Below are 57671 nucleotides of genomic sequence, written 5' to 3' on the forward strand. Positions count from 1 at the left end.
CCTGACGCCGACCTCAGTTTCGATGAACGCGACAGCGCGCCCTTCGTGCCCAAATGCAAAGTCATCGACCCTGCGCACACTTGGGGCAACGACCAACGTGTCAGCGTGCCTTGGGACAAGACGATCATTTACGAAACCCACGTGCGCGGCATCAGCATGCGGCACCCCTCTGTACCGGACAACGTGCGCGGCACCTTCGCGGGTCTGATGAATGACGATGTGCTCAAACACATTCGCAGTGTCGGCGTTTCCACGGTCGAGCTGTTGCCAATCCACGCCTTCGTCAATGACCAGCACTTGCTGCAAAAAGGCATGACCAATTATTGGGGTTACAACAGCATCGCGTTCTTTGCCCCCGATCCGCGCTACCTGGCCAGCGGCAAGATCGCCGAGTTCAAGGAGATGGTTGCGCACCTGCACGACGCCAATCTCGAAGTGATTCTCGACGTGGTCTACAACCACACCGCCGAAGGCAACGAGCAAGGCCCGACCCTGTCGATGCGCGGCATCGACAACGCCTCGTACTATCGCCTGATGCCCGACGACAAGCGCTATTACATCAACGATTCCGGCACCGGCAACACGCTGGACCTGAGTCATCCGTGCGTGCTGCAAATGGTCACGGATTCGCTGCGTTACTGGGCGACTGAAATGCACGTCGACGGCTTCCGCTTCGACCTGGCAACCATTCTCGGCCGTTATCACGACGGTTTTGACGAGCGTCACAGCTTCCTCGTCGCCTGCCGTCAGGATCCGGTGCTGCGTCAGGTGAAAATGATTGCCGAGCCTTGGGACTGCGGCCCCGGTGGCTATCAGGTCGGTCACTTCCCGCCGGGCTGGGTCGAGTGGAACGACAAGTTCCGCGACACCGTGCGCGCCTTCTGGAAAGGTGACGACGGTCAGGTTGCCGACTTCGCCAGCCGCATGACCGCCTCCGGTGAAATGTTCAATCAGCGTGGGCGTCGGCCGTATTCGTCGGTGAACTTCATCACCGCCCACGACGGTTTCACCCTCAACGATCTAGTCTCGTACAACGACAAGCACAACGAAGCCAACGACGAGAACAATCAGGACGGCAGCAACAACAACCTGTCGTGGAACCACGGCGTCGAAGGCCCGACCGACGACCCTGAAATCAACGCTCTGCGCCATCGGCAGATGCGCAATTTCTTCGCCACACTGCTGCTTGCCCAGGGCACACCGATGATCGTCGCAGGTGATGAATTCGCCCGCACCCAGGACGGCAACAACAACGCCTATTGCCAGGACAGTGAGATCGGTTGGGTCAACTGGGACCTGAGCGAAGACGGCAAGGCGTTGCTGAAATTCGTAAAACGCCTGATCAAGTTGCGTCTGGCCTATCCGATTCTGCGCCGTGGACGTTTCCTGGTCGGCGAGTACAACGAAGACATCGGCGTGAAAGACGTAACCTGGCTGGCACCGGATGCCACCGAGATGACCACCGAACATTGGCATGACGCCAACAACCGGTGCCTGGGCATGTTGCTCGATGGCCGCGCGCAAGAAACCGGGATCCGGCGCAAGGGCGGCGATGCGACGTTGCTGCTGGTGGTCAACGCGCATCACGACATCGTCAACTTCACCTTGCCGGAAGTACCGGATGGCGGCTTCTGGACGTGCATGATCGACACCAATCAGCCTGCCATTCGCGGTCAGGAGCGTTTCGAGTTCGGTCACGAATACTCGGTCACCGGGCGTTCGCTGTTGCTGTTCGAACTGCAGCGCGACGAAGAAGAATGATATGGACCTGCACAGTTATCTGGTCCGGTGCAAGCCGGACTATCCAGATACCGCAGCCCTCGGCCAATGCCTGCGAGCATTGGTCGAGGCAGGGCTGGATCGCTTGCCGCAACCGGGCAGCGGACGCACGCTGGAGCGCTTTCAACGACTGGCTGAGGTCGGCGGGCACCACCTCGGCTTATGCAAATTTTACGAGGGCCACACCGACGCTTTGGCGATCATCGAGCAACTCGGTGGCACGCCAACGCCCGGCAGCACTTGGGGAATGTGGGCGGCCGAACCGCCGCACGCGCGGGTCAGCCTGACGCCGAACGGGCACATGGTCGCGCTCAATGGGCGCAAAGCGTGGTGCTCCGGCGCCGCCGTGCTGAGCCACGCGTTACTCACCGCGTGGGACGCCAACGATCAGCAGCAACTGGTCGCTGTGGCGCTCGATCAACCCGGCGTGACCGTCACCGATCAAGGCTGGCAAGCCGTCGGCATGAGCGCCACTGGCAGCGTCGAAGTGCTGTTCGACAATGCCGAAGGGCAAGCCATCGGCAATCCCGGCGATTACCTCCAGCGGCCGGGCTTCTGGCAAGGCGGAATCGGCATCGCCGCATGTTGGTATGGTGCCGCACAGCAAATCGCCACGCCGCTGCGCAAGCACTGCGCGCAACGCGAAGAACCTCACGCCCTCGCGCATCTCGGTGCAGTCGATGCGGCCTTGCAAGCGGCGGCCGATGTGTTGCGTTTCAGCGCGTTGCACATTGATGCGCACCCGGATCAGGCTGCGCAATTGCTCGCTCGCCGCGCCCGCGCGGTTGTCGAGCAATCCGCCGAGCAGGTCATGCGCGAAGTCGGTCGCGCGTTGGGTGCCGCGCCCTTTTGCAAGGATCGGCACTTTGCCCGGCTGAGCGCCGATCTGCCGGTGTTTCTGCGCCAGAGTCATGCCGAGCGCGATCTCGCGGCCCTCGGTCTGAGTGTCGCCTGTCAGCCTGACGAGGTCTGGGCACTATGAAAGCCAATCCGATCGTTGGCCAGGGCACCTCGCTGCATCAATGGCAAGGCTCTCGGCTGCTGGCGCAAGTGGCAAGCATCGACATCCTTACGCTGGTACCGCCAAGTGCGCGTGCGGTAATTATTGCGCCGCACCCGGATGATGAAATTCTCGGCTGCGGTGGTTTGCTGCAATTGCTCGCCGCCGCCGGGCGCCCGATGTTACTGATATCAGTGACTGACGGCAGCGCCAGCCACCCCGGCTCTGAACGCTGGCCTGTGGAGCGCCTGACCATCGTCCGACCACAGGAGTCCGCTGAAGCGCTGCGGCGTCTCGGCCTGCCGATGAACAGCCTGAAATGGCTGCGCGGCGGGTTCACCGACACCCGGGTAGCCACGCAGGAAGATTCACTTTGCACATTCATCGAAACGCATCTGCATCCCGGCGACGTGGTGTTCACCACTTGGCGCGAAGACGGCCACAGTGATCACGAAGCCGTTGGCCGCGCCAGTGCCGAAGCGGCGCGGCGCGTCGGTGCAATCTGTCATGAACTGCCGGTCTGGACGTGGCACTGGGCAACACCCGAAGATGCCGTCGTGCCGTGGGATCGCGCGCGCAAGATTCTCCTGTCGCCTGCGCAAGTCGCCCGCAAACGTCATGCGGTGCATGCCTTCGCCAGTCAGCTGGAAGGCGATCCGGACGCCGGGCTCGCGCCAGTGCTCGCGCCTTATGTGATCGATCGCCTGCTGCAACCTTTCGAAGTGGTATTTCTATGAGTGTCGATGATCGATATTTCGACGGCCTGTTCGCCGGCAATGACGACCCTTGGGCCTTCCGGCAGCGCTGGTACGAGCAACGCAAGCGCGCCATCACCCTCGCCGCCCTGCCCCGTACACGCTACCGAGCGATCTTCGAGGCCGGTTGCGCCAACGGCGAGCTGAGCGCTGAACTCGCGCCTCGCTGCGATCGTCTGCTGTGTTGCGACACCGCCTCGGCGGCGGTGAGTCTGGCGCGCACCCGCTTGAGCCTGTTTGATCATGCCGAAGTGCGCCAAAGTCGCTTGCCGGGCGACTGGCCGGAAGAAAAATTCGACCTGATTGTATTTAGCGAGATCGGCTACTACCTCGATGGCGATGATCTGACAGACATGATCCATCGAGCCAGCCAAAGCCTGAGTGCGGACGGGCAGTTGCTCGCCTGTCACTGGCGTCCGCCTATCGAGGGCTGCCCACTGAATGCGCGCCAAGTGCATGATCTGATTCATGAAAAACTGGCCTTGCCGCGCCTGGTATTGCACCAGGAAGCGGATTTCATCCTTGAACTGTGGAGCCGCGAGCCGCGCTCAGTAGCCGCGCTGGAGGGTTTGCGCTGATCGGCATTGCGCACAATGTGACGCCGTTGGAACAAATAAATACCGATCAGACTGATGAGTGACGCGACGAATCGCGAGTCTTGGGCAATACTCTTGCTCGCGGCAATCCAGGGGTTGGAGCGCTGCACAACTGCTATCAATCCGCCTTCACGGATCATGCACAGCCTCTGCGGCGCATGGCTGAGGGCAAGCCACAACAAGGACGTCACACCTATGAAACCGTCATCTCTGGGCGACAGCAGCCTACCGGCGCAAATCTGGAACAGCGCCGCACAAATCGATCGCATACCTGTCATCAACACACGCAGCCTGATGCCTGACGGCGCGCGTGCGGTGGTGATCGCGCCACATCCCGGCGATGAAGTCGTGACCTGCGGCGGTCTGCTGCAATTGCTCTCCGGCCTCGGCCATCCGCTGCTGTTGTTATCGATCACCGACGGCAGTGCCAGTCATCCGGGTTCGCGACAATGGTCGGAAAAACGCCTGAGCGTGTTCCGCCCACAGGAAAGCGTCGAGGCCCTGCGTCGCCTCGGCTTGCCGATGCACAGCCTGAAATGGGTGCGCGGCGGGTTTACCGATGCCGCGCTGAGCGAAGAGCAAACCCAGGTCACCGAATTCATCAGCCGTTACCTACGTCCGGGCGACGTGGTGTTCAGCACCTGGCGCGGTGATGGCATTGATGACCACGAAGCCGTTGGCCGCGCCAGCGCGGAAGCGGCCGAGCGGGTCGGCGCGACTTTTCACGACGTGCCGGTCTGGGCGTGGCACTGGCCGGAGCGCGAACAGGTGTTGATCCCTTGGGACCGCGCGCGCAAATTGCGTCTCGACACCTGGACCGTCGCCCGCAAAAGCCACGCCACCCACGCCTACGCCAGCCAGCTCAACGGCGATCCGGCCATCGGTATCGCGCCGATGTTGCCGCGGGTGCTGTTGGAACGAATGCGCCTGCCCTACGAAATCGTCTTCGTGTAGGAGCTGTAGAGTGCAACGAGGCTGCGATCTTTTGATCTTCGTTTCCATAAACAGATCGCAACCTCGCTGGACTCGACAGCTCCTGTGGTTTGGATGGCTGGCTGATTCGCAAGGAACTGACGCGGCTTGGCATCAGTCGCATGAGTAGGCCATCCAGGATTCAGGAGTGAACGTGTCCACCGACCCCGAACGCCACATAGACGACGCGCCCGTCATTCATCGCCTGCGCGTGTTGACGGTCAATACGCACAAGGGTTTCACGGCGCTAAACCGGCGTTTCATCCTTCCGGAATTGCGTGAAGCCGTGCGTAGCACATCGGCGGATCTGGTGTTTTTGCAAGAAGTGGTGGGCGAGCACGAGCGCCATTCCACGCGCTACAACGATTGGCCGCAGACGTCGCAATATGAATTTCTGGCGGACAGCATGTGGAGCGATTTCGCCTACGGACGCAACGCGGTGTATCCCGACGGACATCACGGCAATGCGCTGCTGTCGAAATACCCGATTCGTGAATTCCGCAACCTCGACGTATCTATCACCGGCCCCGAGCGCCGCGGCCTGCTGCATTGTGTGCTGGACGTGCCGGGGCATGCGGAGGTGCACGCCATCTGTGTGCATTTGAGTTTGCTGGAGAGCCATCGCCAATTGCAGTTGCAGTTGTTGTGTCAGTTGCTTGAGTCCCTGCCCGAGGACGCGCCGGTGATCATCGCCGGCGACTTCAATGACTGGCAGTTGCAGGGCAACGCCGCCCTCGCCCGGCGTGCTTACTTGCATGAAGCATTTGAACGTCATCACGGTCGCCCGGCGAAGACCTATCCGGCGCGCTTCCCGCTGCTGCGCCTGGACCGAATCTACCTGCGTAACGCCAGCAGTCATGACCCGCGGATCCTTGGCAACAAGCCATGGACGCATCTATCAGATCACTTGCCGTTAGCGGTCGAAGTGCATCTGTAGCCCAACAAACGACAGCCATTGCCTGGCTTCATCCGCTCGCTACTGCGGCTACGGCTGCTAGTCAGGTGACCTTCTGTCGGCAATAAAACAGCTCTAAAACACGGCTTGCACGGTCATTTCCCACACAAACAATCACTTAGTTATGTGCAGAAAAACAAACGCTTGCATAGCGCAATTCGCCACTACCGCTCATCGTTCAATTTCTTGACGGACGCCCGCGACTCTTCTTATCTCTACCTTACTACCCCCGGAATCACTGTCCGGGGCGAGCCTTCGGACACTCGCGCAATCGAGCGGCCACGGTTCGCCCCGCTCCATTCGGTCGCCCCTCGTTCGGGGTAGGAGAGACGCCATAAAGAGAAGAAGCACGCGCTTGCAAGGTAGCCCGCCATGAAAACCTCACTCACGCCACACGAGATCAAAATCACATTTTGCACAGTGTCGAGCTCTCTCTTGCTGTGCTCATCCATGGAGGCGCAGGCAGGTGCTGCGACGGATGAAACCGCTACGTGGTATCGCGCGGACGTTCCGGTCATGACCTTGCCGGCCACCGTCATCACGCCAGACCCGCAACCGTTCAGCCCCGGGCCGAACCTGCGCGGTGCCACGCTCACGACCGAAGCCATCGCGCCCAATGCCTGGGACCAGCTCTACGGCGCAAGCGCCCGCCAGGCGCAGACCGATGTGCTGACCTCAGGTTTCGCCGCACCCGCCACCGGCGACTTCAAAGGCCCGGCGGTGCTGACGTTGCGAACCGACAGCCACACGCAGACGATCGGCCTGATTGGCGGTGCCAACCAGATTCATGCCAACGGTAACGGCCCGCTCACCCGCCGCGCGCTGGGAGACCCAGGAAGCGAAACCCTCAATCTGCAAGGCCAGAGCCTCGGCGCTTATTACAGCTTGACCGGCGCCCGAGGCTGGTACGTCGACCTGTCGGCCAGCGGCGGTCGGGTCAGTGGGTTCAGGCGCAACGAACAAGGCGCCCGGCAAACAGCCGAAGGCAGCGCAATGACTCTGTCCGTCGAAGGCGGATTTCCAATTGGCTTGAGTGAGCACTGGGTGGTCGAGCCCCAGGCGCATGGGTGGTCGAGCCCCAGGCGCAACTGATCAATCAGCGCATCAGCCTGGACACACCGTATGCCAGCGGCGCAAATGCCTCGTCGTCGGATCTGACCGCGTGGAGCGGCCGCGTCGGCGCGCGTTTTAAGGGCAGTTACGATCTCAATGGCTTGCCGGTCGAACCCTACGTACGCACCAACCTCTGTCATACGGTGTATACGGGCAACACGGTGACACTGGATCAAGTCGACAAAATCAGCAGCAGCCGCAAGTCATCGACCGTGGAGCTGGGCTTGGGCCTGGTGGCGCGAGTCACGCCGGTGGTGAGTCTGTATGTGAGTGCCGATTACAGCAGCGACGTCGATGACAATGATCTTAACGGCATCATTGGCAGTCTTGGCGTGCGGATGCGCTGGTGAGGCCCTCATCGCCAGCAGGGCTGGCTCCCACAAGATTTTCCAGGTAGCAAAAAGCCCGAACACGGCGCGCATACTGTAGGAGCCGTCGAGTGAAACGAGGCTGCGATCTTTTGATTTTCAACGGTCAAAAGATCGCAGCGTGCCGCAGCTCCTACAGCAGCTTGGGTTGGCCACAAACGTTGTGAACGACCCGCTTACTCTGTGGGAGCTAGCCCTGCTGGCGATTGCAAGCGACGCGGTTTGCGATCAACCCTCCGGTTTCAGGATCAACACCGCCAGCGGCGGCAAATTCAGTTCCAGCGACAATGGCTGGCCATGGCTCGGCACTTCTTCGGTAAATGCCCCGCCACCGTTGCCGTAATTGGAACCGGCATACGTGTCGGCATCGCTGTTGAGCAGCTCGGTCCACCGCCCGGAAAACGGCACACCAACCCGATACGCCTGACGCGGCACGGGTGTGAAGTTGGCCACCACCAACACCGGTTTGCCCTCCTTGCTCCAGCGCAGCCACGCATACACGCTGTTGATCGCATCGTCACCAATCAACCACTGGAAGCCCTGCGGCGCATCATCCTGATCGTGCAGCGCCGGCTCTTCGCGATATAGCCGGTTGAGGTCGCCGATAAGTTTCTGGACGCCTTTGTGCTCGGAATACTGCAGCAGATACCAATCCAGTTGCTGGTCGTGATTCCACTCGCGCCACTGCCCGAACTCGCAGCCCATGAACAACAACTTCTTGCCCGGATGCGTCCACATGAAACTCAGGTAAGCGCGCAGGTTGGCAAATTTCTGCCAGCGATCACCGGGCATCTTGTCGATCAGCGAGTGCTTGCCGTGCACCACTTCGTCGTGGGAGATCGGCAAAATGAAGCGCTCTGACCAGGCGTACACCAGACCAAAGCTCAACTCGTTGTGATGATGGGCGCGGTACACCGGATCCTGCTGAATGTAATGCAGCGAATCATGCATCCAGCCCATGTTCCACTTGTAGGCAAAGCCGAGCCCGCCTTGCTGCGTGCTTTGACTGACGCCCGGCCACGCCGTCGACTCTTCGGCGATCACCAGAGCGCCCGGCGCTTCCAGTGCCACCACGTCGTTCAGATGACGGAGGAAATCGATGGCTTCCAGATTCTCGCGCCCGCCATGGCGATTCGGCACCCACTCGCCGGCCTTGCGCGAATAGTCGCGGTACAACATCGACGCCACGGCATCGACGCGCAGCCCGTCAATATGGAAATGCTTCAACCAGTGCAGCCCGGACGCCAGCATGTAACCGTGCACTTCGGTGCGGCCAAGGTTGTAAATCAGCGTGTCCCAGTCCTGGTGGAAACCTTCAAGCGGGTTGCCGTATTCATACAGCGCGGTGCCGTCGAACTGGGCCATACCGTGGGCGTCGGTGGGGAAATGCGCCGGTACCCAGTCGAGGATCACACCGATTTCTGCGCGGTGGCAGGCGTTGACGAACTCGGCAAATTGATCCGGCGTGCCATAGCGCGCGCTCGGTGCGAACTGCGAGAGCAACTGATAGCCCCAGGAACCGCCGAACGGATGCTCCATGATCGGCATCAGCTCGATATGGGTAAAGCCCAGTTCCTTGACGTAGGGAATGAGTCGCTCAGCCAGCTCCGGCCACGTGTATTGACGGGCGACTTCACCGAGATCATCCAGTTCGCATTGCCAGGAGCCGGCGTGCAGCTCATAAATCGACAGCGGCGCCGCGTGCTTTTGCCGCTCCTGGCGGCTGTTCATCCAGTCCTCATCCTGCCAATCGATCTGCAGTGGCGAGGCGACTTTCGACGCGGTGTCCGGCGGCAAACTGGTTGCCAGCGCCATCGGGTCAGCCTTGAGCGGCAGAATCCCGTGAGCGCCGAGGATTTCATATTTGTACAACTCGCCCGCTTGCAGACGCGGGATGAACAACTCCCAGACGCCGGACGGATGACGCAAACGCATCGGGTGGCGACGGCCGTCCCAGACGTTGAAATCACCGACCACCGACACGCGCCGCGCATTCGGCGCCCACACGGCGAAGCGCACACCGTCAACGCCATCAACGGTTTTCAGTTGCGCCCCCAGGCACGCACTGAGGTCGCGGTGGTTGCCCTCGGCGAACAGATACAAGTCCATCTCGCCGAGCAATTGGCCAAAGCTGTACGGATCTTCCGCCACCTGCTCGCCACCGGCCCATCGGTTGCGCAGCAAATAAGGCCGCGCCTGCTCGAAATGGCCGACAAACAGCCCCGGTGTCGACGCCTGCTCCAGCGCCCCGAGTTCTTCGCCGCTGTCCTTGTCCAGCACCACGACGCTCAACGCGCCGGGCAGATATGCGCGAATGAATTGGCCACCGGCGCCATCACCGTGGGGGCCGAGAATCGAAAACGGGTCGTGATGTTCGGCGCGTACCAGTGCGTCGATATCCTTCGCCGCCGGCAACAATGCCTCTTTAAGCGGACCCTGTTCCTTGTTCGAGAAACTCATGACTACTCTCCACCAAGATCGGAAAAGGGTTTAAGCCCTGTCAATAACCCATAAAAACCGTGCAACGGCACGGGCAGCCACGTTGGGCGATTTTCGGCTTCATAGGCCACTTCATAGGCCGCCTTCTCCAGACCGAACAATGCCAGAGCAGCGTCGGCCCCTTCAGGATCCTGCCAAGCATGATCCAGATTAGCTGCTGCTTCGCGATATGCCTGTACAAATGCCTCACGGGCCTCACGCAGGTAGCGCTGCGCCACTTGCCGGCGCGCGGTTTCCGATTCGGCGCTGTGGTCGACGTTGTGCACATTGATCGTCATGGCCGCCGCATAATCGAACGAACGCAGTACGCCGCTGACGTCTTTGTACGGGCTGTGTTTGCCACGGCGCTCACTCAACGGCCGCGCCGGTTCGCCTTCGAAGTCGATCAGATAAGCGTCACCTTTGATCACCAGTACCTGACCCAGATGCAGGTCGCCGTGGACGCGAATACGCAGACCACCGACGGCTTTCTTCGCCAGATCCTGCACGTGGGCAAGAATGGTTTTTTTCTCATCGATCAGACGCTTGACCAGTTTCTGGTCGGCCGCGTTCAGTTCACCCTGATGTTGCTTGAGCAATTTGAGCGCGTGTTCAACCTGCTCCGCGACATCCCTGGCAGTGGCTTGCATATCCTTGGCGGTCGACGCTTGTGGCGCAAAATCGGCATTGTCGGTCGGCGCTGCGAGGATCTGATGCATTTCGCCGAGACGCTGGCCGAGCATGCCGGCAAAGTCCTTCAGCTCGCCCAGCGCGTTGTAATGCTGTTCCTGTTCGGACATGGCATCGGCAAGCTCATCGCGCAGCGCCCGTTCGAGGTTGTTCTGCGTCCACTCCCAAGCGTCGCCCTGATTGCTCAGATAACCCTGAGCGATCATCAGCAGATTGTCGTCGCCGTTGCCATCGCGGCGGATCACCGATCCGAGCAGCGGCGATATATTGGCAAACCCGGCCTCGGTCAGGTAAGCGCTCATCTCCAGTTCCGGGTGTACGCCGGAAGCGACTTTACGTATCAGCTTAAGCACCAGACTGTTGCCGATCACCACCGAGCTGTTGGATTGCTCGGCAGACAGGTAGCGCACGTCAGACTCGGCACCGAGGCCAAGTTTTTCCAGATGCGGCGTCTGTTCGAAGCGGATTTCACCTTCGGCCGATTCCAGCACAGTGTTGTTCTGCATGCCTTGCAACACCGCGCGAACAAAGGTTTCCAGGCTGAACGCGTCGGTAATCAGACCGACCTGACGCACGCGACGTACGCGGGACAGCGCCAATTGCTGTGGCAACGGCGGGCCGACGTGGTCTTCGGCGATGAAGCCGAACGGCAGCTGATAACGGCTGGTCTGGCCGCCACTGGTGACTTCGATTTCGCTGAGCAGCACCGGATGCTGGGCATCGCCGAAGCGCACGCCGTAGGCCAGATGCACCTTGTCGATGGCCGCGTCCTTGCCGGCGAACCAGCGGCGGTTTTGCAGCCAGCTCGGCAGAATGCTTTGCTCCAGCGTCGAGCGCGAAGGCGCTTCGAGGAGTTCTTCCATGCGTTTTTTCAGCACCAGCGTGGTGAAGTCCGGCAGGCTCTGCGCCGGTTCGACGTGCCAGCTCGGCATCTGGTTTTCCGCCGCCAGCGCGAACCAATAGAAGCCGTACGGCGCCAGAGTCAGGAGGAAATTCAACTGGCCAATCGGCGGGAACGCGTTACCACCCAGCATTTCCACCGGCACCATGCCGACGTAAGCCGAAAGATCCAGCTCGACCGCTTGCGCGCTCCGTGAGACGTTGGCCACGCACAAAATGATTTCATGCTTGCCATCGACATCGGTGTATTCGCGGGTGTAAGCCAGCACGCGACGGTTGGCCGGTGAAAGCATCTTCAGCGTGCCCCGGCCAAAAGCTTTCGACTGTTTGCGCACCGTGAGCAGGCGCCGGGTCCAGTTCAACAGCGAATGCGGATCGCCGGACTGGGTTTCGACGTTGACCGACTGATAGCCGTACTGCGCGTCCATGATCGGCGGCAGCACCAGGCTCGCCGGATCGGCGCGGGAAAAGCCGCCGTTGCGGTCGATCGACCATTGCATCGGGGTGCGCACGCCGTCGCGGTCACCGAGATAAATGTTGTCGCCCATGCCGATCTCGTCGCCGTAGTACAGGGTCGGCGTGCCGGGCATAGACAGCAGCAGACTGTTGAGCAATTCGATGCGGCGACGATCGCGCTCCATCAACGGCGCCAGGCGGCGACGGATGCCCAGGTTGATCCGCGCGCGGCGGTCCGCGGCGTAGTAATTCCACAGATAATCGCGCTCGCGGTCGGTGACCATCTCCAGCGTCAGCTCATCGTGGTTGCGCAGGAAAATCGCCCACTGGCAGTTGGCCGGAATCTCCGGGGTCTGGCGGAGAATATCGGTGATCGGGAAACGATCTTCCTGCGCCAACGCCATGTACATGCGCGGCATCAGCGGGAAGTGGAACGCCATGTGGCATTCGTCACCGTTGATGCCCGCGGCATCGGTGTCGCCAAAGTACAGTTGCGTGTCTTCCGGCCATTGGTTGGCCTCGGCAAGCAACATGCGATCAGGATAATTGGCATCGATTTCCGCACGGATCTGCTTGAGAACGTCGTGGGTTTCCGGGAGATTCTCGTTGTTGGTGCCGTCGCGCTCGATCAGGTATGGGATGGCGTCGAGACGCAGGCCGTCGATGCCCATGTCCAGCCAATAACGCATCACCGAGAGCACGGCTTTCATCACTTGCGGATTGTCGAAATTGAGGTCGGGCTGGTGCGAATAGAACCGGTGCCAGAAGTACTGGCCGGCAACCGGATCCCAGGTCCAGTTGGACTTTTCGGTGTCGAGGAAAATGATCCGCGTGCCGTCGTATTTCTGGTCGTCATCCGACCACACGTAGAAATCACGGGCGGCCGAGCCAGGCTTGGCTTTGCGCGCACGCTGGAACCACGGATGCTGATCGGAGGTGTGATTGATGACCAGCTCGGTGATCACTCGCAACCCGCGCTTGTGCGCCTCGGCAATGAAGCGTTTGGCATCGGCCATCGTCCCGTAATCGCTGTGCACGCCACGGTATTCGGCAATGTCGTAGCCGTCATCACGACGCGGCGATGGATAGAACGGCAATAGCCAGATGGTGTTGACGCCGAGGTCGGCGATGTAGTCGAGTTTAGCGATAAGCCCTGGAAAGTCGCCGATACCGTCATTGTTGGAGTCGAAAAACGATTTGACGTGAACCTGATAGATCACCGCATCCTTGTACCAGAGCGGGTCTTTGATGAAGGTGGCAGCCTTGGGTTTCTTCGCCATTTGAAACTCCTGAAAAAATTCGTGTCTGCACGCTGTACCGAAGTGTAGGAGCTGCCGAAGGCTGCGATCTTTTGATCAGGTTTTTGAAAAGCAGGATCAAAAGATCGCAGCCTTCGGCAGCTCCTACAGGGGTTTCGCGAGTGCTAACTGGCGGTGATTCGCCAAATCCCGAACGGCTGGTACGCCGGGTCTATGCGCATGAACTGATATTTGCCGTGCCAGTCCCAGCGGTGTCCGTTCATCAAGTCTTCGCCGTGCGTCGTCGCATCATCGGGCAAGCCCATTTCCCACAGCGGCAGTTCGAAATTCGCTTCCTGCACGTTATGTGGATCAAGGCTGACCGCGACAAGAATGAAGTTGCTGCCATCCGCGCTGCTTTTGCCGAAATACAGAATGTTGTCATTCCAGGCGTTGTAGACCTTCAGCCCAAGATGCGTGTGCAGCGCCGGGTTTTGCCGGCGGATACGGTTGAGCTGGGCGATCTCGGCAATGATGTTGCCGGGGGCGGTGAAATCCCGGACGCGGATCTCGTATTTCTCCGAATCGAGATATTCCTCTTTGCCCGGCACCGGCGCCGATTCACACAGCTCGAAACCGGAATACATGCCCCACAGGCCAGAGCCCATGGTCGCCAACGCCGCACGAATCAAAAATCCGGGACGGCCCGACTCGTGCAGAAAGGCCGGATTGATGTCCGGTGTGTTGACGAAAAAATTCGGCCGATAGCATTCGCGCCACGGTGACTGATTCAGCTCGGTGAAATAAGTGGCGAGTTCTGTTTTGGTGTTGCGCCAGGTGAAGTAGGTGTAACTCTGTGTGTAGCCGACCTTGCCCAGGCGGGCCATCATTGCTGGCGTGGTGAACGCTTCGGCGAGGAAAATCACTTCCGGATGCAGCGCGCGTACGTCGGCAATCAACCATTGCCAGAACGGCAGCGGCTTGGTGTGCGGATTGTCGACACGGAAAATCTTCACGCCTTCCTTGACCCAGCCGATGACAATGTCGCGCAACTCGACCCACAAACTCGGGATGGCATCCGGCGCATAAAAGTCGACGTTGACGATGTCCTGATATTTCTTCGGCGGGTTTTCCGCGTATTTGATCGTGCCGTCCGGGCGCCAGTTGAACCAGCCCGGATGCTGCTTGAGCCACGGGTGATCCTGGGAACACTGGATGGCGAAATCGAGGGCGATTTCCAGACCATGCTCGGCGGCAGCGGCAACCAGGCGACGGAAGTCTTCGCGGGTGCCGAGTTGCGAGTGAATCGCCTCGTGACCGCCCTCCTCGCTGCCGATTGCATACGGACTGCCGGGATCATCGGGGCCGGCGGTCAGGGAGTTGTTGCGGCCCTTGCGGTGCGCGCGACCAATCGGATGGATCGGCGTGAAATACAGCACGTCGAAACCCATGTCCTGAATCATCGGCAGGTGCGACTGCACATCGTTGAAGGTGCCGTGGCGATGTGGATCGTCGGTGATCGAGCGCGGAAACAGCTCGTACCAACTGGCGAATTCGGCCAGTTCACGCTCGACGTCCACGGGGAATTCGGGGCTCACACTCAAGTAGGCGCGATGATCGGCCTCGGCCATCAACTGCGCACTGCGCGAGTGCAGAAACAGCGCGACCTGCTCGGTTTCGAGCAGTCCGGAGAGTTCATGATGCAACGCGGCCAATTGTTCGCTGAGCTGACCTTCGCTGCGCTCGGCAGCCTGCTGCACCATCGTGCGGCCTTCCTGCAGCTCTAAAGACACCGGAACGGCGGCGTTGTGCTTCTTCTCCAGTTCATACTGGAAACTGGCGAAGTGATCGATCCACGCTTCGATGCAATACAGGTAACGGCCCTGATTCTCCGGGCGGAACTGGCCTTGCCAGCCGTTATTACCCTGATCGGCCATCACTTCGCTTTGCCAGGTCTCTTCACCTTCTTCGCGCCAGCGGATGCGCACGGCGAGCTTGTCATGGCCGTCGGCGAACACTTTGCTGGTCACGACCACTTCGCGGCCGGCAATCGATTTGACGGCAAATTGCCCGCCATCGAGGGTCGGCATGACGTTCTCGATGGCAATGCGTGGCATCAGCAACGCTTGCGATAAAGGTATGTGCGGGTTGTAGCTCAGCTCTGAGGAAGTTTCAGCAGTCATTGAGCATCTCTCCTTTACGCCCCAAGGACGCTCTTGTACCGGGTCAGTGTTCGCAACGAGGCCCCTGCCCCGGCTATGAACTCACTTAGGTTCCGAGCGACTGCCGCCGGGAAAAGTTCAGATGAAATTACCTGACGGAGAAAGCGGATCGAATTCATCACAGGGTGGTCAATCCACTTAAGCACTTCTTACGCCATGTGCCACACGGAGAGCATCAGATGACCATCCCGATCCCGGCGGAAACGCCAGATCCAAACATCGACAAACCCACCCTGCCCGAAACCGAGCCGCCGCCTGACCCGGCGCAGGAACCGCCCGGCACCACACCACCGCCCAAAGAAGAACCGCCAAGCACCATGCCGCCGGTTATCGTCTGATCCGCCTCATCACGCCCCTGTAGGAGCTGCCGAACGCTGCGATCTTTTTACGCCCCTGTAGGAGCTGCCGCAGGCTGCGATCTTTTGATTTTCGTTCGATAAGATCAAAAGATCGCAGCCTGCGGCAGCTCCTACAAGGATTGGAGTCGCTTTAGAGATGATCGTTCTTGTCGACATCTTTCTCGAACATCCTCACCACGTAGGGCATCACGCTGAAAATCGCCAGCGCGAGAATGGTGCTCAGCAGCGCCGTCGCCTCTTTGCCCAGCCCCGCCGCCACCCCGATCGCCGCGGTCATCCATAGTCCCGCGGCAGTGGTGAGGCCTTTAACATGGGCCTCGTCACCCTGCTGATTTTTCAGGATCGTCCCGGCACCAAGGAAACCGATGCCGGCGATCACGCCTTGCAATACCCGGCTCATCGCATCCGATTCCGCTCCGGACGTCTGCGGCACCAGCACGAATAGCGCCGCACCCAGCGCCACCAGCATGTGCGTACGCACGCCCGCGGCCTTGCCCTTGTGTTCACGCTCAAAGCCGAGAATCCCGCCGAGAATTGCTGCCATCAGCAGCCGCACGGTAATCCGCGTCATCTGTGACGCGTCGCCGATGTCAGCGAACTCCGCTTGCAACGTCACCCATACTTCATCCCACCATTCGTCCATTCGTGAAACCCTTGTTGTGTCTTTGACTGGATAAGCGATGGACAACGCCGACCATTAATCGGTTGCGCAGAACGATTCACGTGCTTCGCTTCCTAACGAGCAGACATCACTGGAAAAAGGACTGCCGCCATGCCCGTTCGCATCGATGAATCCAACCCCGAGCAGAAAGTGTGTTTTTTTACCGTCGAACATGGCGAAGAAATACGCATCTGCGACACTCTCGAAGTCATGACCGATAGTGCAAAAGCCATGTCATTCGTCGCGGTAGAGGGCGAGCGCATCTACATCACCGAAGCAGAAGCGGATGCCTTGACGGCTGCCGGGGCCAAGGACGGGCGTAAACATCTGAAAGCCGATGACAGTGATTCGGTAGTTTGACTGATCTTGATCAACACGCTGCGCGGACGCCTGCGATAGGCGCCCCGCGCCCTGCCCTACGACGTGGCTGAAGTCGTCGCTTTCAATCCACAAAACCTCATCTGATCCGCTTTTTATAGCCAGACCTGAGTCTGTTCTGTAAACAGATCGACGCTCATAGTTCACCGGCCTGATGGAGGCTGATGAGCGAACGACCATGAGCGAACGAATCCCCGTCCGAAGCGTAGAAGCGACGCCAATCATTAAACGTGTGCCGGGTCGCCCGACCACGGCGGCGACCCGGTCCAGCGACAACCAGATCCACACCCGCAGCTTCACCGGCCTGTTTCGCTCCCTGCGCCTGAGCGGTGCCGGATTTCTGTTTCTGCTGTTTTTCGGCACCGTGTGGCTGAACTGGGGCGGGCGTCAGGCGGTCCTCTGGGATCTCTCCGAAAGCAAATTTCACATCTTCGGCGCCACGTTCTGGCCGCAGGATTTCATTTTGCTCTCGGCGCTGCTGATCATTGCCGCGTTTGGCCTTTTCGCCATCACCGTGTTCGCGGGGCGGGTCTGGTGCGGATATACCTGTCCACAGAGTTCGTGGACGTGGATTTTCATGTGGTGCGAGAAAATCACCGAAGGCGAACGCCATCAGCGAATCAAGCTGCAAGCGGCGCCGTGGAGCTTCAACAAAGTGGCGCGGCGTGCGGCCAAGCACACGCTGTGGCTGGCGATCAGTGTCATCACTGGCCTGACTTTCGTTGGTTACTTCACGCCAATCCGGCCGCTCGCGGAAGAATTGCTGACTTTGCAAATCGGCGGCGTCAGTCTGTTCTGGGTGCTGTTTTTTACCGCGGCCACCTATATAAACGCCGGTTGGCTGCGGGAAGCGGTGTGCATGCACATGTGTCCGTATGCGCGGTTCCAGAGCGTGATGTTCGACAAGGACACCCTGACGATTGCCTACGACGCGGCGCGTGGCGAACACCGTGGCCCGCGCAAACGCGAAGCCAATCCGCTTGAGGCGGGCCTGGGCGATTGCATCGACTGTCAGGTATGTGTGCAGGTGTGCCCGACCGGCATCGACATCCGCGACGGCTTGCAGATGGAATGCATTGGTTGCGCGGCGTGCATTGATGCCTGTGACTCGATCATGGACAAAATGAATTATCCTCGCGGGCTGATCCGTTACAGTTCCGAGCGCGAATTGCAGGGTGACAAGACACATTGGCTGCGCCCGCGCTTGATTGGCTACATGGCGGTGCTGCTGGTAATGGTCGGCGCGTTGGTGCTGGCGTTGGTCGAGCGGCCGATGGTGTCGCTGGACGTGACCAAGGATCGCGGATTGTTCCGGGAAAATGCCCGGGGCCAGATCGAGAATATTTACTCGCTCAAGGTGATCAACAAGACCCAACAGCAACAGGAATATCGCTTGGGCCTGGTGGATGGCAACGGCTTCGAGTTACACGGCAAAACCCAATTGAGCCTGGCGCCGGGGGAAATTGTCGATGTACCGGTGTCGGTGGCGATGACCACCGAACGCCCGACCAGCAGTTCGCAGACCTTGAGTTTCAGAATCGAGGACAGTGATGAACCACAGGTTCACAGCGTGGCCAAGAGCCGGTTTGTGGCGCCGATGAATCGCTGATCCATTAAGCTGCTGCCGCTTTTAACCGACGATACAGCACCTGTGGCGAGGTAGCTTGCTCCCGCTTGAGTGCGCAGCGCTCACAAAGTGTAGGGTTGCTGCGCAACCCAGCGGGAGCAAGCTCCCTCGCCACAACGGCAAGCCGAATACAGTCCATTGCGGAATACCGATGAAACGCTACGAAAAATTCGCCGAAGACATCGCTGAACTGATCCGCTCCGGCGTGCTCGGCCCCGGCCAGCGCGTGCCTTCGGTGCGCTACGCCAGCCAGACCTACGGCGTCAGCCCGTCGACGGTGTTCCAGGCCTATTACCTGCTGGAGCGCCGTGGTCTGATCCGCGCTCGTCCGCGCTCCGGCTATTTCGTCAACACCCATGCGCCGAGCCCGTTTTCGGAGCCGGTGATCAGCAGCCAGGTCAACGACTCCACCGACGTCGATGTCAGCGAATTGGTGTTCTCGGTACTCGACTCGATCAAAGACCCCAACACCGTGCCGTTCGGCTCGGCGTTTCCCAGCCCGATGCTGTTCCCGCTGCAACGCCTGTCGCGCTCGCTGGCCAGCGCCGCACGGGAGATGGATCCGCGCATGGTCGTCACTGACATGTCGCCGGGCAACCCGCAATTGCGCCGGCAGATCGCTCTGCGCTACATGGTCGGCGGGCTGATGTTGCCGATGGAAGAACTGCTGATCACCAATGGCGCCCTCGAGGCATTGAACCTGTGCCTGCAAGCGGTCACCGAACCGGGCGATCTGGTCGCCATCGAAGCCCCGGCGTTTTACGCCAGCCTGCAAGTGCTGGAACGTCTGAAACTCAAGGCCGTGGAAATTCCCGTGCATCCGCGTGACGGCATCGACCTCAACGTGCTGGCGCAAACCCTCGAACGCCACCCGGTCAAGGCGTGCTGGTGCATGACCAGTTTCCAGAACCCGATGGGCGCGACCATGCCGGAGGCGAAGAAACAGGAATTGGTTGAGCTGTTGCGCCGCCATCAGGTGCCGCTGATCGAAGACGACGTTTACGCCGAACTCTATTACGGCCAACACGCACCGAAACCGGCCAAGGCCTTTGACACGGAAGGCTTGGTGATGCATTGCGGCTCGTTCGCCAAAAGTCTTGCGCCCGGCTACCGTATTGGCTGGGTGGCCGCCGGACGCTATGCACAGAAAATCGAACGACTGAAATTGATGACCTCGCTGTGCGCGTCAATGCCCGCGCAGGCGGCGATTGCAGACTATCTGCAGCACGGCGGCTACGACCGCCATCTGCGCAAGTTGCGCTACGCACTGGAAGAGCAGCAAAGCGCCATGCTCGCCGCGATCGCCCGTTATTTCCCGGCGCAAACACGCGTAAGCCAGCCGGCCGGCGGCTATTTTTTATGGCTGGAACTGCCGCCAGAGACGGATTCGCTGAAGTTGTTTCAAATGGCATTGGCGCAAGGCATCAGCATCGGACCTGGCCCGATTTTCTCGCCGACGCAGCGATTCCGACACTGTATTCGGCTGAACTATGGAAGCCCGTGGACTGAGGACTCGGAAAAGGCCATGGAAACGTTGGGGCGGATTGTGCGGTCGTTCTGATGGTTTGATGTCGAATGCGCGGGCCTCATCGCTGGCAAGCCAGCTCCCACAGGTTACTTGGTCGCTCACACATTTTGTGTACGCTGAAGATCCCTGTGGGAGCTGGCTTCTAACGCCCGCCCCCGAGATCGACAAACGTCCCGGTCGCATATGAAGCCTTGTCCGACAGCAGCCAGATGATCGCCTCAGCCACTTCATCCGGACGCCCGCCGCGCGCCATCGGGATAGCCGATTCGAGTTTGCTGACCCGATCCGGGTCACCGCTCAAAGCGTGGAAATCGGTGTAGATATAGCCTGGGCGCACCGCATTGACGCGTATGCCTTCACCGGCCACTTCCTTGGACAGGCCGATGGTGAAGGTGTCGAGTGCGCCTTTGGAGGCGGCGTAGTCGACGTATTCGTTTGGCGAGCCCAGCCGCGCAGCCACCGAAGAAACGTTGACGATACTGCCGCCCTGCCCGCCATGTTTGGGCGACATGCGCAGAATCGCATGTTTGGCGCAGAGGATCGGCGCCAGAACGTTGGTCTTCATGATTTTCAGAATGCGGAATTCGGACATTTCATCGACCCGCGATTTTTGCCCGACGGTGCCGGCGTTGTTCACCAGCGCGGTCACCCGGCCCAACTCGCTGTCGACGCGCTGGAACATCGCGATCACCTCGTCCTCAATGCTGACGTCGGCGCGTACTGCGATGGCTTGTGCGCCCAGGCCTCGGACTTGTTCCAGCACGTTTTGCGCGGCTTGTTCATCCGACTGATAGTTGATGCAGATCCGATAGCCCTGCTCGGCGGCCAACAACGCCGTAGCGGCGCCAATCCCGCGCCCGCCACCGGTGATGACAATGACTTTTTCCATGCTGGCCTTTTCCCCCAAGTGCACACGTAACAGTCGGGGAAAGGATAACCGCCATTGGCGGGTTTTGCATGGGCTGTGTCAAAGGCTCAAATGTTGATCTTTTCAGGCGGTTTAACAACATTTATGGCAAGGGAGCTGTGGTCTCTGACCACCGCCAACCGCTGCCCGCGCACGATGTCCTGCATGAAGCGCTCCGCCGGCATCGGATGCCCGAGCAGATAACCCTGCAACGAATCACAGCCCAGTTTCGTCAGGAAATCCTGCTGCGCATCGGTCTCGACGCCTTCGGCGACGATGCGCAGATCCAATGCCTGACCGAGCGCGACGATCGCCGAAACGATCGCGGCATCATCACCGTCATGCTCGAGATCGCGGACGAAGCCACGGTCGATCTTCAGTTCATTGGCCGGCAGACGCTTGAGGTACATCAGGCTGGAATAGCCCGTGCCAAAATCATCGATCGACAGGTCAACGCCCATGTCCGACAACTCCTGCAACACCGTCATGCTCGCATCGGCGTCGCTCATCGCCGTGGTTTCGGTGATCTCCAGCGTCAGGCTGTTGGCCGGCAGATGGTGAGTCGCCAGCGCATTGGCCACACTCTGCACCAGACCGGCGTGGCAGAACTGCAATGCCGAGAGGTTCACCGCAATGCGCCAATCGGTGTAACCGAGCACATACCATTCGCGCATCTGCCGGCAGGCTTCGTTAAGCACCCAGTCGCCAATCGGAATGATCAGGCCGGTCTTTTCCGCCAGATCGATGAATTTGTCCGGCATCAGCATGCCATGCACCGGATGCTGCCAGCGCAACAGCGCTTCAGCCCCCACCGGACGACCGTTGGCGGCATCGAACTTGGGCTGGTAATAGAGGCTGAACTGGCTGAGCTCCAGCGCCGCGCGCAGGTCCTGGAGCAACTGCAATTGCTTGCGCGCGTTGCTGTTCATCGATGCGTCGAAGAAGCTATAGCCGTTCTTGCCGCCGTTTTTGGCGTGATACATCGCAGCGTCGGCGTTCATCAGCAGTTCCTGAGCATTGTTGCCGTTGCCCGGATACAGGGCGATGCCGACGCTGGCGGAAATCTGCAGGTCATGTTCAGTAACGCGGAAGGTTTGGCCGATCAAGCCGACCTGGCGCGCGGCAAGGCTCAAGGCATCGTTGGGCTCGCTCAGGCGCACCAGCAAAACGAATTCATCGCCGCCGATGCGCGCCAGCGTGTCCTGACTGCGCAAGTCTTCGCGCAGACGCAGGCCGACTTCGCGCAGCAACTGATCGCCCATGTGATGGCCAAACGCGTCATTGACGGGCTTGAAGCCGTCGAGATCGATGAACATCAACGCGAAACAACCGCCCTGCTCTGCAACCTTCTTGATCGCCTGATTGATCCGGTCATCGAGCAGCATGCGATTCGGCAAACCGGTCAGCGGATCGTGCAGTGCCAGTTGGATGAGTTCGCGGTTGGCCACCGTCAGCGAGTGCGCCAGATCAGCGGTGCGCGCTTCCAGACGGGCATCGAGAATCGAGGTCAGCAAGGCAATCGATAGCACCGCCAGCGTGGTAATCACCACCAGACTGTCGAGGCCATTGCCTTTCAGGCCATTCAGCGTCGCGCCGCAGAAACTGCCCTCGGGAAATTGCGCGGCGGCCATGCCGGTGTAATGCATGCCGACGATCGCCATGCCCATGATCACCGCGGCGCCAGCGCGAATCAGCCGCACGAACGGTGAGTGCTGACGCAGGCGAAACGCAATCCACAATGCCGCCGCCGAGGCGCCGACGGCAATGAGCAAGGAAGCGCTGAACAGCGTCGGGTCGTAATCGATGCCGGGCGTCATGCGCAACGCGGCCATGCCGGTGTAGTGCATCGCGCTGATGCCCGAGCCCATGATCAGTGCACCAAACGCCAGTTGCGCCAGTGGCAGCTTCGGCTGGCTTACCAGCCACAGGGCAAAACCGCAGGAGAGCATGGCAATCAGCAGGGATAGCGCGGTCAGGGCAAAGTCATAGCCCCGAGCAATGGGCAATTTGAAGGCGAGCATGCCAATGAAATGCATCGACCAGACGCCCACGCCCATCGCAAACGCGCCCCCCGCCGTCCAGAAATGCACGGCCCGGCCCTTTGCCGTGGCGATGCGCCCGGTCAGGTCAAGTGCCGTGTAGGAAGCGAGGATCGCCACGCACAACGAAATGAAAACCAGAGTGAAGGAGTAGCTGCCGATGAGCATGGACGTTCTCGTGACGACCCGTAACCGTACTGCTTCCATTCTCGGTTGGGCAAATGCGGCGATTGTACTGATTGCGCGGAAGAACGCACTGACAAAGTGAGCATATTGCCATCAAGCCGATGAAACGCTTGTTTGATCGTCCTACAAGGCTCTGAAGTGGGCTTTCAGCACTGAGCCCGCGCCGCACACAAATCCCTGTGGGAGCGAGCCTGCTCGCGAAGGCGTCAGCACATCCAGCACCTCGCTGGACTGACTCACCGCTATCGCGAGCAGGCTCGACCCCACAAATTCAGCGGCTGTCGCTGATGTCCATCTGACCATCCCAGCCACCGCCCAGCGCGGCAATCAGCTGCACGCTGGCAATCAGACGATTCTGCAAAATATTCAACACCGTACGCTCGTTGCTCAACGCCGTGGCTTGCACCACGACCACGTCGATGTAGGCGATCAACCCGGCCTTGTACTGGTTTTCCGTGAGGCGCAGGGAATCACGCGCGGCATCCAGCGCTTCCTGACGCACCGCCGCTTCATCCTCGTACACCTTGAGCTGCACCAGATAGTTTTCCACTTCGCGGAAACCGTCGAGCACAGTCTGGCGATAGCGGGCGACCGTTTCGTCATAGGCCGCTTCGGTGCGGTCGACTTCCGCCGAACGAATCCCACCGTCGAACAGCGGTAACGACAATTGCGGCCCCACCGACCAGAACCGGTTCGGCAGGCTGATGAGGTTTTTCGAGGTACTGCTGCTGTAGCCACCGCTCAGGCTCAGGGTCAGATCCGGGTAATAAGCTGCTTTCGCCACGCCGATATTGGCGTTGGCAGCAATGACCGAACGCTCCGCCGAGGCGATATCGGGGCGGCGCTCGAGCAACTGCGATGGCAGGCTCAACGGAATCTGCGGCAGGTTCGGAATGCTCTGCGATTCGGCGATACTGAAATCCGCCGGCGCCTGCCCGGTGAGCACCGCAATCGCATTCTCGAACTGCGCGCGCTGCCAGATCAGATCGACCAGATCCGCCTGGGTGCTCTTCAACTGCGTTTGCGCCTGTGCCACCGCATCACGCCCCGAAACGCCCGCGCGATATTGGTTCTGGGTCATCTTCAGCGAGCGTTCATAGGCGACGACAGTAGCTTCGAGCAAGCGCTTCTGCTGGTCGATCACACGTAATTGCAGATAGTTCTGCACCAGCTCCGACTGCTGGCTCAGACGCATCGCCGCCAGATCGGCAAAACTTGCCTGCGCGCTGGCCTCATCGGCCTCCAGTCCGCGACGCAGTTTGCCCCATACATCCGCTTCCCAACTCACGCCCAACTGCGCGTTATAGGTGTCGCGGATCCCGCTGGAGGAACTGCTCAGGCTCGAACTGCTGCTGCCGGTGCCTTGGCTGGAGCGAGTTTTGCCGACGCTCAGATCGACATTCGGATAGAACGTCCCGCGCGTACTGCGAACCAGCGCCTGCGCCTGACGGAACTGCGCCTCCGATTGCGCGACGGTCTGGTTGGCGCTGTTGAGTTTCTCGATCAGCCCGTTGAGCTGTTGATCACCGTACAGCTCCCACCAGGCACCGCGCGCCAGCGAATCACTGGGATTGGCCTGACGCCAGCCTGCGGCTTCCTTGTATTGAGCGATTTCGGCGGTCGCCGGGCGCTGATAGTCCGGGCCCACAGCGCAGGCACTGAGCATTGCCACGCACAGTGACAGGCTCAATAAACGCGAGCCGCGCACAGGAGCCAGATTGAAAAGCGAACGGTCGGTCATAGCGGAGTTTCCAGAGCGGCATCAGTACGCACGCCACGCCATTTGTTGAAGCGATGGCGCAGCTTGTCGAGATAGAGGTAAACCACGGGCGTGGTGTAAAGCGTCAGCACTTGGCTGAACACCAGCCCGCCAATAATGGTCAGGCCCAATGGCTGGCGCATTTCTGCGCCTTCGGCACGGCTGAGCAGCAACGGCAACGCGCCGAGGATGGCTGCCAGCGTGGTCATCAGGATCGGTCGCAGCCGTTGCAGGCAGGCACTGCGGATCGATTCCAGTGGCGTCATGTTTTGATGACGCTCCAGTTGCAGCGCCAGATCGATCATCAAAATGGCGTTCTTCTTCACCACACCGATGAGCAGGAACAGGCCGAGCAAGGAAATCAGGCTGAATTCACCGCCCAGCACATAGATCGACAGCAACGCACCGACACCGGCCGAGGGCAGGGTCGAGAGAATCGTCAGCGGGTGAATGTAGCTTTCATACAGCACGCCCAGCACCAGATACACCGCCAGCAGTGCGCCCAGAATCATGAACGGCTGACTTTTCTGCGTGGCAGCAAACGCATCAGCGGTACCGGCCATTTTCGCGATGACGCTTTCGGGCAAGCCGACCTTGGCGATCGCCCGTTCAATGGCGGCACCGCCCTGCTCCACCGTGACGCCCTCGGCCATGTCGAAGGCGATGCTTTCCGAGGCGAACTGACCTTCGTGGCTGACGCGGTCGTCTTCGAGGCTGTTTTCGTAATGGGCAAAGGTCGACAGCGGCACCCTCGCGCCGTCAGCCGTGATCACTTGCACTTGTTTGAGCGTGACCGGGTCCTGGGCGTATTTCTGATTGACCTCCATCACCACCTGATACTGGTTGAGGCTGTCATAGATCGTCGAAATCTGCCGCTGACTGTAGGCGTTGTTCAGCACCGCAGTGACCATGTCCATGTCGACGCCCAGACGCTTGGCCTGATCGCGGTCGACAATCAGCGTCACCTGCTGCGCGCCGGCACCCTCGCGGGCATCGATGGCGGTCAACTCGGGCAAGGCGCGCAGTGCGGCGACGACTTTCGGATACCACTTGCGCAACTCGCCCAGATCACCGCTTTGCAGGATGTAGCTGTATTGCGATGTCGTCTGCTCGCGGCCGCCGCCGAATTGCAGGTCCTGATCCGCCATCAGCATCAACTGCGCGCCCGGTACCTTGGGCATTTCCTTGCGCATGCGCTCGATGACTTTCTGCGCCGAGATCTGACGGTCGTTGATCGGTTTCAGGCGCACCAGCATGAAGGCATTGTTGGTGCCGTTGGTACCGCCGATGAACCCGGCAACGCTTTCCACAGCCTCGTCCTTGAGCACGGCCCGACGGAAAATCTCCATTTTCGGTTGCATGACGCTGAACGACAGACCGTCATCGCCGCGCACGAACCCGATCAATTGCCCGGTGTCCTGCTGCGGCAGAAAGGTTTTTGGCACCACCACATACAGCGCGACGTTGACCCCGACGGTAATCAACAGGCTGAGCAGGGTCAGGCGCCGATGGCGCAACACCCAGTCTAGGCTGCTGGCATATTTGCCGACCATCCAGTCGTTGGCGTGGCGACTCCAGCGCTGCAAGCGGTTTTCCTGGCCCGGCGTATGGGGCTTGAGCCAGCGTGCGCAAAGCATTGGCGTCAGTGTGAGCGACACCACCAGCGAGGCCACAATGGCTGCCGCCAGGGTGATGGAGAATTCGCGGAACAGGCTTTCGACAATTCCGCCCATGAACAGAATCGACAGGAATACCGCCACCAGCGAGACGTTCATCGACAGCAAGGTAAACCCGACTTCCTGGGCGCCGAGATACGCCGCCTTCATCGGTTTCACGCCGTCGTCGATATGCCGGGAAATGTTTTCCAGGACCACGATGGCGTCGTCCACCACCAGCCCGGTCGCCAGGATCAGCGCCATCAACGACAGGTTGTTCAGCGAAAAACCGTACAGGTACATCACTGCAAACGTGCCGACCAGCGACACGGGCACTGCCAGTGTTGGAATCAGCGAGGCGCGGAAATTACCGAGGAACAGGAACACCACCAGAATCACCAGCGCTACGGCGATCAGCAAGGTCATCTCGGCTTCGTGCAACGTTGCCTTGATCACCGGCGAGCGATCCATTGCCAGATTCAGTTTCACGCTGGCGGGCAGTACCGCTTGCAGCGCTGGCAACTGCGCCTTGATCTCGTTGACGGTCTCGATGATGTTGGCGCCGGCCTGGCGGTTGATCACCAGCAGCACCGCCGCGTCATCGTTGAAAAAGCCGCTGTTGTAACGGTCTTCGACACCGTCGCTGACCTTGGCTACGTCCTTGAGGCGCAGCGCCGCGCCGTCGGCGTAATGGATGATCAGTGATTCGTAATCCTTGGCTTTCTCCAACTGGTCGTTGGCCTGAATCTGCCACAGGCGCTGATCGTCTTCGACCGAGCCCTTGGGCCGGCGCACGTTGGCTTCAGCGATGGTCTTTCGCACGTCATCGAGCGCCACGCCGTACTGGTTCAGTGCCTGCGGTTCGAGTTCAATGCGCACCGCAGGAAGCGAACTGCCGCCAATCTGCACCTCGCCCACGCCCTGCACTTGCGACAGGCTCTGCGACAGAATGGTCGAGGCCAAATCGTAGAGCTGGCCTTTTTCGAGGACGTCCGAGGTCAGCGACAGCACCATGATCGGCGCTTGTGAAGGATTGACCTTTTTGTACGTGGGCATGCTGCGCATGCCGCTCGGCAGCAGATTGCGCGAGGCGTTGATGGCTGCCTGCACTTCTCGCGCCGCGCCGTTGATGTCGCGGTCGAGGTCAAATTGCAGAATGACCCGCGTCGAACCCTGGCTGGAACGACTGCTCATGGTATTGACCCCAGCGATGGCGCCAAACGAGCGTTCCAGTGGCGTCGCGACGGTGGAGGCCATGACTTCGGGACTGGCGCCGGGCAGGCTCGCCTGCACGACGATCACTGGAAAGTCCATTTGCGGCAGTGGCGACACCGGCAGCAGACCGAAGCTGACACCGCCCAGCAACATGATTGCCAGGCTCAGCAGCATGGTCGCAACCGGGCGCTTGATGAAGGGACCGGACAGATTCATCGAGTCTCGTGCTCCCCGCACGCCTCTGTGGGAGCGAGCCTGCTCGCGAATGCGATCTTACATCCAACACAGGCGGAGACTGACGCACCGCTTTCGCGAGCAGGCTCGCTCCCACAGGGGCGATGTGTTCCGGCCTTCATGCTGGCACCTCTTCCGCGTCAGCCTTGGTCTTGCCAAAGCGCCGACCGAGGCGGTCGAAATACAGGTAGATCACCGGGGTGGTGAACAGCGTCAGCACTTGGCTCACCAGCAGTCCACCAACCATCACCAGGCCCAGCGGCTGACGCAATTCCGCCCCGGAACCGGTGGCGAGCATCAACGGCACCGCGCCGAACAGGGCCGCCAGCGTGGTCATCAGAATCGGCCTGAAACGCAGCAGCGCCGCTTGGTAGATCGCCTGCTCCGGCGCCATCCCTTGGGTACGCTCGGCGTCGAGGGCGAAGTCGATCATCATGATCGCGTTTTTCTTGACGATACCGATCAGCAGGATGATGCCGATGATCGCGATCATCCCCAGGTCATTGCCACTGAGCAGCAGTGCCAGCAAGGCGCCGACCGCCGCCGAGGGCAATGTCGAGAGGATGGTGATCGGGTGGATGTAACTCTCGTAAAGCACGCCGAGCACGATGTACATGGTCACTACCGCCGCCAGAATCAGCAGCAAGGTACTCGACAGCGACGCCTGAAACGCTTCCGCAGCGCCCTGGAACTGGGTCTGCACGCCAATCGGCATGCCAATGTCTTTCTGCACCTGTTCGATCACCTCCACCGCGTGCCCCAAGGCAACACCCGGCGCGAGGTTGAACGACATCATCACCGCCGGAAACTGACCGATGTGGGTGATTGCCAACTGCGCCTGACGTTGTTCGACGTGGGCCAGACTCGACAGACGCACCTGCGCGCCATCGGTGGTCTTGACGTGGATCTGATCGAGCGCCTGCGGGCCGATCTTCTCGCCAGACTGAGCCTGCAGCACCACGCGGTACTGGCTGGCCTGGGTGTAGATCGTCGAAATCTGCCGCTGACCGAATGCGTCATAGAGCGCATCGGTGATGTTCGACACCGAGACACCAAGGCGCGATGCGGCATCGCGGTCGATCACCAGATAAACCTGCAAGCCCTTGTCCTGCAAATCGCTGGCGACGTCGGTGAGTTCCGTACGCTGGGCCAGGGCCTCGACCAATCGGCCACTCCATTCACTGAGCAATGCGGCGTCCGGGGAAGACATGCTGAACTGATACTGGGTGCGGCTGACCCGATCCTCGATGGTCAAGTCCTGCACCGGCTGCATGAACAGCCGGATGCCGACCAGTTTGTCCACTTGCGGTTGCAAACGGGCGATCACTTCGGAGGCGGTCAGGTCACGCTGGCCATGGGGTTTGAGGTTGATCAGCAAACGGCCGCTGTTGAGTGTGGAGTTGTCGCCGTCGACGCCAATGTAGGAAGACAGGCTCTGGACCGCCGGATCCTCGAGAATGATCCGCGCCAGTTCCTGCTGACGCTCGCCCATGGCCGCGAAGGAAATCGATTGCGGTGCCTCGGAAATGCCCTGGATGACGCCGGTGTCCTGCACCGGAAAGAAACCCTTGGGTACGATCAGATACAGGAACACTGTCAGCGCCAGCGTGCCGATAGCCACCAGCAACGTCAGCGGTTGATGCTTGAGCACCCACTGCAGTTTGCGTCCGTAGCCAGCGATCATCCAGTCGATGAATGCGCCGCTGGCACGGTAAAAACGGCCTTGCTCATGCGCTTCCGGTTCACGCTTGAGCAACCGCGCGCACATCATTGGCGTAAGCGTCAGCGAGACCACCAGCGAAATCAGGATGGCCACCGCCAGGGTGATCGCGAACTCACGGAACAAACGCCCGACCACGTCGCCCATGAACAGCAACGGGATCAGCACCGCAATCAGCGACAGCGTCAGGGAAATCAACGTGAAACCAATCTGCTTGGCGCCCTTGAGCGCCGCCTGCATGGGGCTGTCGCCCTCTTCGATGTAACGCGAAATGTTTTCCAGCATGACGATGGCATCGTCGACCACAAATCCCGTGGCGATGGTCAGCGCCATCAGCGTCAGGTTGTTGACCGAGAACCCGGCCAGGTACATCACGCCAAAGGTGCCGATCAGCGACAGCGGCACGGCCACCGACGGGATAATTGTCGCGCTGGCACGGCGCAGGAACAGGAAGGTCACCATCACCACCAGCGCAATGGCGATCAGCAATTCGTGCTGCACGTCGGTGACCGAAGCGCGGATGGTCTGGGTGCGGTCGGTGAGCACCGCGACATCGAGGCCGGCCGGCAGGTTGTCGGTGATGCTCGGCAGCAGCGCCTTGATACGGTCGACTACCTCGATCACGTTGGCACCGGGCTGTCGCTGGATGTTCAGCAATACCGCCTGATTCTGGTTGGCCCAGGCGGCGAGACGCTCATTCTCCGCACCATCAACGATTTCCGCGACGTCTTTGAGCCGCAACGGTGCGCCGTTCTTGTAGGCGAGAATCAGGTTGGCGTATTCCTCGGGCGACGTCAGCTGGTCGTTGGCGTCGAGCATGGACACCCGTGTCGGGCCGTCGAAGTTACCTTTCGGCTGGTTGACGTTGGAAGCGCCGATCAACGTGCGCACATCCGACAGGTTCAGGCTGTTGGCTGCCAGCGCTTCCGGGTTGACCTTGATGCGCACAGCCTGGCGCTGACCGCCGGCAATGCTGACCATGCCGACACCGCTGATCTGGGCGATTTTCTGCGCCATGCGCGTATCGACCAGATCGTTGAGTTTGGGCAGCAGCATGGTTTTCGAGGTAATGGCCAGGGTCAGCACTGGCGTGTCCGCCGGGTTGACCTTGTTGTACACCGGTGGTGCCGGCAGATCGGTTGGCAGCAGGTTGGTCGCGGCGTTGATCGCGGCTTGCACCTGTTGTTCGGCAACATCCATGTTGATGTCGAGGCTGAAGCGCAGGGTCAGCACCGAAGCGCCGCCGGAACTGGTCGAGGCCATTTGTGTCAGGCCCGGCATTTGTCCGAACTGACGTTCAAGCGGCGCCGTCACCGCACTGGTCATGACGTCCGGACTGGCGCCGGGATACAGGGTCATGACGCGGATGGTCGGGTAATCGACCTGCGGCAATGCAGACACCGGCAACAGGCGATAAGCAATCAGACCGGCCAGCACAATGGCCAGCATGCTCAGCGTCGTGGCTACCGGTCGGAGGATGAACAGCCGCGAAATGTTCATGCGCCCTTCTTGGCCTTGTCAGTGACGGCAGCGTCCGGTGCATTGGCGGCGGACTTCCCTTGCAGATGTTCAGTCGGAGTGGTGGGCACCTGGTTGCTGTCGTTGACCACCTCCACTTCGCTGCCTTCTTTCAAGCGGTCCGTACCTTCGAGCACCACGCGATCACCAGCGGCCAGGCCTTCGGTGACCACAGTATTTTCGCCGTCACTGGCGCCGACCTTGAGCTGGCGAATGGTGACTTTCTTGTCGCCCTCCAGCGCATAGACGAACGTGCCGTTGGTACCGAATTGAATGGCCGCGGTCGGTGCCAGAACGACGCCCTTGAGGGTATCGGCCAGCAGGTGAACGTTGACGAACTGGTTGGGGAACAGCGCCTGATCACGGTTTTCGTAGCGCGCCTTGAATTTAAGAGTTCCGGTGGCGACGTCGATCTGATTGTCGAGGCTTTGCAAAACGCCGCTGGCCTGCAGTTTGGTGTCGCCGCGATCCCAGGCTTCGGCAGGCAGTTTGGCGCCGCTGCGATAACGGGCGAGTACGGTTTCGAGGCTGTTTTCCGGCAGGGTGAACGCAACGCTGATCGGTTGCGTCTGGGTAATCACCGCAAGGAACGTGGTGTCGTTGGCGGTGACCAGATTACCGACGTCGACCTGGCGCAGACCTACACGCCCGGCAATCGGTGCGCGGATCTTGGTGAATTCCAGATTGAGCTTGGCATCGTTGACCGCAGCCTGATTGGTTTTCACCGTGCCCTGATATTGACCGACCAGCGCTTCAGCGGTGTCGAGGGTCTGTTTGGCGATGCTGTCTTCTTTATACAAGCCGCGATAACGCTCGACATCGACCTGAGCGTTCTTCAGTTGCGCCTGATTTTGCAGCAGCGTGCCTTCCGCCTGGAGCAAGGCGTTCTGGTAAGGGCGCGGGTCGATCTCCGCGAGCAAGTCGCCCGCCTTGACCATCTGGCCCTCTTCGAAATTGATTTTCACCAGCTCCCCGCCGACCCGACTGCGCACGTTGATGGTGTTCAGCGCAGTGACGGTACCCAACGCTTTGTAATACAGCGGGAAGTCGCCGGTAACCGCCGGCGCGACACGCACCGGAATTGGCCCGGTGCCACCGCCGAAGCCTGGCCGTGTCATCCCCGAGCGCCCGGTGTGCCCGGCAGCCGCTTTCTCACCGCCCTCTTTTTGGGCGGTACCGGCCGGCCAGAATTTCCAGCACAGAACGGCAATGACCAACAGGACAAGCAGGCTGATCAGCCAGCGACGGGATTTGCGGGGAGACGATTGCATGGAGTGATTAACCATTGGGCGCGTGGGCTTCTTTTACGGGAGGCTGAACGATAAGCACTGGTGGTGAATTAGCAAAGCAGCTTTACCGGCAATTTACCTTCCACTTACGTTTCAGGGTGTAACGCAAAACACTGATACACAAATGAAAACGGCCTGGGCAGGGCCAGGCCGTCAATCATTGTAAAAGCCTTACTTGAGAACGGACAGTGCCGCTTCGTAGTTAGGCTCTTCAGCGATTTCCTTGACCAGTTCGCTGTGCAGGACGTTGTCGTTTTCGTCCAGAACCACTACCGCACGGGCGGTCAGGCCTTTCAGCGGACCGTCGGCAATCGCCACGCCGTAGTTTTCGATGAACTCGCTGCCGCGCAGGGTCGACAGGTTCTGGACGTTTTCCAGACCTTCAGCGCCACAGAAACGGGCCTGGGCGAATGGCAGGTCAGCGGAAATGCACAGCACCACGGTGTTGCTGATGTCGTTGGCCTGAGCGTTGAACTTGCGCACGGAGGTCGCGCAGGTCGGGGTATCAACGCTTGGGAAGATGTTCAGCACTTTGCGCTTGCCGGCGAAGTCCTGGAGGGTAACGTCAGACAGATTGCCGGCGACCAGAGAAAAGGCTGGCGCCTTGGAACCGGCTTGTGGCAATTGGCCGTTGACTTGAACCGGATTGCCTTTGAGGGTGACTTGAGCCATGACTTGAGTCCTTCTGATGTTTTTGATTGGAAAGCATGCAAGAGGCCGAAGTTAACCACGAAATGCCGCGCCAACCTATGCCCCGTTGAAATTGTCAGGCTCAAAAGCAAAAAATTGTATACAAAACCACCCCCATGTAGGAGCTGCCGAAGGCTGCGATCTTTTGACTTCGGTTTATAAAACAAGATCAAAAGATCGCAGCCTTCGGCAGCTCCTACAAGGGATGTATTTGTCGCGGATTGTCGATTTCGGCCCTGCCCGTTCGACTATGCACCGAAATCCCTTCATTCCGAGGAATACCGCCATGCGATTCATGATTCTGGTAAAGGCCAGTGCCGATTCTGAAGCGGGCGTCATGCCGAGCGAGCAGTTGATCACCGAGATGGGCAACTTCAACGAGCAGTTGGCCAAGGCTGGCGTTCTGGTTGATGGCGAAGGCCTGCATCCCAGCAGCAAAGGCGCCCGCGTGCGCTTTTCCGGTGACCAGCGCACGGTGATCGATGGCCCGTTCATCGAGACCAAAGAACTGGTCGCCGGCTATTGGGTCTGGGACGTGAAGTCCAGGGAAGAAGCCATCGAATGGGTCAAGCGCTGTCCGAATCCGATGCCGGGCACCGAGGCCGAAATCGAGATTCGCCAGATCTTTTCAGCGGAGGATTTCGGTGCGGAGTTCACCCCGGAGGCGCGGGAGCAGGAAGAACGAATTCGGCAGATGGTAAAAAAATAGTGGAGCGCCGTACCCCCTATAGCTGACAGGGTGCAACGTCCTCACTAGGCCTTTCCTCAACCAATAACGCTTGAGTACCCAATCGTCCGGAAACCCGTGCACAAGACCGAAGAATTAATCCATTCGGCTGGATAACTGCCGATTTGCTGCTAGCGTCAATCAGACGCGTCCTACAGGCTTGATAAAAAAGGGATTACGCCGTAACGGCCGACAAGTGCCAAGTTGTCCATAAGCCACCAGGGAATCGGGGATGATGTGCAATCGAATGGGGAAAGCTCTGTTTTTGGCGAGTTCGCTTGCGGCTGCGTCCAGCGCGCAAGCGGATAACGCCGAGGACTCCAATAAAAGCAACAACCCGCTGAGTGTGGCGCCCGGTGCCAATCTGCAGGATTACTACACCCCCAAACTCTACGACAGCAACGCGCATACCAATGACGTGTTGTTACGCGGCACCCTGCCGATAGCCCCCAACGATTTCATCGGCGTGCCGCAACTGGTGCGCGCCACGTTACCGTTCAGCACCCGCCCCGACCCTCATGACGGTTACAGCACCGGCATGGGTGATCTGAATCTGTTCGACATCTTCATTCTGAAAACCGACGGTGTGCAGCTCGGCATCGGCCCGCTGATCACCGCGCCGACTGCCGCCCAGGACGAACTCGGCACCGGCAAATGGCAAGGTGGTCTGGCAGCCGTGGCCATCGACGCCACCCCGCGCGGCCTGCTCGGTGCGTTGGTGCAATATCAGAGTTCCTTCGCGGGTGACAGCGACCGCGCGCATGTCGAGAGCGCCACCTTCCAGCCGTTCATCATCCATAACCTGGAGAAAGGCTGGTATCTGCGTTCCACCGCCACCTGGACATTCGATCTGAAAAACAACACCCACTACATTCCGCTAGGCCTGGGCGTCGGCAAGGCCTGGAAGGCGGGCACCAACATCCTCAACGCTTTCGTCGAACCGCAATGGACAGCAGACCGCAAGGGCGATGGGCTGCCGCAATTCACGCTGTACGCAGGCATCAACGTTACGTTTGGCAAATGAGGTAATGGTTATGCGAGGAACGCTCAAGGTCGCCGGCTACAGTTTGATGGTCATGTTCGTCAGCTGCGGGGTCGGGGCTCAGGATTCAAGCGCCCGCTCGCCTATTGACCGGGCCGCTGTCAGCGCTGTGCCCGAGCCGCTGCCGACGCTGAACCTGTTCGACACCTTTTATAGTCAGTACATGAAGCGGAGTCGTTGATGGTCAAGCCTTGCGATGTGCGCCCGTTACTGGCGCTGTTGATGATTGCCAGTCCTCTGCTTCATGCAGCCGAGGGCGGCGTGGGGCGGCCGATTACCGGTCAGCAGGTGTTTTCCAACGCCGGGATCGTCCCGCCGGAGCCGGGCTGGGTGACATCGGTGACCAGCATCTGGTACGACGGCTCGCTCAAGGGCAGTAAAGGTGTACCGATTTCCGGCGCGATCAGCGGCGGGATCGACATGAAAGTCTCCTACACCATGGCCAACTTCACCCATGTCTGGGACACCGGAAAGGGTCGCTGGAATTATGCTTCGGCGGTTGGCGTGCCGGTGCAATACACCGACATTAAAGCCAGCATCACCGGCCCGCGCGGACGTACTCTGGGCGACAGCGACTCGGGCACGCAATTCGCCGACGCGCTGATTACGCCCATCGCCGCCGGATACCACTTCGATGAGCTGAATCACCTTTCGCTGTCCCTGCCGATCTACGTGCCGACGGGCGCCTACAACGAAAACCGTCTGGCCAACCCCGGACAGAACAACTACACGTTCATGCCCACCGTGGCATTCACGCATCTGGACGGCAAGGGCGGCGAACTGACCCTGTCCAGCGGCCTGCAGCTCTATACCGAAAACGATGCCACGGACTATCGCAACGGCAACATCTTCACCCTCGACGCGCTGTGGACCCATGGCCTGGGTGATGGCTGGAGTGCAGGTGTCGCGGCCGGCTACATCCAGCAACTCACCGATGACAAGGGCCAGACCGCGGACACTTTCAACGGTTATCGCGGCCGCTCCGTCGGTGCCGGCCCCGTGGTCGGCTGGGCCGGCAAGTTCGCTGATGCGCAAGCCAACATTAGCGTGCGCTGGGTCCCGGAATTCGACACCAAAAACCGCCCCGAAGGCAATGGTTTCAGCGTCAATCTGACTCTGGCGTTTCTCTAGACCGGACACAAGGACTGCTCCATGACTGCTCTCTCCGACCTCAACGCCCTGCAAGCCAGCATCGCCGAAGCGGTTCTCGGCCAGGACCAAGTCATCCGGCAGATTCTCCTGGGCCTGTTGGCCAATGGGCACTTGCTGCTGGAAAGCCTGCCGGGGCTAGCGAAGACCCGCACGGTGAAGGCCTTGGCCAAGCATCTCGACGCGAAAATGAGCCGCATCCAGTTCACTCCGGACCTGTTGCCTTCGGACATCACCGGTGCCGAAGTGCTGCATCAGGTCGAGGGCAAAAACGAGATTCGCTTTCAGCCAGGCCCGCTGTTCGGCAACCTGATTCTGGCCGACGAAATCAACCGTGCGCCGGCCAAGGTACAAGCGGCGCTGCTCGAGGCCATGGAGGAACGGCAGATCACGGTCGCTGGCAACAGCCATGCGCTGCCGGAGCTGTTCATCGTCGTTGCGACCCAGAACCCGATCGAACAGGAAGGCACCTATCCGCTGCCGGAAGCGCAGATGGATCGGTTCCTGATGAAGGTGCTGCTCGACTACCCGAGCGCGGAAAACGAGAGCCAGGTGCTGCGCCTGCTGCGCAACGAGGAGTTCGCCCAAGGCGCGAGCACCACGCCTGCCAAGAGTTTCAGCCTGCCTCAGGAGGTGATTTTCGCCGCGCGCAAAGAAGTCAGCGCCGTGCACGTTTCGCCGGCCATCGACAGCTACCTGATCGACCTGATCAACGCCACGCGCTATCCCGCCGACTATGACGAAGATCTGGCCCGCTGGATCAGCATCGGCGCCAGCCCGCGCGGCGGCATCGGTCTGGATCGTTGTGCGCGGGCCGATGCGTGGTTGCAGGGTCAGGACTTTGTTTCGCCGGACAACGTGCGCGCGGTGGTGCATCCGGTGCTGCGCCATCGCCTGCAGCTGAGCTACGACGCTGTCGCCGATGGGGTTAGCGCCGATCAGGTGCTGGACCGGATTCTCGACAAAGTGGCGATTCCGGCATGAACGACGAGGGTCTGGTCTACGTCTCTCTCGCGCAACTGATGGCGCTGGAGTTCAAGGCCCGTGACCTGAGTTTTCTCGCCCGTCAGCCACAGGGCAGCATTCTGGCGGGCAACCATGCCTCGCGCCTGCGCGGTCGTGGCCTCAACTTCGACGAGCTGCGCCGTTATCAACCGGGCGACGATTTGCGCCATCTCGATTGGCGTGCCTCGCTGCGTACCGGTAAACCGGTGGTGCGCACCTTCACCGAAGAGCGCGATCGTCCGGCGCTGATCGTTGTCGACCAACGCATGTCGATGTTTTTCGGTTCGCAACGCAGCTTCAAATCTGCGACGGCGGCTGAACTCGCAGCGTTGGCGGCGTGGATGGTGTTTCATGCTGGCGACCGCGTCGGTGGACTGGTTTTCAACGACCGGCGCATCGACAGCATCGCCCCGCTACGCAGCCGCAAGCGCGTCGAAGCGCTGCTCAGCCGGATCGCCGAACAGAACCGCGCGCTGAATGCCGGCAACCCTGATGCCGAGGACGAAGATCAACTCGACAAGGCCTTGCAGCGCTGCCTCGCAGTGGCCGGGCATGATCATCTGCTGTGCATCGTCAGTGATTTCGCCGGGGCCGGTGAACGCACCTTGCAACTGCTGCGGCAATTGTCCGCGCACAACGATGTGATCGCTCTGCAAGTCTACGATCCGATGGCCTTGAAGCTGCCAAGCAACGGCCGCCTGCTGGTGACCCAAGGCGAATTGCAAGTTGAACTGGCCATCGAGAAACGCAACGTGCATCAGCCGCTGGGCGACTTTCTCAGCGGTCGGCTGAACGACGTGGCTACCCTGCTGCGCCGCAGTCAGGTCCCCTTGATGATGATCAGCACCGCCGAGGAGGCACATGCGCAACTGCGCGCCGAACTGGGCAAAAGTGCCGGAGCACGGCGGTGAATCCGAATATTCCCAGCATTGATCAACTCAAGGAGTTGGGCCTGCCTGCTCCGATCAGCTATGCGCCGCAGACTTGGGGCTGGTGGGTATTGCTGGCGGTACTGATGCTGGCGGCGCTGTGGATTGGCATGCGGCGGTATTGGCAATGGCGGCGAGATGCCTACCGACGTGAAGGGCTCGAGCGCTTGGCGCAGTTGCGCAGCCGCAGTAATGACCTCAATGCGCTGCGCGAATTACCTGAACTGCTCAAACGCGTGGCACTGTCGATGCCAACCCAAAACCAACGCTGGAACCCCATCCTTGTGGGAGCGAGCCTGCTCGCGAAGAAGCCGGCCCATTCAACACCCTCTGTGCCCGACACACCGCGTTCGCGAGCAGGCTCGCTGCCACAGGGGGTTGCGGCGTTGGGAAAAGAGGATTGGCAATCCTTCCTGCAGCAGCACAGCAAAAAACAACTGCCGGCCGAATTCAGCGCACAACTGGCACAACTCGCCTACGCCCCCGACGACGCCCTGCGCACCCTTCCCGCAGCGCAGCGCGAGGCACTGTTCGACACCTGCGAACACTGGGTGGAGCATCATCATGTGGCAGCTTGAGTACCCGTGGCTGTTGCTGTTGCTGCCGCTGGCCTGGCTGGCCTATCGATACCTGCCCGTCTACAGCGAGGCGCGCAGCGCGGTGCGGGTGCCTTTTTTCGCCGCCATGAGCCGCGCTGTCGGCGAGGCGCCGAGTCAGGCCGGCAGTCGCCGCAATGTCTGGCAGTTACTCCTGAACCTGCTGGTCTGGGCACTGATTCTGTTGGCTGCGGCGCGCCCGGTGTTCATCGAAAAACCAATCCTGCGGCAGCAACCGGTGCGCGATCTGATGCTCGCCATCGACATCTCGCAATCGATGGAAACCGAAGACTTCAGCGACGCCAACGGAGACAAGATCAATCGTCTCGCCGCCGTTAAAGACGTCGTCCAAGGTTTCATCGACAAACGCAAGGACGACCGGATCGGTCTGATCGTGTTCGGCAGCGGCGCTTACCCGCAGGCGCCATTGACCCTCGACCACGCCAGCCTGTCGCTGCTGCTGGCTGACACGGGTATCGGCATGGCCGGCCCCAATACTGCGATCGGCGATGCCATCGGCTTGAGCCTGAAACTGCTCGATCAGGCCCACGAACAGGAAAAAGTCCTGATCCTGCTCACCGACGGCAACGACACCAGTAGCGCGATCACCCCGGATCACGCCGCCGAGATGGCCGCCAACAAGGGCGTGATCATTCACACCATCGGCATCGGTGATCCGAGCGCATCCGGTGAAGCCAAGGTCAATCTGTCGGGGCTCGAACAGATCGCCCGTGCCACCGGTGGCCAGTTTTTCCGCGCCGAAGACCGCACGGCACTGGATCGGGTTTACAGCACGCTCGATCAGCTCACGCCGCATCAGGTGCAAACCCTCAGTCATCAACCGCAGCGTGAACTGTTCCATTGGCCGCTGGGCGCAGCACTGGTGTTGCTGGCGCTGTATCAGCTTGGCGCCCTGCTGCGCCCTCGCCTGTCACTCGCACGCCAGCGACAGGAGGTTTGAGATGGACATCAACCTCAGTGACTTCCACTTCCTGCGCCCGGCCTGGCTTCTGGTGGCGCTGGCCGCTGCGCTGCTGCCGTTGCTCTGGCGCCGCAGTCGCGATCTGCAACGGCGACTGCGCGGCAACATCGCCGCGCATCTGCTGCCACACCTGTTGATCACCCCGCAGGACCACCAGCGCCTGCGCCCGGTGCATCTGCTTTGCGCCGTGCTCATCCTCGGCGCAGTTGCCGCTGCCGGGCCGACCTGGGAACAGGATCGACCGGACTTTCTGGAAAATCGCGCACCGCTGATTCTGGCCGTTGACCTGTCACCATCGATGGATGCCAGCGATGTGCAGCCGACGCGTCTGGAAGCCGCCAAGCACAAGATCCACGCGTTGATTCAGCGCCGGGCCGGCGCGCGCACGGCGTTGATCGCTTATGCCGGCAGCGCGCATCTGGTGCTGCCGCCGACCGATGATCCAGCGCTGCTCGACACTTTCATTCAAGCCTTGGGCACCGGCCTGATCGACAAACCGGGCAAGGACGTCGGCGCGGTGATCGAACAAGCCAAACGCTTGCTGAGCGCTGAAAAAACCCCGGGCAGCCTGCTGCTGATCACCGACGGCGCCGACACCGCACAACTCGATGGCCTCGACGAGCACTTGCGCGGCAGCCCCTTGCAAGTGCTGGTGCTGGCTGTCGGCAACGAAGACGGCGGGATCATTCGCGACAGCGGCGGCCAGCCGCGCAGCGATGCCAACGGTCGTCCGGAACTGGGCAGTTTCGATCAAGCGGCGATCAAACAATTGGCCTCGGCACTGGATGCGCCGCTCGGCAGTCTGACCCTGAACGACGATGATCTGGACTGGATCGAGCTGCACGCCCAACAACACTTCCAGAGTGCCAGCGCCGAGCAGCGTGAACTGCACTGGAAAGATGCCGGTTACTGGCTGTGCTGGCCGCTGCTGTTATTGGCATTGTTCAGCGTGCGCAAAGGCTGGAGCGTCAACTGGATGCCCGCACTCGCATTGGCCGTAGGGCTTGGCTGGCCAGCGGCACCGGCTCAGGCCAACGCGTTGACCGATGCGTTTTTCACCCGTGATCAGCAAGGCCGCTGGGCCTTTGAGCATGAGCATTTTCCGCAAGCGGCCGCACTGTTTGTCGACCCATACTGGAAAGGTGTCGCCGCGTATCACGCAGCCGATTATGACCTTGCGCTCGCGACGTTCGCGCGACTGGACAGCGCACAGGCTTATTTCTATCTGGGCAATATCTACGTGCGCCGCTTCAAGTTCGATGAGGCCATCGCGGCTTACACCCAGGCGTTGAAACTGCAGGCGCAATTCCCCGAAGCGACGGCCAATCTGGCGCTGGCGCAGGCGCTGCTCAAAGACACTGAAAGCGCCGAAAAGAATGCACCGGAGGTCAAACCCGACGAGGTCAAATTCGACAAGGCGCCGGGCAAGGGCCAAAGCAAAAAAGTCGCGACCGAACAAGCGGCGTCCGATGCATTGTGGTTGCAGAACCTGACCACCTCACCGGCGAAGTTTCTCCGGCAGAAGTTCAGCTTGCAGGACAGGCAGGAGGCCCGGCCATGAACCGAGTTCTGGCCTTCGCGAGCAGGCTCGCTCCCACAGTGGGCCTGCGGTGTAAACGAGACCGGTGTGGGAGCGAGCCTGCTCGCGAAAGGGCCGGATCATTCAACACCGGATTCGGCACCCTGCTGATCGGACTGCTCAGCCTAAATGCCCTGGCCGCCGAGCCGCAGCTTAAAGTCCAGGCCCATCTGCAACCCGCCGAAGGCGCAATGGTCGGGGGTCTGGTCGAACTGCAAGTCGATGTCCTCACCGATACCTGGTTCACCAGCGCTGCCACCCTGCCCGACCTCACACTCGACGGCGCCTTGGTCGTGCCGCCGAACGGCCAGGCCGAGCACCTCAACCAAACCTTCGACGGACAATCCTTCAGCGGTTTGCGCTACAGCTATCTGATCACCCCGAATGTCGCGCAAACCTATGCTGTTCCGGCTCTGACCATCCGCGCCACACCGGGTCAGGCCGCCGCTGAAATCACTGCGCAGACCGCGCCAGTGCAGTTCAGCGCCAGCCAACCGCCGGGCTTCGAAGCCGGAGAAACGCCGTTGGTGGCCAGCGGTTTGCGCTTTACCCAGAACGTGGTCCATTCAGCCAATCCGCTCAAAGTCGGCGACAGCATTACCCGCCAGTTGACCTTGCAGGCCGACGGCGCACTGGCAATGGCCTTGCCCGTGCCAGCGCTGGGCGATGTCGCCGGGCTCAGCCGTTACCTGAAAAACCCGCAGGTCAGCCGCCTCGATGACGGGCGCGGCGCGGTACTCGGTGGGCAACGCATCGACAGCGTCAGCTATCGCGTGGAAAAGGCCGGCACCTACACCCTGCCAGCGATCGAGGTGAAATGGTGGGACTCAAGCGCCGGAAAAACGCGTATGGCCCAAGTTCCGGCCGTGTCGTTCGACGCGCAGGCGAACACCGCTTACCAACCGGTGTTCTCGATTACCGAAGATCTCAAGCAGCTTGGCCAGAATCGTGTGTATTTCTCCATGCGTTGGCTGGCGTGGTTGGGCCTGTTCCTGGCGCTGATTGTCGCTGGTTATCTGGCTCGCCCGCTCGTCGCTCGCGGCCGCCAACGCTGGCAGGCGCGCAAGCGCGCACGGCAATTGGCCTGGGAGCAATCTGCCGACGCTGCGTGGCAACGCGTCAATCCGCAACTGCAGCAAAATCCGGCGCAATTGACGGCGCTGTATCTCTGGCTGCGGCGCAGTCGACTGGGCCTGAAACTGGTGGACGTCGGCCCGCGTTTGCAAGGGCTGCTGCGGGGGCTTTACGGCCGACAACCGACCACTGAGCAAACACTGGTTCAACTGCGCGAATCTTTGACTACGCTTCACAGTCTGGCCGAACAGCAGCGCGATAGACCGGCCCCGGCCCTGCGCCCGCTCAATCCCGTTCACGAGAAGGATTTCCCATGACGAACCCGATGCTGCATCGCCAACGTTTCGGACTCGCCCTGTTGTTCAGCCTCGCCCTGCCCCTGCTCGCTCAGGCCAGCGAGCCGCTGCCGTCGTGGAACAACGGCCCGGCAAAGAAAAGCATTATCGAATTCGTCGAGGCGGTCACCGATCAGGGCAGCAAGGATTTCGTCAAACCGGCCGAGCGCATCGCCGTGTTCGATAACGATGGCACCCTGTGGAGCGAGCAACCGGCGTACTTCGAGTTGCTGTTCGCCCTCGACGAGGTCAAGCGCAACGCGGCGCAGCACCCGGAATGGAAAACCACCCAGCCGTTCAAAGCCGTGCTGGAAAATGATCACAAAGCACTCGCCGCTTCGGGCATGGACGGTTTGCTGAAGATTGTTCGCGCCACCCACGGCGGCATGACCACCGAGGCGTTCGACGATTACGCCAAGACCTGGTTGAGCCAGGCGCGCCATCCGAAAACCGGCAAGCCCTACACCGAGATGATCTTCCAGCCGATGCTGGAAATGCTCGATTACCTGCGCAGCCAGGATTTCAAGACTTACATTGTTTCCGGTGGCGACACCGGGTTCATGCGCGCCTTTGCCGAGAAAGTGTATGGCATCCCGCCGGAACAGGTGATCGGCACTACGTTCGTCACAAGCTTTGAGTACAAGGACGGCAAGGCTTCGATCGTGCGCGATCCGAAAGTCGCGCACAACGACGACGGCCCGGGCAAGCCGGTGAGCATCGATGCGGTCATCGGTCGGCGGCCGATTCTCGCCTTCGGCAACTCCGACGGCGATCTGCAAATGCTGCAATGGACGGCCGCCGGGCCCGGCAAACGCTTCATGGGCCTGGTCCATCACACCGATGCCAAGCGCGAATGGGCCTACGACCGCAAATCCGATATCGGCCGACTCGACAAGGCCCTCGACGAAGCGAATTCCCGTGGCTGGACCGTGGTGGACATGGCGTCCGAATGGCGCCGCATCTACCCCTTCGAGCCACCGGTCACCGAGCAGGTGCAATAAAAGAAAGCGTGATGCAGGACAGCAATAAACGTTTGTCGCAAACAACGACCCCCGCGCAAAGGAGCAAGTCAGATGACTCGCATACGCAAGTGGCTACCGAAACTCGCCCTCGTGGCGACATCGGTGATGGCGCTGTCGGCAACCGCCACAGCGGCTGAAAAACCCAACATTCTGGTGATCTTCGGCGATGACATCGGCCAGACCAATATCAGCGCCTACTCGATGGGTGTGGTTGGCTACAAAACGCCGAACATCGACCGCATCGCCAAAGAAGGCATGATCTTCACCGACTACTACGCCGAGAACAGCTGCACCGCCGGACGATCGTCGTTCATCACCGGGCAGACTCCGTTGCGTACGGGTCTTTCGAAGGTGGGGATGCCAGGCGTGCCGGTCGGCCTGCAGGCCCGCGACGTGACCATCGCCCAGGCATTGAAAGCCCAAGGCTATGCAACCGGCCAGTTCGGTAAAAACCACCTCGGTGACAAAGACGAGTATCTACCGACCAACCATGGTTTCGATGAGTTCTTCGGCAACCTTTACCACCTCAATGCCGAAGAAGAGCCAGAGCGCCCGTACTGGCCCAAGGATGATGCCGAGTTCGTCAAGGCCGCCTCGCCGCGCGGGGTGATCCACAGCTTCGCCGATGGCAAGATCGAAGACACCGGTGCGCTGACCAAAAAACGCATGGAGACCATCGACGACGAAACCACCGCCGCCGCTCAGGCATTCATCGAGAAGCAGGCCAAAGCGGACAAACCGTTTTTCGTCTGGATGAACACCACGCGCATGCACGCCTTCACCCATGTGCGTGAGTCAATGCAGGGCCAGAGCGGCATGATCGGCAACGAGTATGCCGATGGCATGCTTGAGCACGACGGCGATGTCGGCAAGCTGCTGAAAACTCTCGATGACCTGAAACTGACGGAAAACACCATCGTCGTTTACACGACCGACAACGGCCCCAACCAATGGTCGTGGCCGGACGCGGCAACCACCCCGTTCCGCAACGAGAAAAACTCGAACTGGGAAGGCGCGTACCGGGTGCCGGCGATGATTCGCTGGCCAGGCAAGATCAAGGCCGGTGAAGTCTCGACGCAACTGTTCTCGGGTCTGGACTGGTTCCCGACACTGTTGGCAGCGGTGGGCGACATCGACATCAAGGATCGTCTGCTCAAAGGTGCCGACCTCGGCGGCAAGAATTTCAAGGTTCACCTCGACGGTTACAACCAGTTGGATTACCTGACCGGCAAAACCGACAAGAGCGCGCGTAACGAGTTCTACTATTTCAACGATGACGGTGTGCTGGTCAGCATGCGCTTCAACGATTGGAAACTGGTGTTCTGTGAGCAGCGCGCGCCTGGTGGTCTGGAAGTCTGGAGCGAACCGTTCACCTGCCTGCGCGTACCGAAAATGTTCAACCTGCGCATGGACCCGTACGAACGCGCCGATATCGTGTCTGACCAGTACTATGACTGGCTGACGAAAAACGATTATCTGATTTTCGACGGTACTCGTCGGGCTGCGAAATTCCTGCAGACCTTCGTCGACTATCCGCCAAGTCAGCGTCCGGCGAGCTTCAGCATCGACCAGATTCGTGAAGACGTGGACCGTCGCATCGAAGAAAAAATGAAGAAAGCCCAGTAATACCGCCGCCCGCCCTCACCGGCGGACGGACACTATTCCAAACCCGGACGCACCCCTGCAGGAGCTGCCGAAGGCTGCGATCTTTTGATCTTTACCCTGCAAAGATCAAAAGATCGCAGCCTTCGGCAGCTCCTGCAGGGAGTTCGGTCGGTCATTTTGCATAAGGCAATCCGCATGTCGTCACGTATCGCCAGCAAGCCGTCGGCCATACCCGTCCCGCAAACAGCAACCCCGGCCCTGCTCGCCCCCGCGCTGCTGCTGTGCATCTCCGGTGCCGCCGCGCTGGTTTATCAAGTGCTGTGGATCAAGCAACTGTCGCTGGTGGTCGGCGTCGAGGTGTATGCGATCACCACTGGCATCAGCGCGTTTTTCGCAGGCCTCGCCATCGGTGGCTGGTTGTTCGGGCGCTGGGCAGATCGCTTGCAGCAACCGGTTCTGCTCTACGCCGGTCTGGAAGTGCTGGTCGCAATACTCGGCGTCGGCGCGACGTTCGCCATGAGCCTGGCGGCCGGCCCGTTCGCCTGGCTGCAAGGGCACGTTGGTCTGTTGGCCTGGCTTTTGCCATTCGTTTTGGTCGGTTTCCCCGCCGTGCTGATGGGCGGAACGTTGCCGGTGCTGGTGCGCTCGCTGCCAATCGATCCGGGCAAGGCCGGCGGTCAGTTATACGCAGCGAATACCTTGGGCGCGATTGCCGGAACCTTGCTGGCGGCATTCGTGTTGATCGCGACCCTCGGCGTGCGCGGCAGTGCGCTGTTTGCAGCGATGCTGAACCTGTTGGCCGCTGCAGGTGCGATGTGGCTGCAACGCCAGCATCCAGCGCCAATTGGAGCCGCCGTCAGCCATCAATCCGAAAAAGCCCCGGACCGCACTGCGCTTTGGCTTTACTGCATCGCTGGCGGCGTGGCCCTTGGTTATGAGGTGGTCTGGTCGCAATCCATCGTGCAGTTCATGAGTACTCGCACCTACGCCTTTGCCGTGGTGCTGGCGACGTATCTGGCCGGGTTGTTCATCGGCAGCGCCATGCTCGCACGCCGGGTCGAGCGCATCCGCGATCCGTGGGGCGTGTTTGGCTTGCTGATCGCCGGAGCCGGGTTGATCGCCCTGCTGGAGATTGCCTTGCTCGGTCGTTGGCTGGTGATTGCGCAAAGCCAGGCGGAAATGTGGCTGCTGAGCCTGGGCGCCAGCGAACTGATCGGCATGAGCGCACGGTTCGCCGTCGCCGCGCTGAGCATCGTGTTCGTGCCAACCCTGCTGCTGGGCGCGGCATTTCCGCTGGCGCTGCGCCTGAGCGTCGGGCCTGAGCGCGTTGGGCGGGATGTCGGTGCGGTCGTGGCTTTTAACACCCTGGGCGGCATCGTCGGGGTGATGCTCTGCGGCTTTCTGCTGATTCCGCTACTTGGCCTGGTGCGCACCCTCGGTTTGTTGGCGATCATCGCAGCGGGCGTCGGTTACCTCGCGGTGCGCAAGGGCCACGGAGTCAAGAAAGGCCGACGTCAGGCGGTGGTCGCGTTGGGTCTGGTGTCGCTGGCGCTGGCGGTGCTGACACCGGTCGACAAGCTCGCCAGCCTGTTGCCCGGCGCGCGCAACGGCACGCTGGCGTTTTACCAGGAAGGTCGCGGTGGCACCGTCGCGGTGGTTGCTCAGGGGCGTGGCGCGAACACTTTCCATCGTTTGTACATTCAGGGCGTGTCGAACACCGGCGATGCGATGCCGTCGCTGCGCTACATGCGCATTCAGGCGCTGCTGCCGCTGTTGATTCACAACGGCGAACCGCGTTCGACGCTGGTAATCGGGTTCGGCACTGGCATTACCGCCGGTGCGATGCTGCGCTATCCGGGGCTGGAACACCGCGTGGTTGCCGAATTGCTGCCGTCGGTGGTCGAGGCTGCGCCGCTGTTCAAGGGCAATTTCGATGCCGCCAGTGATCCCGGCGTGGAGGTGCGTCTGCGCGATGGCCGCCAGGAATTGCTGCGCAGCGCGCAAACCTATGACCTCATCACCCTCGAGCCGCCACCGCCCTCCGCTGCCGGTGTGGTCAATCTGTATTCACGCGACTTTTACCAATTGGCTGCCAGTCGTTTGCAGGCAAACGGCATCGTCGCGCAGTGGTTGCCATTGCCGACGCAGAACATCGATGACTCCCGTTCGCTGGTGCGCAGTTTCCTTGATGTGTTCCCGCATGCTTCGTTGTGGACCAGCGAGTTCCACGAAATGTTGCTGGTGGGTTCGATGCAGCCAATGCCCCTGGATGCCGCGAAGATCACCGAGCGTTTCGCTCAGGACAGTGTGCGCAGCACCTTGCAGGATGTCGGCATCGGTTCAGCCGCCGCACTGCTCGCGACTTGGGTGACCGATCGCGCAGGGCTCGAGCGATTCGCTGGCGACGCACCGGCCGTGACCGACGATCAGCCGCGGATTGAATACGCGCCATGGGTGCGCAGCAAGGAAATTACCCGCGTGCTGCCCGCGTTGCTCGACCTCTACCAGACGCCGCCACTGGTCAATGCCGACGCAGGGTTCATCGAGCGCATGGAAAACCATCGGCAGCGGCTGATGCAGTTTTATCGAGCGAGCCTGCATGCCTATGACGGTGACCGGGATGCGTGGGGGCGAGACATGCAAGAAGTGATGCGCTGGGACGGTGGGAACCCGTACTTTCGCTGGTTTACCGGACAGTGATGTAGCGCCTGTTGCATCGTAATCGCTAGCAGGGCTAGCTCCCACAGGGGTTTGGAATGTTCTCGGAATTCCAAGTGGGAGCCAGCCATGCTGGCGATAGGGCCATCAGGCCCCCGGCATTATTTGGACTCAGCTTTGAGCTTCAGATACGTCTGATGCATGTCCGCTGCCCAACCATCGATCACCGCTTTGAAGTCGTCGGCTTTCATCGCCTGAGAGTCATTTTCCAGCGTTTTGCCGGCGCCTTTGCGCACCACTTGAGCGACGACGTGGTTGCTCGCGCCATCCATGAACACCGCTTCGGTGGCCAGGGTGGTGTCCTGATCGCGGATGCCGGTGGCGGTGCTCACTGCAGCGGCGACCAACGCAATCGGGATCACCTCGTACACATGCAGACCTTCAGTCTTGCTGCTCACTGCGGTGATTGCCGGGCGCACCACGATCACGCCAGGCCCCGGCCCCGTCGCCAATGGCAGCGATTTGCTCAACTCACGTTTGAGTGCCTGATCGTAGTAGTTGGTGATGCCATTGAGGGTTTGCTGGGAGATTTTTGCGGTCGGTTGTGGTTTCGGATAAAGCTGGCTGGGCTCGACGTAAACGCTGGAGAATTTGCTGATATCGAGCTTCGGATCCATCCAGCGCATCACTTCGGCACCGGATGGTGATTTGGTCTCTTTGAGCTGGCTGTAATCCTTGAGAAAGCCGGAGTACTCATCGGGAGCGACGGTTTTGCTGGAACAACCCACCACGCCGAGCGTGGCAATGCACAACGTGCCGACCATTGCTGCTAGCTTCATGCTGTAACTCCTGTCAGAAAGCCGAAAACTTTGTAGAGGGGGAGTTACAGGTATAGCTAAACCTTCGGCAAATGCGATTACAAATTACAAAGTTCACGCAAGCCTGTGCGAAAGATCACAACGGTCATTTGACAGATGTCGGCCATCCGGCAAAGCTGCATCGAGCTTTAACGCACGCCAGACGGCAAATGCACCTGGACTACGGAAGTCGCAATGCCCAAGCATAAAAACAAAGCCGCATCCCCTGAGCCTGATTCGTCCCGACCGTCACTTGCGAAATATCTGTTTCCGATCACCATCGGCGTGCTGCTGGCTGCCGTTGTCGGGATCGGCTGGTTCTTGTTCGGCCCCGCTCCGGTTTCTGCGCCAGTGCAGGCGCCAACTTCAGGCAAAGCAGCATCGCCGGCCAACACGCCGGCACCTGTCGCACCCAAATCAGAGCCGATTGCAATGAAGCCGGCAACCATGGTCGATGAGCAGCAATGCCAGGGCTGCCACACCGAACAAGCCAAGGATTGGCAAGGCTCGCATCATCAATTGGCCATGCAACCGGCCAACACCGAAACCATGCTGGGCGACTTCAACAACGTCACGTTCAAGGCCGAAAAAGAGACCACGCGCTTCTCGCGCAAGGGCGAAGAGTTTTGGGTGAATGCGCCTGGGATTGACGGCAAGAATGCAGATTTCAAAGTCGCCTATACCTTTGGTATCGCACCGTTGCAGCAATACCTGATCGATGTCGGCGGCGGACATCTGCAGGCCCTTGGCGTGGCGTGGGATACCGAAAAAAATCGCTGGTTTCATCTCTACGCCGGCCAGGGCGTCAACTTCAAGAATCCGCTGCACTGGAGCAAGCCCAGTCAGAACGCCAACTTCATGTGCGTCGAATGCCACACCACCGGGTTCAAGCGCGATTTCGACGCAGCGAGCAACACCTTCAACAGTCAGTGGAACAGCCTCGGTGTCGGCTGTCAGGCCTGTCATGGCCCGGCGTCCAGCCACTTGGAGTGGACGCGGAAACAAGGCGATCTGATCCATAAAGGCTTCGCCGTTGACCTCCAGGACAAGAACGCCACCGTCGAGCTCGAAACCTGCGCGCGCTGCCATGCGCGTCGTGCGCCGTTGGGCGATGGCTACACCGTCGGCAACCGCTTGATGGACGATTATCTGCCGAGCACCCTCACCCGCGAACTGTATGCACTGGATGGCAAGATCAAGGATGAAGTGTTCGAACACGGCTCATTCCTGCAAAGCAAAATGTTCGACAAAGGCGTGCGCTGCAGCAACTGCCACAACCCGCACAGCAACGAACTGAAAGCGCCAGGTAACGCGGTATGCCTGCAATGCCACAACACCGCAGGCAAAACCTCCATCGAAGGCGTCGATGGCAAGGGCCTGCAAGCGAAGAATTACGATTCCATCGAACACACTCGCCACACCATGGGCCAGCCTGGCTCCCAGTGCGTGGATTGCCACATGCCCGGCAAGTTCTACATGGGTAACGACTTCCGGCATGACCACAGTTTCAGCATTCCCCACCCCGAGCGCGCGCAAAAACTTGGCGCACCGGACGCTTGCCTGACGTGTCATCAGGGCAAGGCCGGCGACAAGGTCACCGCGCAGTTCAAGCTGTGGAACGCTGCAACGGACGCGCAGGCGCCACGTTACGACGAAAGCCTGTGGCTGATCCGCAACGGCCAGCCCGGCGCTGCCGATGCGTTGTATGGGCAGTTGCAACGCAGCAACTTGCCGGCAATTCAACGGGCGACATTGCTCACGGAGCTGCCGCTGTATCCGAGCGAACAAGCGCTGAAACTGGCCACGCAGGATCTGCAGAATCCGCAGCCTCAGGTGCGTGAAAGCGCAGTGCGGGCGATCAGCGCGTTTTTGCCGCCAGCGGAACGTGCGCCGCTGCTGACGCCGCTACTGGCCGATCCGGTGAAAGCCGTGCGCATCGTTGCGGCGCGAGATCTGCTGAGCGTTGCGCGCAACAACGGATTGGGCGCGGCGCAAGCCAACTGGGACGCGGCGATTGCCGAATACGAAGCTGTACAGAAAAGTCTGCTCGAACGTGCCGAAGCCAATCTGAACCTGGCAATGCTTTATCAGGCCAGTGGCCGCAGCGGCGAAGTCGAGAGGTTGCTGCGTGCAGCGCTCAAGCGCGATCCGGACTTCTACCCGGCGCTGGTGACCCTGGTGCAATGGCTGGAGGCCAATGGGCGTATTCCTGAAGCACAACAGTTGTTGGACGACAGCCTCAAACAACACCCGGACGCGGCGCTGTTGCAGCACACTCGCGGCTTGTCACTGATCCGCGCCGGCAAGGCTGGCGAGGCCATGGGCGCGCTGCGCAAAGCCGCGCAACTGGAGCCGCAGAATGCGCAGTACGGCTATGTATTGGCGGTGGCGCTGCACGAGAGCGGTAACGTCGATGAGGCCTGCGCCATCCTTGAGGGCTTGCTCAAAGCGCAACCGGCGAACCGCAATGCGCGGTTGTCGTTGATCCAGTGGTATCTCGACAGTGGCCAGGAGCCCAAGGCGCAAGTGCTGCTGCAGGGCTGGAAGAAAATGAACATGGGGGATCCGGCGCTGAAGTGACCGTGCAGAGATACAACGGTGACCTGTTGATCGTTCCCACGCTCCGCGTGGTAACAATCAGGTCTTCGCTGTATCTCCTGCTGACACAGGCTTGTGGCGGGGCTCAGGCTTTCAGCATCACCACGACGAACTCTCGCCGCTGCGCAGCGCGATCTCCCGCCGGCTATTGATGTGCATCGCCTTGATCAGCGACACGGTGCCCACCAGCAGAATCGCCGCACCGAACAGGAAGTCGATGTTGTACAGCTGGAAATCCTGCACCGGCCCGATCAGCAGCCCGCGAACCACGGCAACGCCGACCAGCGTGGCGAGGAAATCGATCCCCGGTTGCTCACGGTAAAACACCAGCAACAGCGGCAGGCACAGGACCACAAGCAACGACAGCACGACCACTTTGAATGAAGCTTTGCGCTCGACACTGAACGCACACTCGTGCGGCCCGTACGGCTTGTAATCGTCGTCGCGAATCATCGAATTGTTTTCGTTGATGTAGTCGACGCGGTTGTATTTCTGGATCGGCGTGAAGGTGTTGGACATCTCCATCAGCGTGGTGATGTTCTTGAAGCGCAGATCGACGCGCTCGCTGCCCTTGAGGTAATAGAGCACCGGTTTATAGCCGTAGCGATAAGTGTCAAAAGGGAATTCCGTTACCTGGCCACGAACGCCGATCGGACGCGTTTCGAGCTCGGCGTAGGCGCTTTTGTTGGTGGCGGAAAGGTTGCGGCTCAGCGGCTGCACCTTCACCTGCTCAAGGAAAATCGGCGTGACGCCATAGGACCATTGCAACGGTTCCAGACGCAGGCGCAGTTCGTTACGGCTCAGGTCATAGCGATTGAAGGTGCGTTCGGAAACCACCACTGCACCGCTGAGCATGAATTCGCCGCGCAGGTTGTTGGTGATGCGCAAGGTCAGTTGATCCTTGCCTGACAACGCCGCATCCGCAGACGGTGGTGTGCCGCACCACGCGGTACTTTCGCCGACTCCGCCGAGTTGGCCGTCGCGACTTTCCTTGAACACATAAAAGTAACTGGCCCACAGCGTCAGCATTAACAGCAACGCCGTGAGACCGAGGATTTTTTTGCCCGGACTCACTGATCAGACTCCCTTCTTCGGTTCCATCGTCCAGCCGAAAACCCGCTGGCGACGGCGACTCTACCAAAAGGCCACCATCGACCCAAGGTAAAATGCCGGATTGGCGACGAGCCTAAGGGTTTCCCCGGTATTCGCCTTCTCGCCTGTAGGAGCGAGCCTGCTCACGATAGCGGTGTGTCTGTCGCCTCAACTGCAAGCTGACCCGCTGCTATCGCGAGCAGGCTCACTCCTGCGGGAAGAACCCGTGAATCCCTAAGTTCTAGGCACGATCCCGCGGGATCAGACTTTGCAACTGCTGCGCCAGAAAGTTCGCGTCGAACACAAACGTATCCGGATCCTTCAAGCCATTCGTCTTGCGCCACTGCCACTCGCCGTCCGCCAGGCCGACCAGCGAAATGCTGCCGTAGCGCGCCGCCGTCAGCCCCATGACTGCCAGGGAAATCTGCCCGCCACTGCCCATCACATCCGGAACAAATTCCACCGGTTTGCCGGCAATTACTATGCTGAGCTTTTCGCTCTTGAAGGTTGAGGTTTCCACCGCCACGCTCGGACCGAACGCGACGTAAGCGTCGCGGCTCACTTCCAGCAGATTCGGCGCCTTGACCGGCTCGAGCCATTGCTCGATCTGGTCGAACAGCGCGGCAATGCGCGTGGTCCATGCTGCCGATTGCGTGGTGAACAGTTGCTTTTTGTGCGCTTCGCTTTCGGCATAGTGGCGAAGCATCTCGCCCAATTGCTCTACGTCATTCATTGCGGTGTTCCTCGGAAAGGACCTGCGAACCCGGATAGTGGCAGATCCTGGCCTCGGCGTACGTTTGAGCTGCACCCGCCGAAGAAGATGCACAGTTGTGTGAAAGATCAGCGGTACAGTCCTTGGCTGCTGGCATCGGCGGGAAAACACAAGGAAACTCCGGGCAGACCTGAGTTTCCGATACGAGTCACTACCCGAGGAAATCCAATGCGCACCATCGGCCTGATCGGCGGCATGAGCTGGGAATCCAGCGCCGAATACTATCGACTGATCAATCAACACGTTCGCGATCGCCTCGGCCCGCTGCGCTCGGCGCAGTTGCTGATGTACAGCGTCGATTTCGGCCCGGTCGAACAGGCCCAGCACGCCGGGCGCTGGGACGATGCGGCAGCGATTCTGGTGGATGCGGCGCGCCGGCTCGAGGCTGGCGGCGCCGATTGCGTGGTGCTGTGTACCAACACCATGCACAAGGTCGCGGAACAGATTCAGGCCGCTGTCAGCATCCCGTTCTTGCACATCGCCGAACCGGCGGCCCAAGCAGCGCTGGACATCGACGCACGCACGGTCGGGCTACTCGGCACCGCGTTCACCATGGAACAGGACTTTCTCAAGCGACGCCTGCTCGAGCAGGGATTGACGGTTCTAATGCCGGATGCGGCTGAGCGCAAGGATGTCCACCGGATCATTTACGACGAATTGTGTGTCGGTGTGATCAGCGAACAATCCCGACAAATCTACCAGCGCGTCATCGAATCCCTGACCGCCCGTGGCGCGCAGGCCATTATTCTCGGCTGCACCGAAATCGGCCTGTTGGTCAAACCCGAACACAGCGCCCTCCCCCTGCTCGACACCACCGAGTTGCATGCGCAATCGGCGGTGGCGTTCGCACTGGGCGACTAAGTTTGTGCTCGGGCATGACGGATCCTTCCTGGATCGATGTGTGGCCGATCACTCTAAACCGATCAACCATTGTCTGGCGAATATCAAAATGTGAGAGCGAGCCTGCTCGCGAAAGCGGTGTGTCAGGCGACAGAGATGTTGAATGTCAGATTGCTTTCGCGAGCAGGCTCGCTCCCACAGGGATGGACGTCAGCGCTGGAACCATTCGTGCCGCTCAGCGAAGGTGTGGTGGATGAGGTCGGTCAGGATCTGCACTTCGGCCACTTTCTGCGATTCGGCGTTCACCGCCAGCCACGCCTGCAATTGCATCGGTTCTTCAAACAACCCCGGTAACGCGATCAGTCCACGGTCGAAACGGCTCATGTATGTCGGCAGCAAACCGATGCAAGCGCTGCAGCGGATCATCTCCAGCATCAGCTCATACGATTGCATACGCACGACCCCGGCCAGGCGCTGTTCGACCAGCTCGTTCCACGGTCGAAAGCTGTCGACCTGTCGGTCGTGTTGCCATTGCACCAGCATGAAATCGGCGAGGTCATCGCGGCTGTTCGGGCGCGCGGTGACGCGCGAGTAGCGTTTGGCGATGTGCGGCAGATAATTCAGAGAAGCCAGTCGCTGCGGCTGAGAAACGGCGAAGGCCGGAACTTGACCTGGTCTGTCGCCGTAGGCCAGCCACAGGACGATGTCGGCACTGACGGCGCGCAAGGACAATTCGCTGTCGAGCGCGATGATCTCCAGCCGCACACTGGCGTTGCGCCGCAGCAATGCAATGAGATCGCGGCCGAGGATGTCATGCAGGATCGATTCGGCGATCGCCAGGCGAACCAGCGGTTGTTCAACCACGGGCAGTTTGCGCTCATTGGCCAACGCGACCAGTCTGGCGTGCAATTGCTGGCCTTCTCGGGTCAGGCTCAGGGCGCTGCCCTGGAAGCTGAACAGCGAATGTTGCAGGTGTTGCTCCAGTTGCGCGAGTTGCTTGCGTAGCAAAGTCGAACGGACGTTGAGGCTGCGCGCCGCTTGCATGAAGCAGCCACACCGGGCGCTGACGAGAAAGTACTGCGCGACTTCGCTGTCAATGCTCGCCGCCTGGCTGAGCCACGTTTCAGGTCTGGTTTCCGGCGACCGGTAATCGCTGATATTCGCGCGTCCTGCGGGTTCGGTGAATGACATCGATGACTCCCTGTCGATCTTTGTATTTACGCAGTATCCCTGTAGGAGCTGCGGCACGCTGCGATCTTTTGATTTTCAAAAAAAGTCAAAAGATCGCAGCCTCGTTTCACTCGTCAGCGCCTACAGAGACGAGGAGTGTCATCTCCCCATTATTTTGTTGAGTTCGGCACCGTCGATGCTCAAGGTCGCGGTGTTGAGCATGCCGTCCAGATAGGCCTGGGCGATTTGCTCCTGGCGCTGGGCGCGCAACGCTTGGGTCAGTTGATCGCGCAGTTCATCCAGCGTCGCAGCGCGGGCCGGTTGTTGCTCGGTGAGTTTGATCACATGGAAACCGGCAGCGCTTTGTACCGGATCAGACACAGCGCCGACCTTGAGCCGCGTCACCGCTCCACGCACTTGCGGTACCAGTTGCTGCAGCGGTTGCAGCCCGGTGTCACCGCCCTGCTGCGCTGTGACCCGATCCTGCGAATACTGGTTCGCCAACGCGGCAAAATCTTCCGGCGCCGACTGCGCTTTCTTGCTCAACTCAACCGCCTGTTTGCGCACCGTTTCCAGATTCGCGTCATCAGCTACCCCAAGGAAAATCTGACTGACCCGGTACAGCGCAGGCGTTTGCCAGTTTGCCTTGCCGGCGTCATACGCCTGCTGCAATTGAGCCGCACTCGGATATTCCGCCGGCACCTGACTCACCGAGCGCAGATAATCGCGAAAGACGATTTGCTCGGTTGCCGCGCGGGCTTGCCGGGCGACATCCGGGCGCTGCGCCCAGCCCTGTGCGTCAGCCTGTTCCAGCACTGCTTTTTCAGCGAGACGCGTACGGATCCAGCGCTCCAGCGCGTCACGATTGCCGCGCAGTTGCCCGCGAGTTTGCTCAGGGACAGTGGCCAGCAACGCCTGCAATTCGTCAGGCGTCACCTGTTGATTGCCCAACCGCGCCACCGCCGGTCCCGCTGCGGTCACCGACATGGGCTGCTGAGCGGCGACCGGATCACTTCCCGGCCGCAGCACCAGCGCCACAGCCACCACCAACACGGCCACCGCTCCGGCACCGATCACCACGGCTGGCTTTTTCACAGCGCGACTTCCTCTTGCTCCGCCACGGCGGCTTTAGCGGTTTGCGCGGATGTGGCCTGGCTGAAGTCGCGCAGATAAACGATGAACTCCTGTAACAGGCGATCCCACAATTCCAGATTGCCGCGCAGGTGATCGTTGCTAACGCCGGCGGCGAGCACCACGTCCATTTCCATCACCAGGAACTCGCCCTGCAACGACAATCGGGCAAAACGCCGCGTGGCGTTCCACTGCTCGGCCACGCCCTGAGGCAAATCACCTTGCACTCGCAGCGCACAGCTGAAGGTGAAATCGACGTAGTTGTCCGGCTCCCTCGCCGGGTTACCGAAGCGCACCGCGTAGCCGATGCCCTGGCTGGCGCTGAGCAACTGGACGATGCCGTTCTGTTCGGTTTCGTTGACGCGATAACCTGCAGCTTGCAGGACTTCGGTGAGGGACTTTGGCGATACGTGGCTGATCAATTGAGTCATGGTGTCTTCCTTGTGTGTCAGTCTTTCAAATCAGTGTGCGAGCGCAGCTTGCGGCGCGTCGAATCGGGTTTTGTAGAGTTCGTCGCCAAAGCCCTGAGCCAGTTCATCGAACTTGACCCGGGCGCTGCCGGCGAAGGGCTGGCGGATCTTCATCACCTCGGCCACGTCGATGTTTTCGTAGGCGGTGAGAATCTGCTTGGCAACGCCGTACATTTGCTGATTTTTGACTGAACATTGCTGCACTTGTGTGTCACGTTCAGTCAATTGCGCTTCAAGCTTCGACCGTTCGGCCTCTTTGGCACGGGCCATCACCAGCAAGTCGTCGTAGGCTTTTTTGAACTTGCCGGTCTGCTCGACGCTGGCCGCTACTTGCGCCCGGGCCTGGTCGTGCAGGTTCTGTTGTTGCCCGGCCAATCGCTCGGCAACGCCTTTGGCCTTCGCCAGTTCAGCGGTCAATTGCTTGATTTGCGCCTGCGCAGCCTTGGCTTCGTTCTGCGCCGCCAGTTGCGCGGCGCTGGCCTGGGCCTGCTGACTTTGCAGGGCCTGCAGTTGTTGAGCGGTGCTGCGCAGTTGCGTGCGCAAGCGTTCTTCCATGCCTTCGGCACTTGCCCCGGTGGCAATCAACATGCCCAGCCCCAACCATAAACAGCGGATTTTCATCACCCTCTCCCGGCGCCTTAGAAGCGCGTGTTGATCTCAAGCTGCAAGACGTCGATATCGAACGGCGCGCCGTACACCGCCTCGGTGCTCAGCCAGCGACCTGTGGCGTAAACATTTTTCGCCAGGCCAT

Annotated in this window: 43 protein-coding genes and 1 pseudogene (2 of these 44 only partly in view); 25 read left to right on the plus strand and 19 right to left on the minus strand. The window is 60.3% G+C overall.

The features are described from left to right. The 7 genes and pseudogenes from glgX to EL257_RS14870 all read left to right on the plus strand — a co-directional run. Positions 1-1761 carry the 3' portion of a glycogen debranching protein GlgX gene (gene glgX / locus EL257_RS14840; RefSeq protein WP_126363752.1) on the plus strand. 402 nt of this gene lie to the left of the window's left edge, so 1761 of the gene's 2163 nt are visible here — the last part of the coding sequence; its start codon lies beyond the left edge, outside the window; the stop codon is at positions 1759-1761. Between the two features lies 1 nt (position 1762). Continuing rightward, entirely contained in the window at positions 1763-2761 is a 999-nt protein-coding gene (locus tag EL257_RS14845; RefSeq protein ID WP_126363754.1) for an acyl-CoA dehydrogenase, read from the plus strand. Then, positions 2758-3516 carry a PIG-L deacetylase family protein gene (locus EL257_RS14850; protein WP_126363756.1) on the plus strand — a complete coding sequence of 253 codons (759 nt, stop codon included), beginning with the start codon at positions 2758-2760 and terminating at the stop codon, positions 3514-3516. Before EL257_RS14845 ends, EL257_RS14850 begins: the two co-directional genes overlap by 4 nt. Beyond that, the gene (locus EL257_RS14855; protein ID WP_126363758.1) at positions 3513-4112 is read left to right on the plus strand and encodes an SAM-dependent methyltransferase; all 600 of its coding nucleotides are present in this window, start codon (positions 3513-3515) and stop codon (positions 4110-4112) included. The genes EL257_RS14850 and EL257_RS14855 overlap by 4 nt, the downstream gene beginning before the upstream one ends. 213 nt (positions 4113-4325) lie before the next feature. Continuing rightward, positions 4326-5084 carry a PIG-L deacetylase family protein gene (locus tag EL257_RS14860; RefSeq protein WP_126363760.1) on the plus strand — a complete coding sequence of 253 codons (759 nt, stop codon included), beginning with the start codon at positions 4326-4328 and terminating at the stop codon, positions 5082-5084. A 172-nt stretch (positions 5085-5256) separates the two neighbouring features. Further along, positions 5257-6039 carry an endonuclease/exonuclease/phosphatase family protein gene (locus EL257_RS14865; RefSeq protein ID WP_126363762.1) on the plus strand — a complete coding sequence of 261 codons (783 nt, stop codon included), beginning with the start codon at positions 5257-5259 and terminating at the stop codon, positions 6037-6039. A gap of 390 nt (positions 6040-6429) precedes the next feature. Then, positions 6430-7520: pseudogene (locus EL257_RS14870) on the plus strand (autotransporter outer membrane beta-barrel domain-containing protein). Between the two features lie 246 nt (positions 7521-7766). Here the strand turns inward: EL257_RS14870 and glgB are convergent. From glgB to EL257_RS14890, 3 genes are all read right to left on the minus strand, one after another. Then, positions 7767-9998, minus strand: coding sequence for a 1,4-alpha-glucan branching protein GlgB (gene glgB, locus EL257_RS14875; protein ID WP_126363764.1), 2232 nt, complete (start codon positions 9996-9998; stop codon positions 7767-7769). A gap of 2 nt (positions 9999-10000) precedes the next feature. Continuing rightward, a complete protein-coding gene (gene treS, locus EL257_RS14880) occupies positions 10001-13342 on the minus strand; it encodes a maltose alpha-D-glucosyltransferase (protein ID WP_126363766.1) in 3342 nt (1113 codons plus the stop codon). A 143-nt stretch (positions 13343-13485) separates the two neighbouring features. Next, positions 13486-15483, minus strand: a complete 1998-nt coding sequence (locus EL257_RS14890; protein ID WP_126363768.1) for an alpha-1,4-glucan--maltose-1-phosphate maltosyltransferase — start codon at positions 15481-15483, stop codon at positions 13486-13488. A gap of 218 nt (positions 15484-15701) precedes the next feature. Here EL257_RS14890 and EL257_RS27770 point away from each other — a divergent pair, with 218 nt between their 5' ends. Then, a complete protein-coding gene (locus tag EL257_RS27770) occupies positions 15702-15860 on the plus strand; it encodes a hypothetical protein (protein WP_172604483.1) in 159 nt (52 codons plus the stop codon). Positions 15861-16011: 151 nt separating this feature from the next. On the opposite strand, the gene EL257_RS14895 is transcribed toward EL257_RS27770, so the two are convergent. Then, complete coding sequence (locus tag EL257_RS14895; protein WP_126363770.1) at positions 16012-16524, minus strand: MgtC/SapB family protein; 513 nt, start codon at positions 16522-16524, stop codon at positions 16012-16014. Between the two features lie 129 nt (positions 16525-16653). Between EL257_RS14895 and EL257_RS14900 the strand changes: the two genes are divergently transcribed. From EL257_RS14900 to mapR, 3 genes are all read left to right on the plus strand, one after another. Further along, positions 16654-16902 (plus strand): DUF3203 family protein, encoded by a 249-nt coding sequence (locus EL257_RS14900; RefSeq protein WP_126363772.1) that lies wholly within the window; start codon positions 16654-16656, stop codon positions 16900-16902. A 196-nt stretch (positions 16903-17098) separates the two neighbouring features. Then, on the plus strand, positions 17099-18529 hold the full coding sequence (gene ccoG, locus EL257_RS14905; protein WP_126363774.1) for a cytochrome c oxidase accessory protein CcoG: 1431 nt from the start codon (positions 17099-17101) through the stop codon (positions 18527-18529). Positions 18530-18698: 169 nt separating this feature from the next. Next, positions 18699-20108 carry a GntR family transcriptional regulator MpaR gene (gene mapR, locus EL257_RS14910; protein ID WP_126363776.1) on the plus strand — a complete coding sequence of 470 codons (1410 nt, stop codon included), beginning with the start codon at positions 18699-18701 and terminating at the stop codon, positions 20106-20108. A gap of 109 nt (positions 20109-20217) precedes the next feature. On the opposite strand, the gene EL257_RS14915 is transcribed toward mapR, so the two are convergent. The 7 genes from EL257_RS14915 to tpx form a co-directional block, all read right to left on the minus strand. Continuing rightward, positions 20218-20964 carry an SDR family oxidoreductase gene (locus EL257_RS14915; protein ID WP_126363778.1) on the minus strand — a complete coding sequence of 249 codons (747 nt, stop codon included), beginning with the start codon at positions 20962-20964 and terminating at the stop codon, positions 20218-20220. 86 nt (positions 20965-21050) lie between these two features. Then, a complete protein-coding gene (locus tag EL257_RS14920; RefSeq protein WP_126363780.1) occupies positions 21051-23189 on the minus strand; it encodes a putative bifunctional diguanylate cyclase/phosphodiesterase in 2139 nt (712 codons plus the stop codon). Positions 23190-23478: 289 nt separating this feature from the next. Then, positions 23479-24948: an efflux transporter outer membrane subunit gene (locus tag EL257_RS14925; protein WP_126363782.1), complete on the minus strand. Its 1470-nt coding sequence runs from the start codon at positions 24946-24948 to the stop codon at positions 23479-23481. Continuing rightward, a complete protein-coding gene (locus tag EL257_RS14930) occupies positions 24945-28052 on the minus strand; it encodes an efflux RND transporter permease subunit (protein ID WP_126363784.1) in 3108 nt (1035 codons plus the stop codon). The genes EL257_RS14925 and EL257_RS14930 overlap by 4 nt, the downstream gene beginning before the upstream one ends. 136 nt (positions 28053-28188) lie before the next feature. Next, entirely contained in the window at positions 28189-31290 is a 3102-nt protein-coding gene (locus tag EL257_RS14935; protein WP_126363786.1) for an MdtB/MuxB family multidrug efflux RND transporter permease subunit, read from the minus strand. Continuing rightward, positions 31287-32594 (minus strand): MdtA/MuxA family multidrug efflux RND transporter periplasmic adaptor subunit, encoded by a 1308-nt coding sequence (locus tag EL257_RS14940; protein ID WP_126363788.1) that lies wholly within the window; start codon positions 32592-32594, stop codon positions 31287-31289. Before EL257_RS14940 ends, EL257_RS14935 begins: the two co-directional genes overlap by 4 nt. A gap of 174 nt (positions 32595-32768) precedes the next feature. After that, positions 32769-33269: a thiol peroxidase gene (gene tpx, locus EL257_RS14945; RefSeq protein ID WP_039760445.1), complete on the minus strand. Its 501-nt coding sequence runs from the start codon at positions 33267-33269 to the stop codon at positions 32769-32771. Between the two features lie 304 nt (positions 33270-33573). Here tpx and EL257_RS14950 point away from each other — a divergent pair, with 304 nt between their 5' ends. The 12 genes from EL257_RS14950 (at position 33574) to EL257_RS15005 (ending at position 48032) form a co-directional block, all read left to right on the plus strand. Beyond that, positions 33574-33996 carry a YciI family protein gene (locus EL257_RS14950; RefSeq protein ID WP_126363790.1) on the plus strand — a complete coding sequence of 141 codons (423 nt, stop codon included), beginning with the start codon at positions 33574-33576 and terminating at the stop codon, positions 33994-33996. A 253-nt stretch (positions 33997-34249) separates the two neighbouring features. Then, positions 34250-35038, plus strand: a complete 789-nt coding sequence (locus tag EL257_RS14955; protein ID WP_126368136.1) for a hypothetical protein — start codon at positions 34250-34252, stop codon at positions 35036-35038. Between the two features lie 198 nt (positions 35039-35236). Further along, positions 35237-36187 (plus strand): SphA family protein, encoded by a 951-nt coding sequence (locus tag EL257_RS14960; RefSeq protein WP_126363792.1) that lies wholly within the window; start codon positions 35237-35239, stop codon positions 36185-36187. A 21-nt stretch (positions 36188-36208) separates the two neighbouring features. Then, complete coding sequence (locus tag EL257_RS14965; RefSeq protein WP_126363794.1) at positions 36209-37189, plus strand: AAA family ATPase; 981 nt, start codon at positions 36209-36211, stop codon at positions 37187-37189. Continuing rightward, positions 37186-38121, plus strand: coding sequence for a DUF58 domain-containing protein (locus EL257_RS14970; protein ID WP_126363796.1), 936 nt, complete (start codon positions 37186-37188; stop codon positions 38119-38121). Before EL257_RS14965 ends, EL257_RS14970 begins: the two co-directional genes overlap by 4 nt. Beyond that, on the plus strand, positions 38118-38717 hold the full coding sequence (locus tag EL257_RS14975; protein WP_126363798.1) for a DUF4381 domain-containing protein: 600 nt from the start codon (positions 38118-38120) through the stop codon (positions 38715-38717). The genes EL257_RS14970 and EL257_RS14975 overlap by 4 nt, the downstream gene beginning before the upstream one ends. Continuing rightward, on the plus strand, positions 38704-39696 hold the full coding sequence (locus tag EL257_RS14980; protein ID WP_126363800.1) for a vWA domain-containing protein: 993 nt from the start codon (positions 38704-38706) through the stop codon (positions 39694-39696). The genes EL257_RS14975 and EL257_RS14980 overlap by 14 nt, the downstream gene beginning before the upstream one ends. Before the next feature lies 1 nt (position 39697). Continuing rightward, the gene (locus EL257_RS14985) at positions 39698-41278 is read left to right on the plus strand and encodes a VWA domain-containing protein (RefSeq protein ID WP_126363802.1); all 1581 of its coding nucleotides are present in this window, start codon (positions 39698-39700) and stop codon (positions 41276-41278) included. Beyond that, positions 41275-42687 (plus strand): BatD family protein, encoded by a 1413-nt coding sequence (locus EL257_RS14990; RefSeq protein WP_126363804.1) that lies wholly within the window; start codon positions 41275-41277, stop codon positions 42685-42687. The genes EL257_RS14985 and EL257_RS14990 overlap by 4 nt, the downstream gene beginning before the upstream one ends. Then, a complete protein-coding gene (locus tag EL257_RS14995; protein WP_126363806.1) occupies positions 42684-43706 on the plus strand; it encodes an HAD family hydrolase in 1023 nt (340 codons plus the stop codon). Before EL257_RS14990 ends, EL257_RS14995 begins: the two co-directional genes overlap by 4 nt. Positions 43707-43778: 72 nt before the next feature. Beyond that, complete coding sequence (locus EL257_RS15000) at positions 43779-45353, plus strand: arylsulfatase (protein WP_126363808.1); 1575 nt, start codon at positions 43779-43781, stop codon at positions 45351-45353. Between the two features lie 174 nt (positions 45354-45527). Continuing rightward, on the plus strand, positions 45528-48032 hold the full coding sequence (locus EL257_RS15005; protein ID WP_126363810.1) for a fused MFS/spermidine synthase: 2505 nt from the start codon (positions 45528-45530) through the stop codon (positions 48030-48032). Between the two features lie 119 nt (positions 48033-48151). Here the strand turns inward: EL257_RS15005 and EL257_RS15010 are convergent, their stop codons facing one another. Further along, the gene (locus EL257_RS15010) at positions 48152-48829 is read right to left on the minus strand and encodes a DUF3313 domain-containing protein (protein ID WP_126363812.1); all 678 of its coding nucleotides are present in this window, start codon (positions 48827-48829) and stop codon (positions 48152-48154) included. Between the two features lie 213 nt (positions 48830-49042). Between EL257_RS15010 and EL257_RS15015 the strand changes: the two genes are divergently transcribed. Then, on the plus strand, positions 49043-51427 hold the full coding sequence (locus EL257_RS15015) for a tetratricopeptide repeat protein (protein ID WP_126363814.1): 2385 nt from the start codon (positions 49043-49045) through the stop codon (positions 51425-51427). Positions 51428-51544: 117 nt separating this feature from the next. Here the strand turns inward: EL257_RS15015 and EL257_RS15020 are convergent, their stop codons facing one another. Together EL257_RS15020 and EL257_RS15025 are read right to left on the minus strand one after the other, a co-directional pair. Further along, on the minus strand, positions 51545-52519 hold the full coding sequence (locus EL257_RS15020; RefSeq protein ID WP_126363816.1) for a hypothetical protein: 975 nt from the start codon (positions 52517-52519) through the stop codon (positions 51545-51547). A gap of 259 nt (positions 52520-52778) precedes the next feature. Further along, entirely contained in the window at positions 52779-53270 is a 492-nt protein-coding gene (locus EL257_RS15025; protein ID WP_126363818.1) for a hypothetical protein, read from the minus strand. Positions 53271-53477: 207 nt separating this feature from the next. Here EL257_RS15025 and EL257_RS15030 point away from each other — a divergent pair, with 207 nt between their 5' ends. Beyond that, entirely contained in the window at positions 53478-54170 is a 693-nt protein-coding gene (locus EL257_RS15030; protein WP_126363821.1) for an aspartate/glutamate racemase family protein, read from the plus strand. Between the two features lie 189 nt (positions 54171-54359). Here EL257_RS15030 and EL257_RS15035 read toward each other — a convergent pair whose 3' ends face one another. The 5 genes from EL257_RS15035 to EL257_RS15055 all read right to left on the minus strand — a co-directional run. After that, positions 54360-55340 (minus strand): LysR family transcriptional regulator, encoded by a 981-nt coding sequence (locus EL257_RS15035; RefSeq protein WP_126363824.1) that lies wholly within the window; start codon positions 55338-55340, stop codon positions 54360-54362. Between the two features lie 138 nt (positions 55341-55478). Continuing rightward, on the minus strand, positions 55479-56414 hold the full coding sequence (locus EL257_RS15040) for a peptidylprolyl isomerase (RefSeq protein ID WP_126363827.1): 936 nt from the start codon (positions 56412-56414) through the stop codon (positions 55479-55481). Then, a complete protein-coding gene (locus EL257_RS15045) occupies positions 56411-56881 on the minus strand; it encodes a YbjN domain-containing protein (protein ID WP_126363830.1) in 471 nt (156 codons plus the stop codon). The genes EL257_RS15040 and EL257_RS15045 overlap by 4 nt, the downstream gene beginning before the upstream one ends. Positions 56882-56911: 30 nt before the next feature. Next, positions 56912-57541 carry a DNA repair protein gene (locus tag EL257_RS15050; protein WP_126363833.1) on the minus strand — a complete coding sequence of 210 codons (630 nt, stop codon included), beginning with the start codon at positions 57539-57541 and terminating at the stop codon, positions 56912-56914. 17 nt (positions 57542-57558) lie between these two features. After that, positions 57559-57671, minus strand: partial view of a putative porin gene (locus tag EL257_RS15055; RefSeq protein WP_126363836.1) — the 3' end only. It continues 1585 nt past the right edge of the window; 113 of the gene's 1698 nt are visible here — the last part of the coding sequence; the start codon falls outside the window, past its right edge; the stop codon is at positions 57559-57561.

The organism is Pseudomonas fluorescens, assembly GCF_900636825.1.
GTDB lineage: Bacteria > Pseudomonadota > Gammaproteobacteria > Pseudomonadales > Pseudomonadaceae > Aquipseudomonas > Aquipseudomonas fluorescens_BG.

Bases quoted from the DNA above. Each gene is read 5' to 3' on its own strand.
- EL257_RS14860 (WP_126363760.1), top strand. From the start codon at position 4,326: ATGAAACCGTCATCTCTGGGCGACAGCAGCCTACCGGCGCAAATCTGG.
- EL257_RS14970 (WP_126363796.1), top strand. From the start codon at position 37,186: ATGAACGACGAGGGTCTGGTCTACGTCTCTCTCGCGCAACTGATGGCG.
- EL257_RS14985 (WP_126363802.1), top strand. From the start codon at position 39,698: ATGGACATCAACCTCAGTGACTTCCACTTCCTGCGCCCGGCCTGGCTT.
- EL257_RS14895 (WP_126363770.1), bottom strand. From the start codon at position 16,524: ATGGACGAATGGTGGGATGAAGTATGGGTGACGTTGCAAGCGGAGTTC.
- EL257_RS14955 (WP_126368136.1), top strand. From the start codon at position 34,250: ATGTGCAATCGAATGGGGAAAGCTCTGTTTTTGGCGAGTTCGCTTGCG.
- EL257_RS15050 (WP_126363833.1), bottom strand. From the start codon at position 57,541: ATGAAAATCCGCTGTTTATGGTTGGGGCTGGGCATGTTGATTGCCACC.
- EL257_RS14855 (WP_126363758.1), top strand. From the start codon at position 3,513: ATGAGTGTCGATGATCGATATTTCGACGGCCTGTTCGCCGGCAATGAC.
- EL257_RS14920 (WP_126363780.1), bottom strand. From the start codon at position 23,189: ATGCTCATCGGCAGCTACTCCTTCACTCTGGTTTTCATTTCGTTGTGC.
- EL257_RS15010 (WP_126363812.1), bottom strand. From the start codon at position 48,829: ATGAAGCTAGCAGCAATGGTCGGCACGTTGTGCATTGCCACGCTCGGC.
- ccoG (WP_126363774.1), top strand. From the start codon at position 17,099: ATGAGCGAACGAATCCCCGTCCGAAGCGTAGAAGCGACGCCAATCATT.
- EL257_RS15000 (WP_126363808.1), top strand. From the start codon at position 43,779: ATGACTCGCATACGCAAGTGGCTACCGAAACTCGCCCTCGTGGCGACA.
- EL257_RS14980 (WP_126363800.1), top strand. From the start codon at position 38,704: ATGTGGCAGCTTGAGTACCCGTGGCTGTTGCTGTTGCTGCCGCTGGCC.
- EL257_RS14935 (WP_126363786.1), bottom strand. From the start codon at position 31,290: ATGAACATTTCGCGGCTGTTCATCCTCCGACCGGTAGCCACGACGCTG.
- EL257_RS15030 (WP_126363821.1), top strand. From the start codon at position 53,478: ATGCGCACCATCGGCCTGATCGGCGGCATGAGCTGGGAATCCAGCGCC.
- EL257_RS14850 (WP_126363756.1), top strand. From the start codon at position 2,758: ATGAAAGCCAATCCGATCGTTGGCCAGGGCACCTCGCTGCATCAATGG.
- EL257_RS14950 (WP_126363790.1), top strand. From the start codon at position 33,574: ATGCGATTCATGATTCTGGTAAAGGCCAGTGCCGATTCTGAAGCGGGC.
- tpx (WP_039760445.1), bottom strand. From the start codon at position 33,269: ATGGCTCAAGTCACCCTCAAAGGCAATCCGGTTCAAGTCAACGGCCAA.
- EL257_RS15045 (WP_126363830.1), bottom strand. From the start codon at position 56,881: ATGACTCAATTGATCAGCCACGTATCGCCAAAGTCCCTCACCGAAGTC.
- EL257_RS14940 (WP_126363788.1), bottom strand. From the start codon at position 32,594: ATGGTTAATCACTCCATGCAATCGTCTCCCCGCAAATCCCGTCGCTGG.
- mapR (WP_126363776.1), top strand. From the start codon at position 18,699: ATGAAACGCTACGAAAAATTCGCCGAAGACATCGCTGAACTGATCCGC.
- EL257_RS14990 (WP_126363804.1), top strand. From the start codon at position 41,275: ATGAACCGAGTTCTGGCCTTCGCGAGCAGGCTCGCTCCCACAGTGGGC.
- EL257_RS14900 (WP_126363772.1), top strand. From the start codon at position 16,654: ATGCCCGTTCGCATCGATGAATCCAACCCCGAGCAGAAAGTGTGTTTT.
- EL257_RS14930 (WP_126363784.1), bottom strand. From the start codon at position 28,052: ATGAATCTGTCCGGTCCCTTCATCAAGCGCCCGGTTGCGACCATGCTG.
- treS (WP_126363766.1), bottom strand. From the start codon at position 13,342: ATGGCGAAGAAACCCAAGGCTGCCACCTTCATCAAAGACCCGCTCTGG.
- EL257_RS14925 (WP_126363782.1), bottom strand. From the start codon at position 24,948: ATGACCGACCGTTCGCTTTTCAATCTGGCTCCTGTGCGCGGCTCGCGT.
- EL257_RS14915 (WP_126363778.1), bottom strand. From the start codon at position 20,964: ATGGAAAAAGTCATTGTCATCACCGGTGGCGGGCGCGGGATTGGCGCC.
- EL257_RS15015 (WP_126363814.1), top strand. From the start codon at position 49,043: ATGCCCAAGCATAAAAACAAAGCCGCATCCCCTGAGCCTGATTCGTCC.
- EL257_RS27770 (WP_172604483.1), top strand. From the start codon at position 15,702: ATGACCATCCCGATCCCGGCGGAAACGCCAGATCCAAACATCGACAAA.
- glgB (WP_126363764.1), bottom strand. From the start codon at position 9,998: ATGAGTTTCTCGAACAAGGAACAGGGTCCGCTTAAAGAGGCATTGTTG.
- EL257_RS14995 (WP_126363806.1), top strand. From the start codon at position 42,684: ATGACGAACCCGATGCTGCATCGCCAACGTTTCGGACTCGCCCTGTTG.
- EL257_RS14960 (WP_126363792.1), top strand. From the start codon at position 35,237: ATGGTCAAGCCTTGCGATGTGCGCCCGTTACTGGCGCTGTTGATGATT.
- EL257_RS14890 (WP_126363768.1), bottom strand. From the start codon at position 15,483: ATGACTGCTGAAACTTCCTCAGAGCTGAGCTACAACCCGCACATACCT.
- EL257_RS14965 (WP_126363794.1), top strand. From the start codon at position 36,209: ATGACTGCTCTCTCCGACCTCAACGCCCTGCAAGCCAGCATCGCCGAA.
- EL257_RS14845 (WP_126363754.1), top strand. From the start codon at position 1,763: ATGGACCTGCACAGTTATCTGGTCCGGTGCAAGCCGGACTATCCAGAT.
- EL257_RS15005 (WP_126363810.1), top strand. From the start codon at position 45,528: ATGTCGTCACGTATCGCCAGCAAGCCGTCGGCCATACCCGTCCCGCAA.
- EL257_RS15035 (WP_126363824.1), bottom strand. From the start codon at position 55,340: ATGTCATTCACCGAACCCGCAGGACGCGCGAATATCAGCGATTACCGG.
- EL257_RS15025 (WP_126363818.1), bottom strand. From the start codon at position 53,270: ATGAATGACGTAGAGCAATTGGGCGAGATGCTTCGCCACTATGCCGAA.